The organism is Streptomyces sp. NPDC003284, assembly GCF_053589675.1.
The window spans coordinates 626038-682589 of the sequence record NZ_JBSFSI010000002.1 but is presented as its reverse complement, the minus strand read 5'-3'; the positions used below and the strand labels follow the sequence as shown (position 1 = coordinate 682589).

Annotated in this window: 56 protein-coding genes (2 of these 56 only partly in view); 14 read left to right on the top strand and 42 right to left on the bottom strand. The window is 73.0% G+C overall.

Annotation, left to right across the window (positions count from 1 at the left end; all coding sequences use genetic code 11):
* Nucleotides 1-507, top strand: partial view of a CaiB/BaiF CoA transferase family protein gene (locus ACWDYF_RS06560; protein WP_389466742.1) — the 3' portion only. 777 nt of this gene lie to the left of the window's left edge; 507 of the gene's 1284 nt are visible here — the last part of the coding sequence; its start codon lies beyond the left edge, outside the window; the stop codon is at nucleotides 505-507.
* Complete coding sequence (locus ACWDYF_RS06555) at nucleotides 504-1382, top strand: HpcH/HpaI aldolase/citrate lyase family protein (RefSeq protein WP_381743783.1); 879 nt, start codon at nucleotides 504-506, stop codon at nucleotides 1380-1382. Before ACWDYF_RS06560 ends, ACWDYF_RS06555 begins: the two co-directional genes overlap by 4 nt.
* Before the next feature lie 106 nt (nucleotides 1383-1488).
* On the opposite strand, the gene lgt is transcribed toward ACWDYF_RS06555, so the two are convergent.
* The 11 genes from lgt to hisI form a co-directional block, all read right to left on the bottom strand.
* Nucleotides 1489-2556 carry a prolipoprotein diacylglyceryl transferase gene (gene lgt, locus ACWDYF_RS06550; protein WP_389466745.1) on the bottom strand — a complete coding sequence of 356 codons (1068 nt, stop codon included), beginning with the start codon at nucleotides 2554-2556 and terminating at the stop codon, nucleotides 1489-1491.
* A gap of 159 nt (nucleotides 2557-2715) precedes the next feature.
* Nucleotides 2716-3492: a DsbA family protein gene (locus ACWDYF_RS06545; protein WP_381743781.1), complete on the bottom strand. Its 777-nt coding sequence runs from the start codon at nucleotides 3490-3492 to the stop codon at nucleotides 2716-2718.
* Between the two features lie 122 nt (nucleotides 3493-3614).
* Nucleotides 3615-4433 carry a tryptophan synthase subunit alpha gene (trpA, locus tag ACWDYF_RS06540; protein ID WP_064532461.1) on the bottom strand — a complete coding sequence of 273 codons (819 nt, stop codon included), beginning with the start codon at nucleotides 4431-4433 and terminating at the stop codon, nucleotides 3615-3617.
* Nucleotides 4430-5713, bottom strand: a complete 1284-nt coding sequence (gene trpB / locus ACWDYF_RS06535; protein WP_018567528.1) for a tryptophan synthase subunit beta — start codon at nucleotides 5711-5713, stop codon at nucleotides 4430-4432. The genes trpA and trpB overlap by 4 nt, the downstream gene beginning before the upstream one ends.
* Before the next feature lie 95 nt (nucleotides 5714-5808).
* On the bottom strand, nucleotides 5809-5973 hold the full coding sequence (gene trpM, locus ACWDYF_RS06530) for a tryptophan biosynthesis modulator TrpM (protein WP_018567527.1): 165 nt from the start codon (nucleotides 5971-5973) through the stop codon (nucleotides 5809-5811).
* A gap of 22 nt (nucleotides 5974-5995) precedes the next feature.
* Entirely contained in the window at nucleotides 5996-6805 is an 810-nt protein-coding gene (trpC, locus tag ACWDYF_RS06525; RefSeq protein WP_381743780.1) for an indole-3-glycerol phosphate synthase TrpC, read from the bottom strand.
* A gap of 203 nt (nucleotides 6806-7008) precedes the next feature.
* Complete coding sequence (locus ACWDYF_RS06520; protein ID WP_381743779.1) at nucleotides 7009-7512, bottom strand: DUF2752 domain-containing protein; 504 nt, start codon at nucleotides 7510-7512, stop codon at nucleotides 7009-7011.
* Between the two features lie 126 nt (nucleotides 7513-7638).
* Nucleotides 7639-7887: an HGxxPAAW family protein gene (locus tag ACWDYF_RS06515; RefSeq protein WP_381743778.1), complete on the bottom strand. Its 249-nt coding sequence runs from the start codon at nucleotides 7885-7887 to the stop codon at nucleotides 7639-7641.
* Nucleotides 7888-8059: 172 nt separating this feature from the next.
* A complete protein-coding gene (locus ACWDYF_RS06510; RefSeq protein ID WP_389466752.1) occupies nucleotides 8060-8704 on the bottom strand; it encodes a TIGR02234 family membrane protein in 645 nt (214 codons plus the stop codon).
* A gap of 82 nt (nucleotides 8705-8786) precedes the next feature.
* Nucleotides 8787-10277, bottom strand: a complete 1491-nt coding sequence (locus ACWDYF_RS06505; RefSeq protein WP_389466756.1) for an anthranilate synthase component I — start codon at nucleotides 10275-10277, stop codon at nucleotides 8787-8789.
* An 11-nt stretch (nucleotides 10278-10288) separates the two neighbouring features.
* Entirely contained in the window at nucleotides 10289-10756 is a 468-nt protein-coding gene (gene hisI, locus ACWDYF_RS06500) for a phosphoribosyl-AMP cyclohydrolase (RefSeq protein ID WP_389466761.1), read from the bottom strand.
* A gap of 82 nt (nucleotides 10757-10838) precedes the next feature.
* Here hisI and ACWDYF_RS06495 point away from each other — a divergent pair, with 82 nt between their 5' ends.
* Nucleotides 10839-11474 (top strand): TIGR03085 family metal-binding protein, encoded by a 636-nt coding sequence (locus ACWDYF_RS06495; protein ID WP_018567520.1) that lies wholly within the window; start codon nucleotides 10839-10841, stop codon nucleotides 11472-11474.
* Nucleotides 11475-11492: 18 nt separating this feature from the next.
* Here the strand turns inward: ACWDYF_RS06495 and ACWDYF_RS06490 are convergent, their stop codons facing one another.
* The 10 genes from ACWDYF_RS06490 to hisD all read right to left on the bottom strand — a co-directional run bounded on the left by ACWDYF_RS06490 (nucleotide 11493) and on the right by hisD (nucleotide 19271).
* Nucleotides 11493-12740, bottom strand: a complete 1248-nt coding sequence (locus ACWDYF_RS06490) for an MFS transporter (RefSeq protein ID WP_381743774.1) — start codon at nucleotides 12738-12740, stop codon at nucleotides 11493-11495.
* A gap of 73 nt (nucleotides 12741-12813) precedes the next feature.
* Nucleotides 12814-13404 (bottom strand): ArsR/SmtB family transcription factor, encoded by a 591-nt coding sequence (locus ACWDYF_RS06485; protein WP_381743773.1) that lies wholly within the window; start codon nucleotides 13402-13404, stop codon nucleotides 12814-12816.
* 135 nt (nucleotides 13405-13539) lie between these two features.
* Nucleotides 13540-14295: an imidazole glycerol phosphate synthase subunit HisF gene (hisF, locus tag ACWDYF_RS06480; protein WP_381743772.1), complete on the bottom strand. Its 756-nt coding sequence runs from the start codon at nucleotides 14293-14295 to the stop codon at nucleotides 13540-13542.
* Nucleotides 14292-14705, bottom strand: coding sequence for a RidA family protein (locus tag ACWDYF_RS06475; RefSeq protein WP_381743771.1), 414 nt, complete (start codon nucleotides 14703-14705; stop codon nucleotides 14292-14294). Before ACWDYF_RS06475 ends, hisF begins: the two co-directional genes overlap by 4 nt.
* The gene (priA, locus tag ACWDYF_RS06470; protein WP_389466766.1) at nucleotides 14702-15430 is read right to left on the bottom strand and encodes a bifunctional 1-(5-phosphoribosyl)-5-((5-phosphoribosylamino)methylideneamino)imidazole-4-carboxamide isomerase/phosphoribosylanthranilate isomerase PriA; all 729 of its coding nucleotides are present in this window, start codon (nucleotides 15428-15430) and stop codon (nucleotides 14702-14704) included. Before priA ends, ACWDYF_RS06475 begins: the two co-directional genes overlap by 4 nt.
* On the bottom strand, nucleotides 15430-16083 hold the full coding sequence (hisH, locus tag ACWDYF_RS06465; RefSeq protein WP_389466771.1) for an imidazole glycerol phosphate synthase subunit HisH: 654 nt from the start codon (nucleotides 16081-16083) through the stop codon (nucleotides 15430-15432). The genes priA and hisH overlap by 1 nt, the downstream gene beginning before the upstream one ends.
* Entirely contained in the window at nucleotides 16074-16238 is a 165-nt protein-coding gene (locus ACWDYF_RS06460; protein ID WP_018567513.1) for a hypothetical protein, read from the bottom strand. The genes hisH and ACWDYF_RS06460 overlap by 10 nt, the downstream gene beginning before the upstream one ends.
* Nucleotides 16239-16243: 5 nt before the next feature.
* On the bottom strand, nucleotides 16244-16837 hold the full coding sequence (hisB, locus tag ACWDYF_RS06455) for an imidazoleglycerol-phosphate dehydratase HisB (RefSeq protein WP_018567512.1): 594 nt from the start codon (nucleotides 16835-16837) through the stop codon (nucleotides 16244-16246).
* Entirely contained in the window at nucleotides 16834-17949 is a 1116-nt protein-coding gene (locus ACWDYF_RS06450) for a histidinol-phosphate transaminase (protein WP_381743768.1), read from the bottom strand. The genes hisB and ACWDYF_RS06450 overlap by 4 nt, the downstream gene beginning before the upstream one ends.
* Entirely contained in the window at nucleotides 17946-19271 is a 1326-nt protein-coding gene (gene hisD / locus ACWDYF_RS06445) for a histidinol dehydrogenase (protein ID WP_389466777.1), read from the bottom strand. The genes ACWDYF_RS06450 and hisD overlap by 4 nt, the downstream gene beginning before the upstream one ends.
* Before the next feature lie 203 nt (nucleotides 19272-19474).
* Between hisD and ACWDYF_RS06440 the strand changes: the two genes are divergently transcribed.
* The 4 genes from ACWDYF_RS06440 (at nucleotide 19475) to ybaK (ending at nucleotide 23633) form a co-directional block, all read left to right on the top strand.
* Nucleotides 19475-21058 carry an oxidoreductase gene (locus ACWDYF_RS06440; protein WP_389466780.1) on the top strand — a complete coding sequence of 528 codons (1584 nt, stop codon included), beginning with the start codon at nucleotides 19475-19477 and terminating at the stop codon, nucleotides 21056-21058.
* 213 nt (nucleotides 21059-21271) lie between these two features.
* Nucleotides 21272-22321 (top strand): hypothetical protein, encoded by a 1050-nt coding sequence (locus ACWDYF_RS06435; RefSeq protein WP_389466783.1) that lies wholly within the window; start codon nucleotides 21272-21274, stop codon nucleotides 22319-22321.
* Nucleotides 22322-22332: 11 nt separating this feature from the next.
* Nucleotides 22333-23073: an LON peptidase substrate-binding domain-containing protein gene (locus ACWDYF_RS06430; protein ID WP_381743764.1), complete on the top strand. Its 741-nt coding sequence runs from the start codon at nucleotides 22333-22335 to the stop codon at nucleotides 23071-23073.
* Nucleotides 23074-23132: 59 nt separating this feature from the next.
* Nucleotides 23133-23633, top strand: coding sequence for a Cys-tRNA(Pro) deacylase (gene ybaK / locus ACWDYF_RS06425; RefSeq protein WP_018567506.1), 501 nt, complete (start codon nucleotides 23133-23135; stop codon nucleotides 23631-23633).
* Between the two features lie 422 nt (nucleotides 23634-24055).
* On the opposite strand, the gene ACWDYF_RS06420 is transcribed toward ybaK, so the two are convergent.
* The 4 genes from ACWDYF_RS06420 to ACWDYF_RS06405 form a co-directional block, all read right to left on the bottom strand.
* Complete coding sequence (locus ACWDYF_RS06420) at nucleotides 24056-24859, bottom strand: DUF2567 domain-containing protein (protein WP_389466787.1); 804 nt, start codon at nucleotides 24857-24859, stop codon at nucleotides 24056-24058.
* 34 nt (nucleotides 24860-24893) lie between these two features.
* Nucleotides 24894-25724: an ABC transporter permease gene (locus ACWDYF_RS06415; RefSeq protein ID WP_381743761.1), complete on the bottom strand. Its 831-nt coding sequence runs from the start codon at nucleotides 25722-25724 to the stop codon at nucleotides 24894-24896.
* A 49-nt stretch (nucleotides 25725-25773) separates the two neighbouring features.
* Nucleotides 25774-26748, bottom strand: a complete 975-nt coding sequence (locus ACWDYF_RS06410; protein ID WP_064532503.1) for an ABC transporter ATP-binding protein — start codon at nucleotides 26746-26748, stop codon at nucleotides 25774-25776.
* 128 nt (nucleotides 26749-26876) lie between these two features.
* A complete protein-coding gene (locus tag ACWDYF_RS06405) occupies nucleotides 26877-28097 on the bottom strand; it encodes an NYN domain-containing protein (RefSeq protein ID WP_389466790.1) in 1221 nt (406 codons plus the stop codon).
* 236 nt (nucleotides 28098-28333) lie between these two features.
* Here ACWDYF_RS06405 and ACWDYF_RS06400 point away from each other — a divergent pair, with 236 nt between their 5' ends.
* A complete protein-coding gene (locus ACWDYF_RS06400; RefSeq protein WP_381743759.1) occupies nucleotides 28334-28507 on the top strand; it encodes a hypothetical protein in 174 nt (57 codons plus the stop codon).
* Between the two features lie 99 nt (nucleotides 28508-28606).
* Here ACWDYF_RS06400 and dnaE read toward each other — a convergent pair whose 3' ends face one another.
* Nucleotides 28607-32146, bottom strand: a complete 3540-nt coding sequence (gene dnaE, locus ACWDYF_RS06395; protein WP_389466793.1) for a DNA polymerase III subunit alpha — start codon at nucleotides 32144-32146, stop codon at nucleotides 28607-28609.
* A gap of 245 nt (nucleotides 32147-32391) precedes the next feature.
* Here dnaE and ACWDYF_RS06390 point away from each other — a divergent pair, with 245 nt between their 5' ends.
* The 4 genes from ACWDYF_RS06390 (at nucleotide 32392) to ACWDYF_RS06375 (ending at nucleotide 37251) form a co-directional block, all read left to right on the top strand.
* Nucleotides 32392-33741, top strand: a complete 1350-nt coding sequence (locus ACWDYF_RS06390; RefSeq protein ID WP_381743757.1) for a DUF2252 domain-containing protein — start codon at nucleotides 32392-32394, stop codon at nucleotides 33739-33741.
* A gap of 69 nt (nucleotides 33742-33810) precedes the next feature.
* The gene (locus ACWDYF_RS06385; protein ID WP_381743756.1) at nucleotides 33811-34527 is read left to right on the top strand and encodes a hypothetical protein; all 717 of its coding nucleotides are present in this window, start codon (nucleotides 33811-33813) and stop codon (nucleotides 34525-34527) included.
* Nucleotides 34528-34617: 90 nt separating this feature from the next.
* Entirely contained in the window at nucleotides 34618-35436 is an 819-nt protein-coding gene (locus tag ACWDYF_RS06380) for a thioredoxin domain-containing protein (RefSeq protein WP_018567494.1), read from the top strand.
* Between the two features lie 129 nt (nucleotides 35437-35565).
* Complete coding sequence (locus ACWDYF_RS06375; protein ID WP_381743754.1) at nucleotides 35566-37251, top strand: alkaline phosphatase D family protein; 1686 nt, start codon at nucleotides 35566-35568, stop codon at nucleotides 37249-37251.
* A gap of 18 nt (nucleotides 37252-37269) precedes the next feature.
* Here the strand turns inward: ACWDYF_RS06375 and ACWDYF_RS06370 are convergent, their stop codons facing one another.
* A complete protein-coding gene (locus ACWDYF_RS06370) occupies nucleotides 37270-37842 on the bottom strand; it encodes a dienelactone hydrolase family protein (RefSeq protein ID WP_389466799.1) in 573 nt (190 codons plus the stop codon).
* A gap of 154 nt (nucleotides 37843-37996) precedes the next feature.
* Between ACWDYF_RS06370 and ACWDYF_RS06365 the strand changes: the two genes are divergently transcribed.
* The gene (locus tag ACWDYF_RS06365; RefSeq protein WP_389466802.1) at nucleotides 37997-39139 is read left to right on the top strand and encodes a mechanosensitive ion channel family protein; all 1143 of its coding nucleotides are present in this window, start codon (nucleotides 37997-37999) and stop codon (nucleotides 39137-39139) included.
* Nucleotides 39140-39155: 16 nt separating this feature from the next.
* Here the strand turns inward: ACWDYF_RS06365 and ACWDYF_RS06360 are convergent, their stop codons facing one another.
* From ACWDYF_RS06360 to ACWDYF_RS06335, 6 genes are all read right to left on the bottom strand, one after another.
* Complete coding sequence (locus ACWDYF_RS06360) at nucleotides 39156-39896, bottom strand: SDR family NAD(P)-dependent oxidoreductase (RefSeq protein ID WP_389466804.1); 741 nt, start codon at nucleotides 39894-39896, stop codon at nucleotides 39156-39158.
* A gap of 36 nt (nucleotides 39897-39932) precedes the next feature.
* Complete coding sequence (locus tag ACWDYF_RS06355) at nucleotides 39933-41519, bottom strand: Na+/H+ antiporter (RefSeq protein ID WP_381743750.1); 1587 nt, start codon at nucleotides 41517-41519, stop codon at nucleotides 39933-39935.
* A 93-nt stretch (nucleotides 41520-41612) separates the two neighbouring features.
* Entirely contained in the window at nucleotides 41613-42083 is a 471-nt protein-coding gene (locus tag ACWDYF_RS06350; RefSeq protein ID WP_381743749.1) for a GNAT family N-acetyltransferase, read from the bottom strand.
* The gene (locus ACWDYF_RS06345; RefSeq protein WP_018567487.1) at nucleotides 42080-43024 is read right to left on the bottom strand and encodes an RluA family pseudouridine synthase; all 945 of its coding nucleotides are present in this window, start codon (nucleotides 43022-43024) and stop codon (nucleotides 42080-42082) included. The genes ACWDYF_RS06350 and ACWDYF_RS06345 overlap by 4 nt, the downstream gene beginning before the upstream one ends.
* Before the next feature lie 106 nt (nucleotides 43025-43130).
* Nucleotides 43131-43799: a signal peptidase II gene (lspA, locus tag ACWDYF_RS06340; RefSeq protein ID WP_389466807.1), complete on the bottom strand. Its 669-nt coding sequence runs from the start codon at nucleotides 43797-43799 to the stop codon at nucleotides 43131-43133.
* A 102-nt stretch (nucleotides 43800-43901) separates the two neighbouring features.
* Nucleotides 43902-44735, bottom strand: a complete 834-nt coding sequence (locus ACWDYF_RS06335) for a TraR/DksA family transcriptional regulator (RefSeq protein ID WP_389466810.1) — start codon at nucleotides 44733-44735, stop codon at nucleotides 43902-43904.
* A gap of 598 nt (nucleotides 44736-45333) precedes the next feature.
* Here ACWDYF_RS06335 and ileS point away from each other — a divergent pair.
* Nucleotides 45334-48480, top strand: coding sequence for an isoleucine--tRNA ligase (gene ileS / locus ACWDYF_RS06330; RefSeq protein ID WP_389466812.1), 3147 nt, complete (start codon nucleotides 45334-45336; stop codon nucleotides 48478-48480).
* Between the two features lie 175 nt (nucleotides 48481-48655).
* Here ileS and ACWDYF_RS06325 read toward each other — a convergent pair whose 3' ends face one another.
* The 9 genes from ACWDYF_RS06325 to ftsW all read right to left on the bottom strand — a co-directional run.
* Nucleotides 48656-49837, bottom strand: coding sequence for a DivIVA domain-containing protein (locus ACWDYF_RS06325; RefSeq protein ID WP_381743745.1), 1182 nt, complete (start codon nucleotides 49835-49837; stop codon nucleotides 48656-48658).
* Between the two features lie 52 nt (nucleotides 49838-49889).
* Entirely contained in the window at nucleotides 49890-50180 is a 291-nt protein-coding gene (locus ACWDYF_RS06320; protein ID WP_018567482.1) for a YggT family protein, read from the bottom strand.
* Between the two features lie 51 nt (nucleotides 50181-50231).
* A complete protein-coding gene (locus ACWDYF_RS06315) occupies nucleotides 50232-50873 on the bottom strand; it encodes a cell division protein SepF (RefSeq protein ID WP_018567481.1) in 642 nt (213 codons plus the stop codon).
* A gap of 127 nt (nucleotides 50874-51000) precedes the next feature.
* The gene (locus tag ACWDYF_RS06310; protein WP_381743743.1) at nucleotides 51001-51720 is read right to left on the bottom strand and encodes a YggS family pyridoxal phosphate-dependent enzyme; all 720 of its coding nucleotides are present in this window, start codon (nucleotides 51718-51720) and stop codon (nucleotides 51001-51003) included.
* Between the two features lie 6 nt (nucleotides 51721-51726).
* Entirely contained in the window at nucleotides 51727-52458 is a 732-nt protein-coding gene (gene pgeF, locus ACWDYF_RS06305; RefSeq protein WP_381743742.1) for a peptidoglycan editing factor PgeF, read from the bottom strand.
* Nucleotides 52455-53666 (bottom strand): cell division protein FtsZ, encoded by a 1212-nt coding sequence (gene ftsZ / locus ACWDYF_RS06300; RefSeq protein ID WP_018567478.1) that lies wholly within the window; start codon nucleotides 53664-53666, stop codon nucleotides 52455-52457. The genes pgeF and ftsZ overlap by 4 nt, the downstream gene beginning before the upstream one ends.
* 278 nt (nucleotides 53667-53944) lie before the next feature.
* Nucleotides 53945-54742, bottom strand: coding sequence for a cell division protein FtsQ/DivIB (locus ACWDYF_RS06295; RefSeq protein ID WP_389466819.1), 798 nt, complete (start codon nucleotides 54740-54742; stop codon nucleotides 53945-53947).
* 28 nt (nucleotides 54743-54770) lie between these two features.
* A complete protein-coding gene (murG, locus tag ACWDYF_RS06290) occupies nucleotides 54771-55859 on the bottom strand; it encodes an undecaprenyldiphospho-muramoylpentapeptide beta-N-acetylglucosaminyltransferase (RefSeq protein ID WP_064532544.1) in 1089 nt (362 codons plus the stop codon).
* 6 nt (nucleotides 55860-55865) lie between these two features.
* Nucleotides 55866-56552, bottom strand: the end of a protein-coding gene (gene ftsW, locus ACWDYF_RS06285; protein ID WP_389466823.1) for a putative lipid II flippase FtsW. The gene runs 792 nt beyond the window's last position; only the last 687 of its 1479 coding nucleotides appear in the window; its start codon lies beyond the right edge, outside the window — the gene reads right to left on this strand; the stop codon is at nucleotides 55866-55868.

Genomic DNA, 56552 nt, shown 5'->3' with positions numbered 1-56552 from the left:
ACCCAGAACAACGCCCCGCGCAACACCTACCGCACCGCGGACGGCACCTGGGTGGCGGTCTCCGCCTCGGCGCAGTCGGTGGCCGAGCGGGTGCTGCGCCTGGTGGGGCGCCCGGAGCTGACCGCCGAGCCGTGGTTCGCGACCGGTTCCGGGCGGGCGGCGCACGCCGACCTCCTCGACGAGGCGGTCGGCGGCTGGATCGCCCGGCACACCCGCACCGAGGTCATGGCCGCCTTCGAGAAGGCCCAGGCCGCCATCGCGCCGATCCAGGACGTCCGGGACGTGGTCGCCGACCCGCAGTACCAGGCGCTGGGCACCCTCACCACCCTGTTCGACCCGGAGCTGGGCCGGATGCGCATGCAGAACGTGCTGTTCCGGCTCTCCGACACCCCGGGCGCGATCCGCTGGGCGGGCCGGCCGCACGGCGCCGACACCGAGGCGGTCCTGGCCGAGCTGGGCCTCACCCCGGAGGAAGTGGCCGCGCTGCGCGCGGAGGGCGTCCTGTGACGGTCACCGCCGCCTTCCCGCTGACCTGGCTCTACGCCCCCGGCGACCGCCCGCGGGTGGTCGCCAAGGCCCTCGCCTGCGGGGCCGACGTGGTCGTGGTCGACCTGGAGGACGCGGTCGCCCCGGACCGCAAGGAGTACGCCCGCGCCGCCACCGCGGAACTCCTGACCGAGCCGCCGCCGGTCCCCGTCCATGTGCGGGTCAACGCCCTGGACGGGCCGCTGGCCGCCGCCGATCTGGCCGCCGTCGCCGCCCGGCCGGGCCTGGCCGGGCTGCGGCTGCCCAAGGTGACGTCGGCGGAGCAGGTGGTGCGGATCGCGCGGCGGACGGAGCAGGGCGGCCCCGGCGGCGCACCGGACGGCGCGGGGGCCGCCGGGCACGGCGCGGGGCCGCCGCTGTACGCGCTGCTGGAGAACGCCCTGGCCGTCGAGCAGGCGTACGCCATCGCCTCGGCGCACCCGTCCCTGCGCGGTGTCTCGATCGGCGAGGCCGACCTCCGCGCCGACCTCGGGGTGCGCCAGGACACCGGGCTCGACTGGTGCCGGGCCCGGGTCGTCGTCGCCGCGCGCGCGGCGGGGCTGGCCCCGCCCGCGCAGTCCGTGCACCCCGACATCCGTGATCTGGAGGGGCTGGCGGCCTCCTGCGCGCACGGCCGCTCGCTGGGCTTCCTCGGCCGGGCGGCCATCCATCCCCGGCAGCTCCCCATCATCGAGCGCGCCTATCTGCCGACCGACCGCGAGCTGGAGGAGGCCGAGACCGTCGTCAAGGCGGCCACCATGGATCCGGGCGCCCAGGCCCTCGCGGACGGCCGTTTCATCGACGCGGCGGTGGTCGCGGCGGCGCGGCGCACCCTGGCGCTGGCCCGCCGCTGCTGACCGGGCGGCCGCCGGTCCCGCGCACGCGAAGGGCGCCCCCGGGACGGGAGCGCCCTGCCGCGCACAGGACCGGCGGCCGGCCAGGACGACCGCGCGGCCGCGGCGGTCAGCCCTTCTTGGCCGTACCCGCCTCGTCCTTCACCCCGGCCTCCGCCGGGGCCTCCTCGGCCGCACCGGTCGCGTCCGCGTCCCCCGCCTTGCCGGTGGGCCCGGCCGCGTCGTCGGCGGTGTCGCCGGGGGTGTGGGTGTCCTGCTTGTCCTTCTCGGGCTTGTCCTTCTCGGCCCGGTCCGCGGTGCCGTCCGCGGCGGAGGCGGTCGTGCCGGTCTCCGTCCCGGCCGCCGTCCCGTCCTCGGCGGGCAGGCCGCGCTCGACCTGGAGTTCGCGGCCCGGCCGCTTCTTCGACGAGATCCAGATGTAGGCCACGGCGAGCAGGAAGACCAGCAGGGCCGTCCAGTCGTTCAGCCGCAGGCCCAGGATGTGGTGGGCGTCGTCGACGCGCATGTACTCGATCCAGCCGCGGCCCAGGCAGTACGAGGCGACGTACAGGGCGAACGCCCGGCCGTGGCCCAGCTTGAAGCGGCGGTCGGCCCAGATCACCAGGAAGCCGACGCCGACGCACCACAGGGACTCGTAGAGGAAGGTCGGGTGGTAGTACCCGGGGACCCGGCCGTCCGTGGTCGAGGTGATGTGCAGCGCCCAGGGGACGTGGGTCTCCCGGCCGTACAGTTCCTGGTTGAACCAGTTGCCCCAGCGGCCCAGCGCCTGCGCGAAGGCGATGCCCGGCGCCACCGCGTCGGCGTACGCGGGCATCGGCACACCGCGGCGGCGGGCCCCGATCCACGCGCCGAGCGCGCCCAGCGCGATGGCACCCCAGATGCCGAGGCCGCCCTCCCACACCTTGAAGGCGTTCACCCAGTCACGGCCCTCGCCGAAATACAGCTCGTAGTCCGTGATCACGTGGTAGAGCCGACCGCCCACCAGGCCGAACGGGACGGCCCAGACGGCGATGTCGGCCACCGTGCCGGCCCGCCCGCCACGGGCGATCCAGCGCTTGTTGCCGAGCCAGACGGCTACGAAGACGCCGATGATGATGCAGAACGCGTAGCCGCGCAGCGGAAGGGGACCGAGGTACACCACTCCGTGCGACGGGCTGGGAATGTAGGCAAGTTCCATGGCAGGGTCGACGCTACCGCAGCCGGAGCGGGGCCAGGACGAGCAGCCCGGCTACGGGTCCATAACGGGCCGCCGCCCGGCGGCGGCACCGCCCGGGGACACACCCGGCCCTCACCGGACCCTTACCCGCGCCTTGCCCCGCTCCCGTCCGGACCGTGCTCATCCCTTGTCCGCCGCTTCGACCTGCTGCTTGAGCCTGGCCGGGGTCATCGACCGGTCCTCCAGGATGTTCTTGCCGTTGAGCAGGACGGTCGGGGTGCCCGAGAAGCCGCCGGACTGGAACGCCCGGTGGGACTTGTCGACCCAGCTGTCGTGCGTCCCCTTGTCGACACAGGCGCGGAAGGCCGGGGTGTCCAGGCCCTTCACCTTGCCTGCCAGCCGGATCAGCGCGGCGTTGTCGGCGAAGGCGTCGTCCGTCTCCTTGGGCTGGTTGTCGTAGAGCACGTCGTGGAAGGCCGGGAAGTGCCCGGCGTCCTGGGCGCAGGCCGCCGCGTTGGCCGCGCGCAGCGAGCCGCTGCCGCCGAGGTTGCCGTCGATCAGGCGCACCAGGTGGTACTCGACGCGGAGCTTGCCGGAGTCGACGAGGGAGTGCACCGTCGGCCGGTACGCCGCCTCGAACGCCTGGCAGGCCGGGCAGCGGAAGTCCTCCCACACGGTGAGCGTCGACCGGGCGCCGTCCTTGCCGACCGGGATCGCGAGACCGTCCTTGCCCTGCGCGCCCGAGGGCGCCGCGACCGGGCCCGCGCCGCTGCTGCTCTTGTCCTTGCCGGAGTTCGCGGCGAGCACGCCGATCACCGTCGCCAGGGCCAGTACACAGACCACACTGGCGGCCACGATCAGCGTGCGCCGACGCCGCTCGGAGGCCTTCTGCTTCTCGCGCTGGACCGCCAGCCGCTGCCGGGCGGTGCGCTTCGCGTCATGGTTCTTCTCGCTCACACCCCCAGAACGAACCGGGGAGGCGCAATGCGCCTCCCCGGTCCCAGGTCCACCCGTTCGAGTGACCGAATGTTCTGCTGTGTCCGTTCTGCGGCGTCCGCCGCGCGGCGCCGCGCGTCCGGCTACGCCTGGCCGCGCACCCCGCGGGCCAGTTCGCCGGCCAGTTCCCGGACGGCCTCGACACCGGCGGCGGCGTCCGGGGCGTCCAGCATCCGCTTGACGAACGCCGAGCCGACGATGACACCGTCGGCGAAGCCCGCGACCTCCGCGGCCTGGGCCGGGGTGGAGACGCCGAGCCCGACGCAGACGGGCAGTCCCGTGCCCGTGCCGCGGGTGCGCCGCACCAGGTCCTGGGCCTGCGCGCCGACCGACTCGCGGGTGCCGGTGACCCCCATGAGCGAGGCGGCGTAGACGAAGCCGGAACCGGCGGCGGTGATCTCGGTGAGCCGTTCGTCCTTGCTGCTGGGCGCCACCACGAAGACGGTCGCCAGACCGTGCTTGTCGGCGTGCTCGCGCCACAGCGCGGACTCCTGCACGGGCAGGTCGGGCAGGATGCACCCGGCGCCGCCCGCGTCGGCCAGCTCGGCGGTGAACCGCTCCACGCCGTAGCGGTCGATGGGGTTCCAGTACGTCATGACCAGGACCGGCTTGCCGGTGGCCGCGTGCGCCTCGCGGACCGTGCGCATGACGTCCGCGATCCGCACACCGCCGCGCAGGGCGATGTCGTCGGCGGTCTGGATGACCGGGCCGTCCAGGACCGGGTCGCTGTGCGGCAGCCCGACCTCCACGACGTCGGCGCCGCCGTCGAAGACGGCCTTGATCGCCTCGATGCCGCCGTCCACGGTCGGGAAGCCCGCCGGGAGGTAGGCGATGAGCGCGGCGCGGTCCTCGGCGCGGGCGGCGGCGAGGGTGTCCGACAGAAGCTGGATGGTGCCGCTCACTTGGCGTCCCCCTCGATCTCGGCGGTGTCGGCCGCGTCGGCGGCCACCTCGGCGTCGGCGTCGTACAGGCCGAAGTAGCGGGCGGCGGTGTCCATGTCCTTGTCGCCGCGCCCGGAGAGGTTGACCACGAGCAGCCCGTCCGGGCCCAGCTCCCGGCCGACCTCCAGGGCGCCGGCCAGCGCGTGGGCGCTCTCGATGGCCGGGATGATGCCCTCGGTGCGCGACAGCAGGCGCAGCGCCTGCATGGCGGCGTCGTCGGTGACGGCGCGGTACTCGCCGCGGCCGGAGTCCTTGAGGTAGGAGTGCTCGGGGCCGATGCCCGGGTAGTCGAGCCCGGCCGAGATGGAGTACGGCTCGGTGATCTGGCCCTCGTCGTCCTGGAGGACGTAGGAGCGGGAGCCGTGCAGCACGCCCGGCTCGCCCGCGGTCAGGGTCGCCGCGTGCTCGCCGCTCTCCACGCCGTGCCCGGCCGGCTCGCAGCCGATCAGGCGGACGCCGGTGTCGGGGATGAAGGCGTGGAAGAGGCCGATGGCGTTGGAGCCGCCGCCGACGCACGCGACGGCGGCGTCCGGCAGCCGTCCGGCGCGCTCCAGGAGCTGGCGGCGCGCCTCGACGCCGATGACCCGGTGGAAGTCGCGGACCATGGCCGGGAAGGGGTGCGGACCGGCGACGGTGCCGAACAGGTAGTGGGTACGGTCGACGTTGGCGACCCAGTCGCGGAACGCCTCGTTGATGGCGTCCTTCAGGGTGCGGCTGCCGGACTTCACGGCCACGACCTCGGCGCCGAGCATGCGCATCCGGGCCACGTTCAGGGCCTGCCGCTCGGTGTCGATCTCGCCCATGTAGACCGTGCAGTCCAGGCCGAACAGGGCGCAGGCGGTGGCGGTGGCGACGCCGTGCTGGCCGGCGCCGGTCTCCGCGATCACCCGCGTCTTGCCCATGCGCTTGGTGAGCAGCGCCTGGCCGAGCACGTTGTTGATCTTGTGGGAGCCGGTGTGGTTCAGGTCCTCGCGCTTGAGGAACACCCGGGCGCCGCCCGCGTGTTCGGCGAAGCGGGGCACCTCGGTCAGGGCGCTGGGCCGGCCGGTGTAGTGGACGAGCAGATCGTCCAGCTCACGGGCGAAGGCGGGGTCGGCCTTCGCCTTGTCGTACTCGACGGCGACCTCGTCCACGGCGGCGACCAGGGCCTCCGGGATGAACTTGCCGCCGTACGCGCCGAAGTAGCCCTCGGCGCTGGGGACCTGACCGTCCTGGTCGGGGAAGAAGAATTCGCTGGGCATGCCAGAACCTCACGGTGAGTGCGTGGGACAACACTGTGCGCCGTGGGGGCGGGACGGCGTCCGGCGGCGGGCCGGACGCGGTTGCTCGCGCCCCGTCAGGGGCGCTGCCATCGGCGGCCGTTGACCTGCCCCGGTTCGGCACCGATGACGTACCGGACGCGTCGGCCGTGCACCCGCCGCGCCGGGGCGCGGCAGCCCCGGGGGCGGCAGCCGCGCGCCAGGCGCGCGTGCCGGTCGGCGGTCGTCATGGTGAGCGTCATCGGTGCCCAGCCTACCGGCGGCTCAGCCGCGGCCGTGCCGCAGTGCGGGGTGCGCCCCGGCGGCCACCAGGTCGGCGACGGCCGTCCTCGGGTCGCGGCCGGTGACCAGGGACTCGCCGACCAGGACGGCGTCGGCCCCGGCGTTGGCGTAGGCGATCAGGTCGTGCGGGCCGCGGACCCCGGACTCGGCGACCTTGACGATGCTGTCCGGGATCTCCGGCGCGACGCGCTCGAAGGTGTCGCGGTCGACCTCCAGCGTCCGCAGGTTGCGCGCGTTGACGCCGATCACCTTGGCACCGGCGTCCACGGCGCGCTCGACCTCGTCCTCGTCGTGGACCTCCACGAGCGGGGTGAGCCCGATGGACACGGCGCGCTCGATCAGCGACTCCAGGGCCGGCTGGTCGAGGGCGGCGACGATCAGCAGGGCGAGGTCGGCGCCGTAGGCGCGGGCCTCCCACAGCTGGTACGACGTGACGATGAAGTCCTTGCGCAGCACGGGGATGTCCACCCGGGCGCGGACGGCCTCCAGGTCGGCGAGCGAGCCGCCGAAGCGGCGCTGCTCGGTGAGGACCGAGATGACGGAGGCGCCGCCCGCCTCGTAGTCGGCGGCGAGTCCGGCCGGGTCGGCGATCGCGGCCAGCGCGCCCTTGGACGGGCTGGAGCGCTTGACCTCGCAGATCACCTTGACGCCGTCGCCGCCGAGCGCGGCGAGCCCGTCCTTGGCGGCCGGTGCCTTCGCCGCGCGCTCCTTGAGCTCGTCGAGGCTGACGCGCGCCTGCCGCTCCGAAAGGTCGGCACGGACTCCGTCGATGATCTCGTCGAGCACACTCACGCGAGCGGCCCCCTTCCAGACGGTGGGATGTTCCAGCGGGTCGAGCGGCCTCCGGCGGGCCGCCTGCGGCGGATCGTGCGGATCTGACGGATCTGGCGGATCAAGCGGGCGGAACCGGTGGTCACTGCGATGGTATCCGCAGGAGGGGCGAGGGCTCACATCCGGCCGACCGCGGTCCCATTACCTGGACAGACACCGGACGATCAAGGGTGGAGCCAGCCGCCGAACGGCAGGTTCCGGACAACGGCGAAGAGCGCGAACAGGGCGCCCAGGCTCCACAGGAGCGCCGGGGGCGGCGCGAGACGCAGGGGGCGCCCGCGGATCGCGTGGACGGTCCACAGCGTCCACAGCACGGCGAAGGCCAGATAGCCGAGGACGGCCGGGGCGTTGTCCCGCAGGGCCGTGAGGAGGTCGCCGTGGGCGAAGGCGTGGGCGCTGCGCAGTCCGCCGCAGCCGGGGCAGTACAGGCCGGTGAGGCGCAGCAGCGGGCAGGCGGGGTAGTGCCCCGGCTCGCCGGGGTCCACCACCGCGACGTACGCGAAGGCACCGGCGACGGCCGCGAGCACCGCGCCGGGTACGGCGAGCCGTCCGAGCACCTGCCCGGGGCGCGCTCCGGGGGCCGTCCCGCCGTCGCGGGCGCCCCGGGGGCCGGGGACGGGCGTCCGGCCGCGCGGCGCCCGGTGACTGTCTGCGTTCACCTGTCGCATTCTGCCCGCGGCGCGGCCTGCGCGCGCGGGATGCGCGGCGGGCACGTCGCGCACACGCGTGAGGGGCGGCTGCCGGCCGCCCCTTCCCGTCGTGCCCGTCGTGCCGCGCGGTGCGCCGCGAGGCTGTCAGCCCTTGGCACCGGCCGGGGCGCCCTTGACGGCCACCTGGTGCACCGGGTGCTCGTTCTTCTGGCCCATGCCCATCAGGCGCATGACGCCGCCGACGACACCGCCGAGCAGCACGATGCCCATGCTGACCCAGAAGCCGACGGGCTGGGCCATCACCATGAAGGCGCCACCGGCGCAGAAACCGATGAAGGCGATGATGACACCGGTCCAGGCGGCCGGGGTGTGACCGTGGCTGCTGCCCGCCATGACTTGCTCCTCGTTGCTTGTGCGTCGCTTGTACGTCGCTCGTGCGGCGCCGGTACGGATCCGAGCCGGATGCTCGGTTCCATTGTCCCGTACGCGTGCACGCGACGTGAGCGGGGGTCGCTCCTCGCGACCCGTTTCATCCCATCGGGAAGGCGGACCGGCCGGGCGGCGGTCAGGCGGGGCCCGTGCCGGTCGGGTCCTCGCCGCGGTCGAGGGCCTTCCAGAGGTCCTCGGGCCGGTCGGGGTCGAGGGGCTTGGCCGCGCGGGGGCGCGGCGCGCCGGAGCGTTCGTAGCGGCCGGACATCGCGGGCCACGACCTGCCGTAGCGCAGGGCCAGCAGCCCGGCGAGCAGGAGCAGCACGCCGCCGGCCACGGCGACGTAGGGCCAGCCGGTGTGACTGAGCGAGGCGGCGGTCGCGGCGGTGTCGCCGGAGGCCTGCGCGGCCTTCTCGTCGAGCGCGCCGTCGTCGGAGGCGCCGTTGAGGGCGGCGGCGACGGTGCCCGCGCCGGAGAGCGCGAGCAGGGCGGCGACCAGCACGCGCCCGGAGCGGCGGACCGCGAAGACGGCGACCAGCGCGGCCAGTCCCACGACGGCGAGCGCCGCGGGCACGCCCGTGATGTCGCTGCCCCTGGCGGTCAGCGGGAAGGCCCCGCCGGCCACCGAGGCGGTGCCCTCCGCCCAGCGCTGCCGGGAGGCCAGCAGCGCCACGGCGGCGCCGGCCGCCCCGCACAGCAGGGCGACGGCGAGGCTGCGGCGGCCGGAGCGGGCGGCGGCGGCCTCGGGACGGGGGTGAGGTACGGCAGTCACGTGCTCCACTATCGCGTGCGCGGCGGGCGGAGCGTCACCCGGGGTTCCGTGAGATGCGCCCCACCGGCCTGGCGCGCCGCCCGCAGCCGCCCTACGGGGCCAGCCGGTTGGCGGTGTGGACCGCGCGCAGCACGGCGGCGGCCTTGTTGCGGCACTCCATGTCCTCGGCGACCGGGTCGGAGTCGGCGACGATGCCCGCGCCCGCCTGGACGTAGGCGGTGCCGTCGCGCAGCAGCGCGGTGCGGATGGCGATGGCGGTGTCGGAGTCCCCGGCGAAGTCGAGGTAGCCGACGCAGCCGCCGTACAGGCCGCGCCGGGAGGGTTCGAGCTCGTCGATGATCTGGAGGGCGCGCGGCTTGGGCGCGCCGGACAGGGTGCCGGCCGGGAAGCAGGCGGTGAGCACGTCGAAGGCGGTGCGGCCGGGGGCGACGCGGCCGGTCACGGTGGAGACGATGTGCATCACGTGCGAGTAGCGCTCGATGGACATGAAGTCGACGACCTCGACGGAGCCCGGTTCACAGACCCGGCCCAGGTCGTTGCGGCCGAGGTCGACGAGCATCAGGTGCTCGGCGCGCTCCTTGGGGTCGGCGAGGAGTTCGTCGGCGAGGGCCTGGTCCTGCTGCGGGGTGGCGCCGCGCGGCCGGGTGCCGGCGATGGGGTGGACCATGGCCCGCCCGTCCTCCACCTTGACCAGCGCCTCGGGCGAGGAGCCGACGACGTCGAAGCCGTCGAGGCGGAACAGGTACATGTACGGCGAGGGGTTGGTGGCCCGCAGCACCCGGTAGACGTCCAGGGCGCTCGCGGTGCACGGCGTCTCGAACCGCTGCGAGGGCACGACCTGGAACGCCTCGCCCGCGCGGATGCGCTCCTTGACGTCGTCGACGGCCGCCCGGAAGTCGGCGCCGCCCCACCGGGCGGTGTACTCGGGCAGCTCGGAGGGCGGCAGCGCGGCCGGGGGCTGGGCGACGGGCCGGGACAGGTCGGCCTCCATCGCGTCGAGGCGGGCGACGGCGTCCGCGTACGCCTCGTCGACGCCGGTGTCGAGGTCGTTGTGGTTGATCGCGTTGGCGATCAGCAGGACCGTGCCGTCCCAGTGGTCGAGGACGGCCAGGTCGGAGGTGAGCAGCATGGTCAGCTCGGGCAGCTTCAGGTCGTCGCGCTCGCCGGGGCCGACCTTCTCCAGGCGGCGCACGATGTCGTAGCCGAGGTAGCCGACCATGCCGCCGGTGAAGGGCGGCAGGCCCAGGTCCTGGGCGAGGTCGCGCGGGGTGTGCAGGGCCTCGACGGTGGCCCGCAGGGCGGCGAGCGGGTCGCCCTCGACGGGGACGCCGACCGGCGGGCTGCCCAGCCAGTGGGTGCGGCCGTCGCGCGCGGTGAGCGTGGCGGAGCTGCGGACGCCCACGAAGGAGTACCGGGACCAGGAGCGGCCGTTCTCCGCGGACTCCAGCAGGAAGGTGCCGGGGCGCTCGGCGGCGAGCTTGCGGTAGAGCGCGACGGGGGTGTCGCCGTCGGCGAGGAGCTTGCGAGTGACCGGGATGACGCGGCGGTCACCGGCCAGCTTGCGGAAGGTGTCGAGGTCCATGGCGGCCGACCCTACTGATCCGCGGCCGGTGCGCCGGAATCCGCGCGGCCGGACGCCCCGTCCGGGGCGGACACGGCGGGCTCGGCGGACGCGTCCGGTCCGGCGGTGGCGTCCGCGCGCAGCACGTCGGCGTCGAAGCAGGTGCGGTCGCCGGTGTGGCAGGCGGCGCCGACCTGGTCGACCTTGACCAGCAGGGTGTCGGCGTCGCAGTCCAGGGCGACCGACTTCACCCACTGGACGTGCCCGGAGGTGTCGCCCTTGACCCAGTACTCGCGGCGGCTGCGCGACCAGTAGGTGCAGCGTCCGGTGGTCAGGGTGCGGTGCAGCGCCTCGTCGTCCATCCAGCCGAGCATGAGCACCTCGCCGGTGTCGTACTGCTGGGCGATGGCGGGGACGAGTCCGTCGGCGCCGCGCTTGAGCCGCGCGGCGATCTCGGGGGCGAGGCTGCTGGACCGGGCGGTGCCGGGCGTGCTGGTCATGGGTGCCATTGTGCCGCGCGGGAGCGGCGGACCGGGCGACGGTCCGGTGGGCGGACGGGCCGGGGGGTCGTAGGCTGACAGCATGTCGACCTTCGCCAAGCGTGAACGGCTTCTGCTCGCCGACCTCTTGGAAACCGCGGGGCCGGAGGCGCCCACCCTCTGTGAGGGCTGGCGCACCCGCGATCTCGCGGCGCACGTGGTGGTGCGCGAGCGGCGCCCGGACGCGGCCGGCGGCGCGCTGATCAAGCCGCTGGCGGGGCGTCTGGAGAAGGTGCTGGAGGAGTACGCGGCGAAGCCGTACGAGGAGCTGATCCAGCTCATCAGGACCGGGCCGCCGCGGTTCTCACCCTTCCAGCTCAAGCAGGTGGACGAGGCGGCCAACACCGTCGAGTTCTATGTGCACGCCGAGGACGTGCGGCGGGCGCAGCCCGACTGGGCGCCGCGCGAGCTGGACCCGGTCTTCCAGGAGGCCCTGTGGTCGCGTCTGGAGCGCACCGCGCGGCTGCTGGGCCGGGGCATCCCGACGGGTCTGGTGCTGCGCCGGCCCAACGGCCAGACGACCGTCGCCCATCGCGGGACCCCGGTGGTCACGGCGACGGGCGAGCCGTCGGAGCTGCTGCTGTTCGCCTTCGGGCGGCAGGGCAGGGCCCGGGTGGAGCTGGAGGGCGAGCAGGACGCGATCGCGAAGGTGTCGGAGACCAGGCAGCTGGGCTTCTGATCCCCCCGGGTCCGGCCGTCAGGGGAGCTCGGCGCGGCGCAGGTCGCGGGCGCCCAGGACGACGAGTCCGGCCAGGCCGCTGATCGCGGCGCAGGCGGCGAAGACGGGTCCGGTGCCCCACAGGGCGACGCCCGCGCCGACCAGCGGGAAGGTGAGCGGTGCGACACCGAACCCGACGAGCGTGGAGACCGAGGTGACCCGGCCGAGGTAGGCGGCGCCCGCGCGGGCCTGGACCAGCGCCCCGCACAGCGCTCCGGCGAGGCCCGCGCTCACGCCGATGACCAGGGCCGTGACGGCGGCGGCGGGGACGGACGGCGTCAGGGCCAGGGCGGCGACCGCGACCGCGGAGACGGCGTTGGCGAGGGCGGCCACCGCTCCGGCGCGCGGTATCCGGCCGCGCCAGGTGAGCAGGACCGAGGCCGCCCCGGCGCCGGTGCCGAAGCCGGCGAGCACCCAGCCGAGGCCGGCGGTCCCCCAGTCGCGCTGCTGGGCGAGCAGGGTGAGGCCGAGGTTCATCGGGCCGACGAAGCCGAGGTCGCTGAGGGCGATGGCCAGGACCAGGGGGCGCAGGACGGGGTCCCGGCGGATGTGGCGCAGGCCGTCGCGCAGTTCGGCGCCGAGGGCCCGCCGGGCGGGTCCGGCGGCACCGGGCGCGGGGTCGCCGACCCGCACCAGGAACAGCAGCGGCAGGGACATGCCGACGAGGAGGGCGGCGAGGCCGAAGGCCCCCGCGGTGCCGCCGAGGGCGACGCCGAGGCCGCCGAGCGGGCCGCCGAGGACGTTGGCGAGCCGGACGGCGAGGCCGCGCAGGCCCTGGACGCGGGCGAGCTGGTCGCGGGCGGCGATCCGGCCGGGCAGGGCGCCCGCGGCGGGCAGGAAGACGGCGTCGACGAGTCCGAAGAGCACGGCGACCGCGCCCAGCGTCCACAGCCCCGGGCTGGCGACCAGCAGCAGGACGGCCGCGGTCAGCACGAGGGCGGAGCGGACGGCGGTGCTGCCCAGGACCACCCGGCGCGGCCCGTAGCGGTCGGCCACCACTCCCCCGCCCAGCATCAGCAGGGCGCGGGGCAGCGCCCCGGCGGCGGTGACGAGCCCGGCCTGCGCGGGGGTGCCGGACTGGACGGCCGCCCAGGACAGGGCGATGTAGTAGACGTTGTCGCCGACCGCGGAGGAGAGGTATCCGCCGAGCCAGCGCAGGACGTTGGGGTCGCGGTGGGCGGGTCTGCCGTGCGGTGCGGCGGCCGGGGGCGTGAGCGTGGTGGTCACGGCGGTACGTCCTCTCAGACGCGGCGGCCCTGGCCCCGGGCGTCGTGGCCGGGGGCGGGCGCGGGCGGCGGGGTCAGGGGCGGAACGGGAAGCCGTACGTGTGCACCGCGACGTTCTCGCGGCCCTCGGTGTCACCGGCGGCGACGGCGGCCCGGCCGCGCTCCTCGTACTCGCGGACGAGGCCGTACATGCGCCGGGACAGCTCGGCCAGTTCCTGGGGGGTGAGCTTGAGCAGCCATTCGGAGGAGTCGGCCGCCTGGCTCCACTCGGAGCCCCAGTGGACGCGCTCGTCGAGGAAGCGCCGGTACAGGTCGGCGCGCTGGTCGAAGAAGAGGCGGCTGGCGGCGGTGTGCGCGGCGGCCTTCTCGGGGGCGTCCGAGAAGTCCTCGTCGTGGATGGAGACGCCGTCGCTGGCGGGCTGCCACCAGCGCTCGCGGCCGTCCGCGGTCTGCGGCTCGGCCTGCTCGATCAGCCCGTGCTCGGCCAGCTTGCGCAGGTGGTAGCTGACCAGGGAGACGGCCTCGTCGACCTGTTCGGCGAGCTGGGAGGCGGTCGCCGTACGGGCGATGGTCAGCGCGCGGTAGAGCTGCATGCGCAGCGGGTGGGCGATCGCCTTGAGCGTGCCCAGGTCCTGGATCCGGCGGTCTCGTTTCCTGTCCGTCATGACCGCAACGCTAGATGCACAAGAAAAGTTGCACAACTGATTTTGCGCAACTTCTCTTGCGCAATTTTTCTTGCGGATCAGCGCGCGAAAAAGCCCCGGCCGCCGTACGGCGGCCGGGGCTCCGGGCCCGCCGGGTCACCGCACGGGGTGCCCGGCCTCCCGCAGCGTCTCCTTGACCTGGCCGATGCGCAGATCACCGAAGTGGAACACCGAGGCCGCGAGGACCGCGTCCGCGCCCGCCGCGACGGCCGGCGGGAAGTCGGCGAGCCGGCCGGCGCCGCCGGAGGCGATCACCGGGACGGTGACGTGCTTGCGGACCGCCGCGATCATCTCCAGGTCGTAGCCGTCCTTGGTGCCGTCCGCGTCCATGGAGTTGAGCAGGATCTCGCCCGCGCCCAGCTCGGCGGCGCGGTGCGCCCACTCCACCGCGTCGATGCCGGTGCCGCGCCGCCCGCCGTGGGTGGTCACCTCGAAGGTCCCGGCCCCGGTGCGGCGCGCGTCGACCGACAGGACCAGCACCTGGCGGCCGAAGCGCTCGGCGATCTCCCGGATCAGGTCCGGGCGGGCGATGGCCGCCGTGTTGACGCCCACCTTGTCGGCGCCCGCCCGCAGCAGCCGGTCCACGTCCTGCGCGGTGCGGACGCCGCCGCCGACCGTGAGCGGGATGAACACCTGCTCGGCGGTGCGGCGCACCACGTCGTACGTGGTCTCCCGGTCGCCGGAGGACGCGGTGATGTCCAGGAACGTCAGCTCGTCGGCGCCCTCGGCGTCGTACACCTTGGCCATCTCGACGGGGTCGCCCGCGTCGCGCAGGTTCTGGAAGTTGACGCCCTTGACGACCCGGCCGTTGTCCACGTCCAGGCAGGGGATGACTCGGACCGCCAGGGTCATGAATCGGGCTCCTCTGATCTTCCTCTGAATGCTTCGAGTTCCACCGAGACCAGGACGCGCGGGTCGACGAAACCGTCCACGACGAGCAGCGTCGCCACCGGGCGCACCGCGTCGAACAGCTCCTTGTGGGCGCGGCCCACACCGTCCATATCCCGGGCATGGCCGAGATACATACGGGTCCGGATCACGGACTCCACGCCGAGCCCGAACGCGCCGATCGCCTCCACCGCGCTGGCGAAGGCGGTCCGCGCCTGCTCGTACGGGTCGCCCTCCCCGTACAGGACGTCGCCCCGGAAGGCGGTGGTGCCCGCCACCAGGACGAGGTCCCCCGCCGCGACGGCCCGTGCGAATCCGAACGTCTCTTCCCAGGGAACTCCGCTCTGCACGCGCCGTACGGCATCGGACGTCATGACGACACTTCCTCCAGGGCCTCTTCGAGCGTGAACGCCTTCGCGTACAGGGCCTTCCCGACGATGGCGCCCTCGACACCGAGCGGCACCAGCGCGGCCAGCGCGCGCAGGTCGGCGAGCGAGGAGACGCCGCCGGAGGCGACCACGGGGCGGTCGGTGGCCGCGCAGACGTTCTTCAGCAGTTCCAGGTTGGGGCCCTGGAGGGTGCCGTCCTTGGCGATGTCGGTGACGACGTAGCGGGCGCAGCCCTCCTTGTCCAGGCGCGCCAGCGTCTCGTAGAGGTCGCCGCCGTCGCGGGTCCAGCCGCGCCCGCGCAGTGTGGTGCCGCGCACGTCCAGGCCGACGGCGATCCGGTCGCCGTGCCCGGCGATGACCTTGGCGACCCACTCGGGGGTCTCCAGGGCGGCGGTGCCCAGGTTGACGCGGGTGCAGCCGGTGGCGAGGGCGGCGGCGAGGGTGTCGTCGTCGCGGATGCCGCCGGACAGCTCGACCTTGATGTCCATGGCCTCGGCGACCTCGGCGATCAGGGCGCGGTTGTCGCCGGTGCCGAACGCGGCGTCCAGGTCGACCAGGTGCAGCCACTCGGCGCCGGAGCGCTGCCAGGCGAGGGCGGCCTCCAGCGGGGAGCCGTAGGAGGTCTCGGTCCCGGACTCGCCGTGCACGAGGCGGACGGCCTGGCCGTCGCGGACGTCGACGGCGGGCAGGAGTTCGAGCTTCGAAGCCATCACAGGATTCCGATCCAGTTGTTCAGCAGCTGCGCTCCGGCGTCGCCGGACTTCTCGGGGTGGAACTGGGTGGCCCACAGGGCGCCGTTCTCCACGGCGGCCACGAAGGGCGTGCCGTGGGTGGCCCAGGTGACCTTGGGGGCGCGCATCGCCGGGTTGACGGTCTCCAGCTGCCAGTCCTGGACGGCGTAGGAGTGCACGAAGTAGAAGCGGGCGGCGGCGTCCAGACCGGCGAACAGCTCGGAGTCCTCGGGCGCCTCGACGGTGTTCCAGCCCATGTGCGGGACGACGTCGGCGGCCAGCGGCGCGACCGTGCCGGGCCACTCGTCCAGGCCCTCGGCCTCCACCCCGTGCTCGATGCCGCGCGCGAAGAGGATCTGCATGCCGACGCAGATGCCCATGACCGGGCGGCCGCCGGACAGCCGGCGGTCGATGATCCAGTCGCCGCGGGCCTCCTTCAGGCCGCGCATGCAGGCGGCGAAGGCGCCGACGCCGGGGACCAGCAGGCCGTCGGCGGCCATCGCGCGGTCGAAGTCACGGGTGATCTCGACCTCGGCGCCGGTGCGGGCCAGCGCCCGCTCGGCGGAGCGGACATTGCCGAAGCCGTAGTCGAAGACCACGACCTTCTTGGCGCCGCCGGTGCTCAATTCCACACCTCCAGCCGCAGCACGCCCGTGAAGATGCACATCGCCGCGCCGAGCGAGAGCAGCACGATCAGGCTCGTGGGCATCTTCTGCTTGGCGAAGGAGTAGACGCCGCCGGCCAGGAAGAGGCCGAGGACGATCAGGATGGTGGAGAAGCTGTTCATGGCGGTTACAGGGCGCCCTTCGTCGAAGGCAGGATGCCGGCCGCGCGCGGGTCGCGCTCCGAGGCGTAGCGCAGGGCCCGCGCCAGCGCCTTGAACTGGCACTCGACGATGTGGTGGGCGTTGCGTCCGTAGGGCACGTGCACATGCAGCGCGACCTGGGCCTGGGCGACGAAGGACTCCAGGATGTGCCGGGTCATCGTGGTGTCGTACTCGCCGATCATCGGCGCCATCTTCTCGGGCTCGGTGTGCACGAGGTAGGGGCGGCCGGAGAGGTCGACGGTGACCTGGGCGAGGGACTCGTCCAGCGGGACCGTGCAGTTGCCGAAGCGGTAGATGCCCACCTTGTCGCCGAGCGCCTGCTTGAAGGCGGCGCCCAGCGCGAGGGCGGTGTCCTCGATGGTGTGGTGGGAGTCGATGTGCAGGTCGCCGTCGGTCTTGACGGTCAGGTCGAACAGACCGTGCCGGCCGAGCTGGTCGAGCATGTGGTCGTAGAAGCCGACACCGGTGGCGATGTCGGTCCTGCCGGTGCCGTCGAGGTCGATCTCGACCAGGACGGAGGTCTCCTTGGTGGTGCGCTCCACGCGCCCGACGCGGTTCATCCGCTCTGCTCCTGTTCCTTCTTGAGATCGCGCACCGCATCGAGGAACGCGTCGTTCTCGGCCGGGGTCCCCGCGGTGACCCGCAGCCATCCCGGTACGCCGTTGTCCCGGACCAGGACGCCCCGGTCGAGGATCCGCCGCCAGGCGTCGTGGGAGTCCTCGAACCGCCCGAACTGGACGAAGTTGGCGTCCGACTCGGTGACGTCGCAGCCGATCGCCCGCAGCTCGCCGACGAGCCGGTCCCGCTCGGACTTCAGCTGCTCGACGTAGCCGAGCAGCGTGTCGGTGTGCTCCAGCGCGGCCAGCGCGGTGACCTGGGTGATCGCCGAGAGGTGGTACGGCAGCCGGACGAGCTGGAGGGCGTCCACCACCGCGGGGTGCGCGGCCAGATAGCCCAGGCGCAGCCCGGCGGCGCCGAACGCCTTGGACATGGTCCGGGAGACCACCAGATGGGGCCGGCCCTCCAGCAGCGGCAGCAGCGAGGCGCCGTGGCTGAACTCGACGTACGCCTCGTCGACGACGACCATGGTCGGCTTCACCGCCTGCGCGGCCTCGTAGAGCGCGAGGACCGTGTCGGCCGGGACCGCGTTGCCGGTGGGGTTGTTGGGGGTGGTGACGAAGACGACGTCGGGCCGGTGCCCGGCGACGGCCTTCTCGGCGGCGGCCACGTCGATGGTGAAGTCCGCGCCGCGCGGCCCGGAGATCCAGCCGGTGCCGGTGCCGCGCGCGATCAGCGCGTGCATCGAGTACGAGGGCTCGAAGCCGATCGCGGTGCGGCCGGGGCCGCCGAAGGCCTGGAGGAACTGCTGGATGACCTCGTTGGAGCCGTTGGCCGCCCAGACGTTCTCCGGGCCGACGCGGTGGCCGCCGGTGCGGGTCAGGTACTTCGCCAGCTCGGTGCGCAGCTCGACCGCGTCCCGGTCCGGGTAGCGGTTGAGGCCGCGGGCCGCCTCGCGGACCCGCTCGGCGATCCGTTCGACGAGGGGTTCGGGCAGCGGGTAGGGGTTCTCGTTGGTGTTCAGCCGTACGGGGACGTCCAGCTGGGGCGCGCCGTAGGGGGACTTGCCGCGCAGCTCGTCGCGTACGGGGAGGTCGTCGATGCCGAAGTTCACTGGTCCGCCGGTACCTTCCACCCGAACCTCACCTTGATCGCCGCGCCGTGCGCGGGCAGGTCCTCGGCCTCGGCCAGCGTCACCACGTGGTGGGCGACCTCGGCGAGGGCGTCGCGCGTGTAGTCGACGATGTGGATGCCGCGCAGGAAGGACTGCACGGACAGGCCCGAGGAGTGGCAGGCACAGCCGCCGGTGGGCAGCACGTGGTTGGAGCCGGCCGCGTAGTCGCCGAGCGAGACGGGCGCCCAGGGGCCGATGAAGATCGCGCCGGCGTTGCGCACCCGGTCGGCGACCGCGGCGGCGTCGGCGGTCTGGATCTCCAGGTGCTCGGCGCCGTACGCGTCGACCACCTTCAGGCCCTCCGCCACGCCGTCGACCAGGACGATCGCGGACTGCCTGCCGGACAGCGCCGGGCGGATGCGGTCATCGACGTGCTTGGTGGCGGCGACCTGGGGCGCCAGCTCCTTGTCCACCGCGTCCGCCAGCTCGGCGGAGTCGGTGACCAGGACGGCGGCGGCCAGCGGGTCGTGCTCGGCCTGGCTGATCAGGTCGGCGGCGACGTGCGCCGGGTCGGCGGTGGCGTCGGCGAGGACCGCGATCTCGGTGGGCCCGGCCTCGGCGTCGATGCCGATACGGCCGGTGAAGTAGCGCTTGGCGGCGGCGACCCAGATGTTGCCGGGGCCGGTGACCATGTTCGCGGGCGGGCAGGACTCGGTGCCGTAGGCGAACATCGCGACGGCGGTGGCGCCGCCCGCGGCGTACACCTCGTCGACGCCGAGCAGGGCGCAGGCGGCGAGGATCGTCGGGTGCGGCAGTCCGCCGAACTCGGCCTGGGCCGGGGAGGCGAGCGCGATGGACTCGACACCGGCCTCCTGCGCGGGCACCGCGTTCATGATCACCGAGGACGGGTAGACCGACCGGCCGCCGGGCGCGTAGAGCCCGACCCGCTCGACCGGGACCCACTTCTCGGTGACCGAGCCGCCGGGGACGACCTGGGTGGTGTGCGTGGTGCGGCGCTGCTCGCGGTGGACCAGACGGGCCCGGCGGATGGACTCCTCCAGGGCGGCGCGCACCGCGGGGTCCAGCTCCGCCAGGGCGCCCTTGATCGCCTGGGCCGGAACCCGCACGGATTCCAGCCGTACCCCGTCGAACTTCTCGGCGAAGTCGATCAGTGCCGCGTCCCCGCGATGATGCACGGCCTCGCAGATCGGACGCACCTTCTCCAGGGCGGCCTGTACGTCGAAGTCGGCTCGGGGCAGCAGGTCACGCAGGGCGGGGCCCTCGGGAAGGGCGTCGCCGCGCAGATCGATTCGGGAGATCACGGTTCCAATTCTCTCAGACCGCGCTCCGGGCCCGTGCGCCCGTATCAATGGCTGATACAGAGCCCGGGAGCGCACGGTTCCGGCCTTCCGGTACAAGTCGGAAGATCCGCTTCACATTCCGCGTTCAGACCGTCACACAACGGGCATCACCGGTTGTACAAAACGACAGAACTCACGGGTAGCAGGGAAAGAAGGGAAGAAACGTGACCGAGGGGACCGGCGGCCGTGCCGGGGACCTGCCGGACGACCTGACCGACGTCGAGGCCGGGATGTGGCAGGCCTTCCGCAACGGCAGCGTGTACGACCTGCGCGGCGGCGACGCGGCGGTGGACGATCCGCACGGACTGCACCCGTGGGGGCCGCAGCGGAGCGTCCGCGCCCGGGTGGTCTGCTGGCTGCTGCTGGACGGACCGCCCGCGCTCGCCGGGCGTGTCTCGTCCCTGAAGCTGACCGGACTGCGCATCACCGGCACGCTGGACCTGGCCGGGGGCACGGTGGTGCCCTACGTCGAGATGATGGGCTGCCGCTTCGAGAACGAGGTGCTGCTGCCCGAGGCCCGCTTCACCACCGTGCGCCTGGTGGACTGCGCGGTGCCGCGCCTGGAGGCGGCGCGGGTGCACACCGAGGGCGATCTGCACCTGCCCCGCTGCCGCTTCCTGGCCGGTGTCCGGCTCACCGACGCGCGCATCGGCACGGACCTGCTGCTCAACCAGGCCAGCGTGCACCACGACCGCGTCGGGCGGTCGATCGCCGCCGACGGGCTCACCGTCGGCCAGGACCTCCAGGCCGAGATGCTCCAGGCGCACGGCGAGGTGAGCCTGCGCAGCGCGAAGATAGGCGCCTCGCTGAGCCTGCGCGGCGCCCGGCTGGCCGGTCCGTACACCCGCTTCGCGCTGAACGCGCCGCAGCTGACGGTCGGGCGCACCCTGTACCTGACCCCGGCCGCCCTCGGCTCCCCGCTGCTGAGCGGGGTCACCCCGGCGCGCGGGACGCGGATCCAGCACTTCGAGTGCCAGGGCGGGGTGCGGCTGGACGACGGGCGCTTCGGCGAGGCCGTCGACCTGGAGGGCGCCCGGTTCGCCCTCACCGACGAGCAGGCGCTGTCGCTGCGCCGGGTGCAGGCGCCCGAGCTGCGCTTCCTCGGGGAGCGGCTGCCGCGCGGCCAGGTGGTGCTGTCCGGGGCGCGGATCTCCACCCTCGTCGACCGGGCGGCCGGCTGGCCGGGACCCGGCTGTCTGCACATGGGCGGCTTCGTCTACGAGAACCTCGTGCCGCGCGGCCCGTTCCCGCTGGCCGAGCGCCTCGGCTGGGTGGCGGCGGCGACCGCCGAGTACAACCCGGAGCCGTACGAGCGGCTGGCCGCGGTGCTGCGCGAGGCCGGGGAGGACGAGGACGCGCGCGAGGTGCTGCTCGCCAAGCACCGCCGCCGCCGCGAGACGCTGCCGCCCGCGGCCAGGCTCTGGGGCTATGTGCAGGACGGGACCGTGGCCTACGGCTACCGGCCCGGCCGGGCCGCGGTGTGGATGGCGGTGCTGTGGGCGGCGGGCTCGCTCGCCTTCGCGCACGCGGGGCGGCCCGCGGCCGGGGCCGGGGCGGGCGACCACCCGCCGTGGAACCCGGCGCTGTACGCGCTCGACCTGCTGCTCCCGGTCGTGGACTTCGGCCAGGTCAGCCAGTGGCAGCTCAGCGGCGGCTGGCAGTGGCTGGCGGCGGCGATGGTCATGGCGGGCTGGACCCTGGCCACCACGGTGGCCGCGGGCGCGACCCGGCTGCTGCGCCGCAGCTGAGCCCGCCCGGGGCGCCCCACCCGGCCGTACGCCCCCGCCGTACGCCCCCGTCGCAGGCCCGCGCACGCCGGTGCGCACGCCGCCGCCCGGACGTCCGGACGGCGCCCGGACACCTGATGAACAGTCACCTCTTTACCCGACCTTGACCGGCCGCCGTACAACTTTCACCGGCTTCCCCCAACCCTCTGGCGCGTCCGCGACCTGCGTCTTTCAATGGTCGACACCATGGCTCTGCTGCCCCCCTTCATCCGCCCCACCCGGATGCCGCGAAGCGGGCGCCCCACCGCCGGGGCCGCCCCCGCCACCGGACTGCCCGCCGACGACGAGGTGCTCCTCGACGCGCCCGACGAACGCCTCGGCCCGGCCCTGGTCGCCGCCGCCCGCGGCTCGCACGGGCCCGCCGCCGCGCTGCTCGCCGGTACCCGGGAGCGCGCCGAGTGGGAGGACCGCGACCGCTACGCGCGTCACCTGGCCGCGTTCGCGCGCTCGCGCGGCGAGTGGCTGGACGTTTGGGGCGCCGCCGCTCCCGACGACCCGGACGCGCTGCTGGTCGCCGCCCAGCTCGCGGTGGACCGCGCCTGGCCCTCACCGGCCCGCGCCGATCTGCTGCGCGAGGTCAGCCCGCTGATCACCGCCGCGGCCCGCGCCGACGACCGGGACCCGGTGCCCTGGCGGGTCGCCCTCGACCACGCGCGCGGCAGCCGTGCCGGGCACCGGTACTTCGGCGAGCTGTGGGAGGCGGCCGTGCGCCGCGCCCCGCACCACCACGGCTGCCATGTGGCCGCCCTGCGCTATCTGGCCGCCCACGGCCCGCACGGCGCGCGGCGCGAGTGCTTCGACTTCGCCGACCGGGCGGCCCAGGACGCCCCCGCGCACGCCCTGGTGCAGGGTCTGCCGCTCCGGGCCGCCCTCGCCTGCCTGGCCGCCGGGCGCGGGGCCGAGGTGGGGCGGGCCCGGCTGGACGCGGCGGCGGACCGGGCGATCGCGCTGTCCGCGCTGCTCCCGGCGGCGGCGCCCGCACCGGCGGAACTGCGCAATCTGCTGACGTACGTCCTGGTCCGGCTCGGCCGCCACCGGGACGCGCTGGCGCAGTTGCGGCTCATCGGCCCCTACGCCACCTCCTTCCCCTGGGACCGGGTGTCCGACGATCCGCTCGGGCTGTTCCTGGAACTGCGCGCCGACGTCCGCTCGATGCCCCTGCCGGGCGCCCCGGGCGGCGCCGGAACCGGGCGCGGCGGACGGGCCGGATCGCGGGACCATTAGGCTTTTGCGCCGTGACCACCGTCCGGCTTCCGCTCTTCCCCCTGAACTCGGTGCTGTTCCCGGGACTGGTGCTGCCTCTGAACGTGTTCGAGGAGCGCTACCGCGCCATGCTGCGCACCCTGCTCAAGACTCCCGAGGACGAGCCGCGCCGGTTCGCCGTCGTGGCGATCCGCGACGGCCACGAGGTGGCGCCCAGCGCCCCCGGCCTGCCGGATCCGACCGCCGTGCCCGAGCGCGGCCCCACGGCCGGCTTCGGGCCCGACCCCGCCAAGGCGTTCCACGGCGTGGGCTGCGTGGCGGACGCGGCGACGATACGGGAGCGCGCCGACGGCAGCTTCGAGGTGCTGGCCACCGGCACCACCCGGGTGCGGCTGCTGTCGGTGGACGCCTCGGGGCCCTTCCTCACCGCCGAGCTGGAGGAGCTGCCCGAGGAGCCGGGCGACGAGGCGGGCGCCCTGGCCGAGGGGGTGCTGCGGTCCTTCCGGCAGTACCAGAAGCGGCTGGCCGGGGCGCGCGAGCGGTCCCTGGCCACGGGCGCGGAACTCCCGGACGAGCCGAGCGTGGTGTCGTACCTGGTGGCGGCGGCCATGGTGCTGGACACCCCGACCCGGCAGCGGCTGCTCCAGGCCCCGGACACCTCCTCGCGGCTGCGCGACGAGCTGCGGCTGCTGCGCTCGGAGACGTCGATCATCCGCAGCCTGCCGTCGCTCCCGGCCCCGGAGCTGACCCGCGGTCCGACCAGCTTCAACTGACACCGAGACACGGCACGACACGGCACGCCGAGCAGGCCGAGCAGAAAGAGCAGCGCCCGATGGCGAAGAAGGCGAAGAAGCAGCAGGCGGGCGGGACGCCCGCGACGGTGGCGCTGACCGCGGCGGGCGTGGCCCACACCGTGCACTCCTACGACCACGATCCCGCCCACCCCTCCTACGGCGAGGAGGCCGCCGAGGCGATGGGGGTCTCGCCGGAGCGGGTGTTCAAGACGCTGGTCGCGGATGTCGACGGCGCGCTGACGGTGGCCGTGGTGCCGGTCGCGGGCTCGCTCGATCTGAAGGCCCTGGCGTCGGCGGTCGGCGGCAAGCGCGCGGCGATGGCCGACCCGGCCCTCGCGGAGCGCACCACGGGCTATGTCCGCGGCGGCATCAGCCCGCTGGGCCAGCGCAAGCGGCTGCCCACCGTCCTGGACGCCTCGGCCACGGCCCACGGCACGATCTGCGTCTCGGCCGGGCGGCGCGGCCTGGAGGTCGAACTCGCCCCGGCGGACCTGTCCCGCCTGACCGGGGCGGTCCTGGCCCCGATCGGCCGCCCCTGACCACCGCTCCCCCGCCCCCTGCCCCGCTTCGGGCACTGCTCCCTGCCCTGCTTCGATGAGCCGGGCCCGGCCGCCCGGCAGGTGACTCCGGGGAGGCGCTCCGGCACGAACGCAGGGCCGGACCGCGAACCGCCGTCCCGGCTCCCGGTCCCGCCGCACCTGCTCCCGGCTCCGCAGAGGCGGCCCGAGGTCCGGCCGTCCACCGGGGCGACCGGGGTGCCGGTGCGGCACCGGCCGGTGCCAGCAGTCCGGTGGGCGGCTACGGCGAATGCGGCGCCGGGGGCACCGGCCCGGCTCCGCCGAGCCCGCCTGGGGTCCGGCCGTCCAGCGGGGCGGCTGCGGTGGCACCGGCGGTACCGGCACCGGACCGGGGGCGGACGGCCGGTCGGACGGACGGTCGGCCGGACGAACTGGCGGACCGGCTACGGCGTCGGCGGAGTGCTCTCCTGCGGGCCCTGCGCCGGATCACCGGCCGGGCCCTGGGCCGGTGTCTGCGCGTACGGGTCGGGGTCGCGCGGGCCGAACAGGGCCGTCACCGCCAGATGCACCACCAGCGCGGCCAGCGGCCAGGCCAGCAGGGCGCCCTTGGCGCCGAGGCGGAGCGGGGCCGAGAAGGTCTTGCCCTGACCCACGGCCCTGGCGTGCGCGACGATGTCCTGCTGCGGGCCGAGCCACACGCCGAGCCGCCAGGCGAGCAGCGAGCCGAGGAGCCCGCCGAGACAGAGGGCCACCACCAGGGGCACTCCCCCGCGCCTGCGCAGCAGGAAGACGACCGCGGCGCTCAGCACACCGAGCCCGACGGCGAGCAGCGTGAACGTTCCGTCGACGCCGATCGCCTGTTCGCCCTCGACGTCCTTGAGGTAGACGGCCCAGCTGTTCTGGGTGACGGTCCCGACCAGGGGCACCCGCGGGGCCAGCCACAGCCACAGCAGGCCCAGCAGTACGCCGCCGAGCGCCACGGCCACCGTGACCACGGCGGCCTCCCGCAGCTCGGCCCGTATCCCGGGGCCGTCCTGTGCGTACAACGAGCCCTCCGTCCCCGCTCCGCTCCCCGGTGCCCGCCAGGTGCGCGCGTACTCCTGCTCCTCGGCGCTCGGCCCGTCCTGCGGCGCGGGCCCGGACGGCTGCGGCGCCGGGGGCCCGGCGGCCTCGCCGGACGGGGACGACGGAGACGACGGGGCGGGCCGCCGGTTCGGCGGCGTGGGGGGAGTCAACGGAGCGCTCACCCTGTCATCGTGCCAGGTGACTCTGTGGGCCGCGTCACCGGACGGCCGCCCGGCGGTAGGCCCAGGTCGCCACGGCCAGCGAGATCACGCCGACCCCGGCGCACACGGCCATGTCGATGCCGACCCACGCCCAGTCGGGATGGTCGGCGAAGCTGCGGGTGTACGCCTCCACGCCGTAGGTCGACGGCAGCAGGGCGCGCGCGAGCCGGATCAGCTCCGGCATCCGCTCGGGCGGCAGCACACCGAGCAGCAACGCCGCCGACATGCCCAACTGCCCCAGCAGCGTGGCCAGTTCCTGGCGGGCCGCGAGCAGCCCGCAGGCGGCGCCGACCCCGGAGAGGGCCGCGCCCGCGAGCGGGATCACCGCCACGAGCACCCACAGGTTGCCCAGCGGCAGCCCGAACAGCGCGCATCCGAACACCGCCGTCACCAGGGTCCCCGGCACCGTGAAGGACGCGTACGCCGCCGCCGCGCCGAGCACCACGGCCGCGGGCGGCACCGGCAGCGTCGCGTAGTGGTCGAGCCCGCCGCTGGCGCGCAGCTGGCCGAAGTACTGCGCGAGCAGGTTGAGCGCGACATAGGCGACGACGACGATCGACGCGCCCGCCACCACCGACCGGGCCTCGCCGCCGCCGCTGACCACGCCCCGCATCATGACCATGATGCCGACGGACTGGAAGGTCGCCACGAACAGCAGCGGGATCCTGGCCACCCGCGCCCGGGACAGCTGGGCCCGGTAGACGGCCGCGAGGGAGGGCCACAGCCGGGCCCGCGGCGCGAGCTCGGCGACCGCCACCCGCCGCGCGGGGCCGGTGTCCTGCGCGGCCGGCACGGCGGCCGGCACATCGGCGGATACGACACTCACGTGGAACTGCTCCTTATCGCTTTCCGCTCCGCGGCGTGGTCCGGCCCGGTCATGCCTTGACCAGCCCCTGCCGGGCGGCGCCGCCCAGCGCCAGGTAGACGTCCTCCAGGCTGGGCGTGGTGAGGGTGAAGTCGTCCAGGGCGGCGAAGGCGGCTCCGCCGGTGACCGTGGCGACGACGGCGCGGGCCTCCTCGGGCGCGAGCCGCAGCGTCCAGCGGCGCCCCGAGCGGGCGGCCCGGTCCTGGAGGGCCGCGACCTCCGGGACCTCCAGCGGGGCGCGCTCGCGCCACACCAGTTCGACCCGCACCTCTCCGGAGACCCGTTCCTTGAGGCCGGCCGGGGTGTCGCAGGCGATGACCCGCCCCCGGTCCAGGACGGCGACCCGGTCGAGGACGGTCTCGGCCTCGATGACGTTGTGGGTGACCAGCAGCACGGTCGTGCCGTGCTCGGCGCGGCGCCGGTCCACGGCGGACCACACCGCGCGCCGCGCCACCGGGTCCATGCCGGTGGTGGGTTCGTCGAGCACGAGCAGCGGGCGCTCGCCGACCAGCGCGGCGGCGAAGCAGGCCAGACGGCGCTGGCCGCCGGAGAGCTTCTTGAGCGGGCGCCCGGCGATCGGGGTGAGGCCCAGCTCGCCGAGGACGGCGTCCCGCTCGGCCCGCGCCCGCCGGACGTCCAGGCCGCGCAGCCGGCCGGTGGTCTCGGCGGCGAGCGAGACGGTCAGCTCGTCCAGGGCGGTGGACTCCTGGCCGAGGTAGGCGAGGACGCGGGCGGCCCGCTCGGGGTGCGCCACGATGTCGTGGCCGAGGATCTCCACGCTGCCGCTGTCGGGGCGCATCAGCCCGGTGAGCTGCCGCACCAAGGTGGACTTTCCGGCGCCGTTCGGGCCGAGCAGCCCGAAGATCTCGCCGCGCCGCACCTGGAGCCCGATGTCGTCGGTGGCCCGCACCTCGGGGGTGGCCGGGGTGCCGCGGCGGCCCCGGGCGGCGGGATAGGTCTTGGTCAGTCCGCGCACCGCGCACACGACGTCGTCCGTGTGCCGAAGTCCGGGTGCCGCGCGCGTACTCACAAGGGACGAGACTACGGGGTCCGCGGGCTTTACTCGTCCTTGGGGCGGCCTCTCCCGGTTCCCGCGGGGCCCCGGGGCCCGGGTCAGTCGCCCGCCGGGACGTGCTCGGCGTCCGTCCGGACGTCGATCTCGCGCCAGAACCCGGCCCGGATGGCATACCGGTCGTGCTCGTCGATCTGGTCGTCCTTGTGGGCGAGCAGCCCGAACCGGGCGGCGTAGCGCAGCAGCTCGCCGTCGACGCGGTGCGGCACCCGCGGGTACATCGACGACAGCTTCTGGAGATGGACCTGGTCGCCGAGGCGCTCCACCCAGCGGCGGGCGAACACCTGTCCGACTTCGTACGGGTCGCCGCCGACGGTCGTGATGTCCTCCTCGCGGTCCGCCCAGCGCTGCTCGGCCGTGGTGAGCTGGGCGAGGGTGGGCATGGAGGCGGCCTCGGGCGGTTCGGTGGCCGTGCCGGGGCGGTCCACCCAGCCCTTGTCGGAGGACCAGCGCAGGGTCGCGGTGGCCGGCTGCCGGTCGCCGCCCTGGGCACCGGGGGCGCGCAGGGCGGCGAGGTCCTTGGGGGTGGGGACGCCCTTGGCCGCGGGCAGCCGCTCCTCGGCGGCGGCGCGGTCACCGGCGTCGGCCGGATGGCGCGGGCGCTCGGCGGGGCGCTCGCGGGAGGCGGAGAGGCCGGACTCGGGCAGCGGCGCGGAGAGGATCGCGGCGATCTCGGGCCGGGGCACCGGCGGCGGGGCGCACACGCCGCCCGCCTCCTTGGCGCGGACCGCCTTGGTGATCCAGGTGCGGTCCAGGACCCGGCGCTCGTCCGCCTCGGCGACCAGGTCCTCGGACTGGTTGTAGTCGCCGTCGGCGGCCTGTACGGCCCACAGGTGGACGGCGACGCCGTGCTCCTTGGCGGCCATCATGCCGGGCAGCAGGTCGCCGTCGCCGGTGACCAGGACCACGTCCGAGCAGGCGCGGTTGCGGGCCAGTTCGGTCAGCTCGGCGTGCATGGCGGCGTCCACGCCCTTCTGCGCCCAGCGTCCGTCGCTGCGGGTGAGCGCGCCGAGCCGGACGGTCACCCGGGGCATCACGCGCAGCCTGCGGTGCTCGGGCTGCGGGACGCGGTCGGGGGCGCCGTCGAACCAGTAGATGCGCAGCAGCGGGCGCTCGGTCTCCGACTCGGCCTGCTCGCGCAGCCCCTGGATCAGGGCGGCATGGTCGACCGTGATCCGGGACCGCGACGGCTCACCGGCGAGGAGGCTCGCGGCGGCCCCCAGCAGATACCCGGCGTCCACCAGGACGATGCAGCGGTCCACGCGATCCACCCTCTTTCCGGGGAGGTTGCTCAGGGAGGTGCTTCGGGCTTGTTTCGAGTCTGCCCGACCACGACGGGGTTAACGGCCCGAACTCGATCTTCGGCGTGGCGTTTCGGGGGACCGCGGTCCGATGCCCCTTGTTACATACGGTAATTATCCGACATGCGTTCATTGTCGCCATATGTGAATCTGGTCGCGGCCCTGGCCCCTAGACCCCCTTCAGGAGGCTGATCACCATGGCCAAGAACCGCAAGCAGGACCGCGGCAAGCAGAAGGCGTCCGTGAGCGCGGGCGGCCCGCGGGAGTCGGAGCACTCGGTGTCGGAACCGCAGTCCGAGCACCACGCGCCGCAGCTGAGTCCGACCGAGGTGGCCCGCAAGGGCCGCCAGAAGCGCTTCGGCCACAACTGAGACCGGCGCGAGGGCCGTTGACCGGGCCCTGGCAGCCGCGAGGGGCGTACCCGCTGCACACGGGAACGCCCCTCGTCGTCGTCGGCCGGGCCGCCGGGCTCAGCCCGCCAGGCAGGACGGGCCGAGCAGGACCTTCAGATCGCCGAAGAGGGCGGGGTCGGGCTTGACCCGGTGCCGGTCGAGGCGCAGCACGGTCGTCTTGGACGGGCCCTGGAGCTTGATCCGGACCTCGCTGTCGCCCCGGTGGTGGGTGAGGATCTCGCCGAGGCGGCTGACCATGGGCGGGGTGATCCGGGTGGCCGGGATGGTCAGCACCACGGGTGCGTTGGCGCCCGCGTTGGACAGGTCGGGGACCTGGAGCTCCATGGCGACCAGCCGCGGCACGTCCTCGCGCTTGTCGAGGCGCCCCTTGACGAACACCACCGCGTCCTCGACGAGTTGGGTGGAGACGAGCTGGTAGGTGGCCGGGAAGAACATGCACTCGATGGAACCGGCCAGGTCCTCGACGGTGGCGATGGCCCAGGCGTTGCCCTGCTTGGTCATCTTGCGCTGGAGGCCGGAGATGATGCCGCCGATGGTGACGACCGCGCCGTCGGCGTGCTCGCCGCCGGTGAGCTGGGAGATGCCCGCGTCGGCCTTGTCGGAGAGGACGTGTTCCAGGCCGAACAGGGGGTGGTCGGAGACATAGAGGCCGAGCATCTCCCGCTCCTGGGCGAGCAGATACGTCTTGTCCCACTCATCGGTGGTGAACTCCACGTCCAGCCCGAAGCCGGGTTCGCCGCTGGGCTCGTCGCCCATCCCGCCGAAGAGGTCGAACTGCCCCTCGGCCTCCTTGCGTTTGACCGCGACCACGTTGTCGATCATCGGCTCGTACTGCGCGGTGAGGCCCTTGCGGGTGTGGCCCATCTCGTCGAAGGCGCCGGCCTTGATCAGCGACTCGGTGGTGCGCTTGTTGCAGACCACCGCCTCGACCTTGTCGAGGTAGTCGGGGAAGGAGGAGTACTTCCCCTTGGCCTTGCGGCTCCGGATGATCGACTCCACCACGTTGGTGCCGACGTTGCGGACGGCGGAGAGGCCGAAGAGGATCACGTCGTCGCCCTGGGCGGCGAAGTTCGCCTCGGACTCGTTGACGTTGGGCGGGAGCACCTTGATGCCCATGCGCCGGCACTCGTTGAGGTAGACCGCCGACTTGTCCTTGTCGTCCTTGACCGAGGTCAGCAGGGCCGCCATGTACTCGGCCGGATGGTTGGCCTTCAGATAGGCGGTCCAGTACGACACCAGCCCGTACGCGGCCGAGTGCGCCTTGTTGAACGCGTACCCGGCGAAGGGCACCAGCACGTCCCACAGCGCCTGGATCGCCTCGTCGCTGTAGCCGTTCTTCTTCGCTCCGGCCTGGAAGATGGTGAAGTTCTTCGCCAGCTCGTCGGGCTTCTTCTTGCCCATCACCCGGCGCAGGATGTCGGCCTCGCCGAGCGAGTACCCCGCGATGATCTGCGCGGCCTTCTGCACCTGCTCCTGGTAGACGATCAGGCCGTAGGTGACGGCCAGGACCTCTTCGAGCGGTTCCTCCAGCTCCTTGTGGATCGGGGTGATCTCCTGGAGGCCGTTCTTGCGCAGCGCGTAGTTGGTGTGCGAGTCCATGCCCATCGGACCGGGCCGGTACAGCGCCGAGACGGCGGAGATGTCCTCGAAGTTGTCCGGCTTCATCAGCCGCAGCAGGGAGCGCATCGGCCCGCCGTCGAACTGGAAGACGCCCAGGGTGTCGCCGCGCTGGAGCAGGTCGAAGGTCGTCGGGTCGTCCAGCGGCAGCGCCAGGAGATCGATGTCGATCCCCTTGTTGGACTTCACCATCTTGACGGCGTCGTCCATGATCGTCAGGTTGCGCAGGCCCAGGAAGTCCATCTTCAGCAGGCCGAGCGACTCACAGCTCGGATAGTCCCACTGTGTGATGGTCACCCCGTCGGTGTGCCTCACCCAGACCGGGACGTGCTCGGTGATGGTCTCGCTGGACATGATCACACCGGCGGCGTGCACGCCCATCTGCCGCACCAGGCCCTCGACGCCCTTCGCGGTGTCGATGACCTTCTTCACATCCGGCTCGTTCTCGTACATCGCGCGGACCTCGCCGGCCTCCGAGTACCGCGGGTGCGAGGAGTCCGTGATGCCGTTCAGATCGATGCCCTTGCCCAGGACATCGGCCGGCATCGCCTTGGTGATGCGGTCGCCCATCGCGTACGGGTAGCCCAGCACGCGCGCGGAGTCCTTGATCGCGTTCTTGGCCTTGATCTTGCCGTACGTACCGATCATGGCGACCTTGTCGGCGCCGTACTTCTCCGTGACGTACCGGATGACCTCCACGCGCCTGCGCTCGTCGAAGTCGATGTCGACGTCGGGCATGGAGATGCGCTCGGGGTTGAGGAACCGCTCGAAGATCAGACCGTGCGGGATCGGGTCGAGGTCGGTGATGCCCATGGCGTAGGCGACGATGGAACCGGCCGCCGAGCCCCGGCCGGGGCCGACCGCGATGCCGTTGTTCTTCGCCCACATGATGAAGTCGGCGACCACGAGGAAGTAGCCCGGGAAGCCCATCGAGATGATGACGTCCATCTCGTAGTCGACCTGCTTCTGGCGGTCCTCGGGGATGCCGCCGGGGAAGCGGCGCTCCATGCCGCGCCGGACCTCCTCCTTGAACCAGGTGACCTCGGTGAAGCCCTCGGGGATGTCGAACTTCGGCATCAGGTCGCGCTTCTCGAACATGCCCGTGGTGTCGACCATCTCGGCCACCAGGAGCGTGTTGGCGCAGCCCTGCTGCCAGGCGTCCGAGGAGTCGATGGCGTACATCTCGTCCGTGGACTTCAGGTAGTAGCCGGTGCCGTCGAACTTGAAGCGGTCGGGGTCGGAGAGGTTCTTGCCGGTCTGGATGCACAGCAGGGCGTCGTGCGCACCGGCCTCGTGCGCGTACGTGTAGTGCGAGTCGTTGGTGACCAGCGGCGGGATGCCGAGCTTCTTGCCGATCTCCAGCAGGCCCTCGCGGACCCGGTGCTCGATGTCGATGCCGTGGTCCATCAGCTCCAGGAAGTACCGGTCCTTGCCGAAGATGTCCTGGTAGTCGGCGGCGGCCTTCAGCGCCTCCTCGTCCTGCCCCAGACGCAGCCGGGTCTGCACCTCGCCCGAGGGGCAGCCGGTGGAGGCGACGATGCCCTGGGACCACTGCGCGATGGTCTCCTTGTCCATGCGGGGCCACTTCTGGAGCCAGCCCTCGGCATAGGCGTCGGAGGAGAGCCGGAAGAGGTTGTGCAGGCCCGTGCGGTCCACCGCCCACATCGTCTTGTGGGTGTAACCACCGGAACCGGAGACGTCGTCGCGCTTCTGGTGCGGCTGGCCCCAGCGGACCTTGCGCTTGTTGCGCCGGGACTCGGGCGCCACATACGCCTCGATGCCGATGATCGGGGTGACCCCGGCCTTCTGCGCGGTGTGGAAGAAGTCGTACGCCCCGTGGAGGTTGCCGTGGTCGGACATGGCGATGTGCGACATGCCCATCTCGTTGCACGCGTCGAACATGTCCTTCAGCCGCGCGGCACCGTCCAGCATCGAGTACTGGGTGTGGACGTGCAGGTGCGTGAACGGCGGCTTCGACACGGTGCGGCCTCCTGGGAGAGCTCTCGGCGACGGGCTGCGGACAGTCTGGGGGACAGCGTCGAAGTCTATGCCCCGGCACTGACACCCGGAGTCCGGCCGGGCGTACCTTCGGCGGGGAACCGGGCACTCCTCCGCGGCGACGGACGTTGATCGGGAGAAGTCGCGGGGCCGGGGCGGCCCGGCCCCGCCCCGGCTTGCCGTGATCCGCCCATGTCACGCACCACCCGTACCAGGAGGCACCCGCGATGTCGGTCCCCCAGCTCAGCGACGAGCAGCGCGGCGAGGAGATCCTCTCCGTCTTCGACACCGCCTTCGGCGAACTGCTGGCCGCCGACCCGGCCGCGTTCCGTGTGAAGTTCCGCAAGATGGCGGCCTCCGCCTTCGCGTTCTACCGGGGCACGGCGTGCCTCTTCTACCACGACCTGGCCGCCCAGAGCCCCGGCGGCGACGGCGCGCGGGCCGCCGCCGGACCGTATCTGGACGAGCGCACCTCGCGCGTGTGGATCCACGGCGACCTGCACGCGGAGAACTTCGGCACGTACATGGACTCGAACGGTCGGCTGATCTTCAACGTCAACGACTTCGACGAGGCCTACGTCGGCCCGTTCACCTGGGACGTCAAGCGCTTCGCCGCCTCCGTCGCCCTGGTGGGGTACGCCAAGGCGCTCGGCGACCGGCAGATCACCGAACTGGTGAGCGTCTACGCACACGCCTACCGCGAGCGGGTGCACGCCCTGGCCACCGGCGCCAAGAGCGACGAGGTGCCGCCCTTCACCCTGGACACCGCCGAGGGCCCGCTCCTGGACGCGCTGCGCGACGCCCGCTCGCTGACCCGGTTCGGCCTGCTGGAGTCGATGACCGAGATCCGCGACTTCGAGCGCCGCTTCGCGCCCGGCGGCGGCTCCGTCGAGCTGGACGCGGCCACCCGCTACAAGGTGCTCGCCGCCTTCGACGGCTATCTGGAGACCCTCCCGGAGTCGTCCCTGGCCCGCCCGGACTCCTACCGCGTCAAGGACGTCGTGGGGCGCCGGGGCATCGGCATCGGCTCGGCCGGGCTGCCCTCGTACAACATCCTGCTGGAGGGCAACAGCGACGCCCTGGAGAACGACGTCGTGATCTACATCAAGCAGGCCCAGACCCCCGCCGTCTCGCGGCATGTGACCGACCGGGCGATCCGCGGCTACTTCGCGCACGAGGGCCACCGCACGGTGATCTCCCAGCGCGCCCTCCAGGCGCACGCCGACCCGTGGCTGGGCTGGACCGAGCTGGACGGCGCGGGGCAGCTCGTCGCCGAGGTCTCGCCGTACGCCGTCGACCTGGACTGGGGCGACATCGACGACCCGGAGGAGATCGCGCAGGTCGTCGCCGACCTCGGCCGCGCCACCGCCGCCATGCACGCGGCGGCCGACGACCAGTCCGGCGAGTCCCTGGTGCCGTTCTCCACCGAGCGGGCCATCGACGCCGCCATCGCGGCCGACGAGGAGGGCTTCGCCCCGATGCTGACGGACTTCGCGCACACCTACGCGGCCCGCGCGCGCGAGGACCACCGGATCTTCGTCGACCTGTTCCGCAACGGTCGTATTCCGGGTCTGTGACGACAGGGACGCTCACAGGGACCCTTTAGGGGCGCCTTACCGGCGGACGTGCCACACTCTCCTTCTGCTATGGACATATCCGGGACCCGACTCAGAGCCGTGCGCGCGGCGCTGTTCACGGCTGTGGTCGTGACGCTCAGCACCGCGTCGCACATCCTGCTGTCCCAGGTCCCGCTGCCGCTGAACACGGTGGCCGCCGTCGCGGGCGCCGTGTTCGTCCTCGCCTACGCCCTGGCGGGCCGCGAGCGCGGCTTCGGCCGGATCGCCGCCCTGCTGGTCCCGCTGGAACTGGCCGCCGACACCGTCTTCACCACCGGCCAGCAGGTCTGCTACGGCAGCGCGGGCGGCCCGCTCGCCGGTCCGCTGCGCTCGGTCGGCTGGGACGTGCTGTGCGGCAGCAACACCCATGTCGGCACGCCGCTGGCCCGGATGACCGGCGCCGACACCGACCGGCTCGCGCTGCTGCTCGCGCACGCCGACCCGGCGACCGCCTGGCTGCTGCTGGCCGCGCACGTCGCCGTGGGCCTGCTCGCGGCGGGCTGGCTGCGCCGCGGCGAGCGGGCGCTGGCCCAGCTGCTGCGCGCGATGGCCGCGACCACCTTCCGACCGCTGCTGCTCGCGGTCGCCGCGGTCACGGTCCGCCGGCGCGGCACGGTGCGGCGCCCGACGCGTCCCGCGCCGCACCGCACCGCCCTGCGCGCCCGCCTCCTCGTCCACTCCCTGGGACGACGTGGTCCGCCGCGCCCGGCCGCCCGCGCCCACCGGCACGCCCTCGCCCTCGGCTGAGCGGCGGCGCCGGTCCGGACCGACCGGTCCCCACCACGTCACACGTACATCCGCGCACCAGGCTGCGCGGCCCACAGGGAGAACACCACCATGAGCAAGCGGAACAGCCAGTCGGCGAAGACGGCGGCCCGGGAGCGGCTGCGCGTCGAGCGCGAGCGCGAGGCGAAGCGGGCCAAGGTCAGGCGGCAGGTCATCGTCGGCGTCTCGGTCGTCGCGGTGCTGGCCGCGGCGGGCGGCATCGGCTACGCCGTCGTCCAGGCCAACAAGCCCGGCCACTGGGAGGCCGTGAAGGACGAGAAGGTCGTCGCGCCCGCCAACACCTCGGGCAAGGACGGCACGACGGTCGTCTTCGGCAAGAGCACCGCCGCCAAGACCCTCAAGGTCTACGAGGACCCGCGCTGCCCGGTCTGCGCGCAGTTCGAGCAGACCGTCGGCGCGACCCTGAAGAAGGACATCGACGACGGCAAGTTCAAGATGCAGTTCATCTCGGGCACCTTCCTCGACGACCACGACCAGGGCGAGGGCTCCAAGAACGCGCTGAGCGCCCTCGGTGCCGCGCTCAACGTCAGCCCCGAGGCGTTCCTGGAGTACAAGACGGCGCTCTACTCCGCCAAGTGGCACCCGGACGAGAACGACGACAAGCTCAAGAACGACTCGTACCTCATCCAGATCGCCGACACCGTCTCGGCGCTCAAGGGCAACGCCAAGTTCCAGACCGCCGTGAAGAACGGCACCTACGACGCCTGGGCCATGGCCATGTCGAAGTCCTTCGACGACAACAAGGACGACGTGAAGGGCACCCCGAGCCTGGTCATGAACGGCAAGAAGCTCACCACCCCCGGCTCGGACAACGCGCCGATGACGGTGGAGGACTTCGACTCGGTGGTCGGCGCCGCGCTGAAGGGCTGACCCGGCCGGGCCGGTGCGCGCCGGATCCGTCCCGGTTCGCACGGCCCTGCGCCAATCCCCGCTGAAGAGCGGGCGAACTTTCCCTGTTCGCCCGCTCTTTGCGCGTACCGGTCAGTAATGTGATCGGCCGTGACCAGCCGACACAGAGCGTCCGACCCTGCCCAGACCCCTCCTCGCGCCGACGGCCCCGCGCCGGGCCCGCGCCGCCGTACGGTCGTCAAGGCCGCCGCGGCCGGTGCCGCCCTGGCCGCGCCGCTCGCCGCCGCGCTGCCCGCGCGCGCCGCGACCGGGGCGCCCGCCTTCCTGCACGGGGTGGCCTCCGGCGACCCGCTGCCCGACGGCGTCCTGCTGTGGACCCGGGTGACCCCGGTCCCGGAGGCCCTGCCGGGCTCCGGAGCCGGGCCCGACACCGAGGTGAGCTGGGCGGTCGCCACCGACCGGGCGTTCACCACCGTCGTCGCCCGCGGCTCCACCGTCGCGAGCGCGGCCTCGGACCACACCGTCAAGGCCGACATCCGCGGCCTGCGGCCCGCCACCGACTACTGGTTCCGCTTCTCGGCCGGCGGCACCGACTCGCCCGTGGCCCGCACCCGCACCGCGCCCGCCCACGACGCCGCCGTGTCCGGCCTGCGCTTCGGCGTGGTCTCCTGCGCCAACTGGGAGGCCGGCCGCTTCGCCGCCTACCGCCACCTCGCCGACCGCGGCGACCTGGACGCCTGGCTGCACCTGGGCGACTACATCTACGAGTACAAGTCGGGCGAGTACGCGGCCCGGGGCACGGTGGTGCGCCCGCACGAACCGGCGCACGAGATCCTCACGCTCGCCGACTACCGGATCCGGCACGCCCGCCACAAGACCGACCCCGACCTCCAGGCACTGCACCACCGGGCGCCGGTCATCGCGATCTGGGACGACCACGAGTTCGCCGACAACGCCTGGTCGGGCGGCGCGGTCAACCACACCGAGGGCGCCGAGGGGGCCTGGAGCGACCGCCAGGCCGCCGCCAAGCGCGCCTACTTCGAGTGGATGCCGGTGCGCCCGGCGATCGCGGGCACCACCTACCGGCGGCTGCGCTTCGGCAAGCTCGCCGATCTGTCCCTGCTCGACCTGCGCTCCTTCCGCTCGCAACAGGCGTCCACCGGCTCGGGATCGGTCGACGACCCGGACCGCACCCTCACCGGCCGCGCCCAACTGGACTGGCTCAAGGCGGGTCTGACGGCCTCGGACACCACCTGGCGGCTGGTCGGCAACTCGGTGATGATCTCCCCGTTCGTCGTCGGCGCGCTCTCGGCGGACCTGCTGAAGCCGCTCGCGAAGCTGCTGGGGCTGCCCCAGGAGGGCCTGGCGATCAACACCGACCAGTGGGACGGCTACACCGCCGACCGCCGCGAACTCCTCGGCCATCTGCGGGGCAACGCCATCCGCAACACCGTCTTCCTGACCGGGGACATCCACATGGCGTGGGCCAACGACGTGCCGGTGGACGCCGGGACCTACCCGCTGTCCCCGTCGGCCGCGACCGAGTTCGTGGTCACCTCGCTGACCTCCGACAACCTCGACGACATGGTCAAGGTCCCCGAGGGCACCGTCTCGGCCCTGGCCGCGCCGGTGATCCGGGCCGCCAACCGGCACGTCCACTGGGTCGACACCGACCGCCACGGCTACGGCGTCCTGGACATCACCGCCGAGCGCGCGCAGATGGACTACTACGTCGTCTCCGACCGCACCCGGGCGGACGCGACCTCCTCCTGGGCCCGCTCCTACCGCACCCGCAGCGGCACCCAGAAGATCGAGCGGACCTACGACCGCGTCTGAAGCCTCTCTGCCGCCGGCTCAGCCGAGGCTGTCGAGGAAGCCGAGCGCCACCCGCCAGGTGGCCTCGGCGGCCTCCGCGTCGTAGTCCGGCAGGTCCGGGTCGGTGTAGAGGTGGCCGGCCCCCGCGTACCGGTAGATCTCGACGTCGGCGCCGGTGCGGCCCATCTGGAGGTACCAGGCGCTCAGCCAGTCGTCCGTCTCGAACGGGTCCGGCTCGGCCACATGCAGCTGGACGGGCAGCTCGTCAGCCCGGGCGCCCGGCGCGATGTCGGACGTGCCGTGCAGGAGCAGCAGGCCGCGGGCCTTGTCGTCGCCGAGGGCGAGGGTCTGCGCGACGGAGGCGCCGAAGGAGAACCCGGCGTAGACCAGGCCGCGTTCCGAGTAGGGGGCGGCGGCCAGCACGGCCCGTCTGAGCAGCTCGTCCTTGCCGGTCTCGTCCTTGAAGGCCATGCCCTCCTCGACCGAGTCGAACGTACGGCCCGCGAAGAGATCGGGCGTCCACACCTCGTGCCCGGCGGCGCGCAGCCGGTCGGCGGCCTGCCGCACCGCGGGGGTGAGGCCGTAGGTCGAGTGGAAGAGCATGATGTTCATGAGGCCATGGTGCCAGCCGGGTACGACAACGCCCGAGCGCACCCGCCCGGATGTGAACGTCCTGCGTGGGCCTCGCCACACGGGCCCGGCCCTACCCACGAACCGCCGGAAGACACATGTTCGTCCCCGGCCGCCCCCGGTTACGTTCGCAGGCATGGAAGACGCACTCCGCCCGCTGACCGTGATCGGCGGCTCGGTCGTCCTCACCCTGCTCATCGGCTGGGCCACCGACCTGCTGCTGCGCAAGGCCGACGAACGGCACCACGAGACACCGCTGTGGGGACTGCTGCGCCGGGCCCGCGTGCCCTACCAGCTCGTCCTGTGCTCCGCCCTGCTCAGAGGCTCCTACGACCGCGCCGAACTCCTCCAGGAGCACCGCGGCGGCATCGGCCGCACGCTGACCCTGGTGCTGATCGGGTCCGCCGCCTGGCTGGCCGTCCGGATCGCGGCGGCCGTCGTCGAGACCTCGTACTCCCGCTACGCCAGCTCCCGCGCCCAGCGGGACCCGGCCCGGGTGCGCCGGGTGCGCACCCAGGTCGAGCTGATCATGCGGGTGGTCACCGCGGTCGTCATCGTGGTGGCCGCCGCCTCGATGCTGCTGACCTTCCCGGCGATGCGCGCGGCCGGTGCCTCGCTGCTGGCCTCGGCCGGGATCCTCGGCATCGTCGCCGGTGTCGCCGCGCAGTCCACGCTGAGCAACATGTTCGCCGGGCTCCAGATCGCCTTCGGCGACATGGTGCGCATCGGCGACACCGTCGTCGTCAACGGCGAGTGGGGCACCGTCGACGAGATCACGCTGACCTTCCTGACCGTACGGACCTGGGACGAGCGCCGGATCACCATGCCGGTCTCCTACTTCACGTCCAACCCGTTCGAGAACTGGTCACGCGGCACCCCGCAGATGACCGGCACCGTGTTCTGGCACCTCGACCACTCCGCGCCGCTGGAGGCGATGCGCGACAAGCTGCGCGACATCCTGCGCACCTGCCCGGCCTGGGACGGCCGCGCCTGCAACGTGCAGATCACGGACACCACGCCCACCACCGTCCAGGTGCGGGCGCTGGTGACGGCGAAGGACGCCGACGACATCTGGACGGTACGGGTCGCGGTGCGCGAGCAGATGCTCCGGTGGCTGTGCGAGGAGCACCCGTACGCGCTGCCCCGCGTCAACACCGGCGAGGCGGTGCCGTCGCGGGACCGCGCCGCCGGGGACGGGCACGGGGACCGGGCGGTGCCCGTCGCCGGTCCGGACGGGACGCGCACCGGCGTGGACGCGTCCCGCGCCGGGCGCGGCTGACGGGGCCGCCGGGCGTTCAGTGGCCGCGCTCGGCGCCGCCGTTGACCTGGACGATCTGCGAGGTGACGTGCGCGGCGGCCGGGGAGGCCAGCCAGTGCAGGGTGGCGGCGACATCGCCGGGGGTGCCGGCGCGGCCGGTCGAGGTCTCGCCGACGAGCCGGGCGCGGCGCTCGTCGTCCATCGCGTCGCCGAAGAATCCGGTGTCCTCGATGTAGCCGGGGGCGACCACGTTCACCGTGATGCCGTGCGGGCCCAACTGGCGGGCCAGATCGTGGGCGTAGGGGTGCAGGGCCGCCTTGGCCGCGCCGTAGGCACCGCTGCCCGAGCCCCGGTAGGCGGCGATGGAGCTGAGGAACAGCACCCGCCCGCCGGGCTCGGCCAGCCGGTGCCTGAGGGCCTCGGTGAGCAGCACGGCGGTCAGCGTGTTGAGCCGGAAGTTGAGCGACCAGTCGTCGGCGATCCGTTCCAGCGGGTCGTCCCGCTCCGGCCGCTGCTCCAGCAGCCCGGAGCCGCCCGCGCTGTGCACGAGCACGTCCACGGCGCCCATCTCCTCGGCCACGAAGCGGACGGTCTGCCGTACGTCGTCCACGTCCGTGAGGTCGGCCGCGCGGACGAGCGCCCCCGGCACCCGCGCCTCGCGCAGCACCTGCTCGCGTCGTCCGAGCAGCAGGACGCGGTCCCCGTCGGCGGCGAACGCCCGCGCCGCGGCCAGCCCGATGCCCGTACCACCACCGCTGATCACTACGTTGCGTGTCATGCCACCGAGACTAGGACCTGCCCGGCCGCCGACGGGTCAGCGCAGGCTGCGCACGTCGAGGTGGCGCAGCACCCGGTCCACGATCTCCGGGTCGGCGCCCGGCTCGCTGCGGGCGGCGAGCACCTCGTGCCGGGCGGCGCTCAGCATCTCGGCCTGGATCCTGCGCAGCCGCTTGATCCTGCGCACCCGGTGCTCCTGGGCCTCGCGGCGCTCCTCGTCGCCGATCTGCGGGTTGATCCGCAGGCCGATCTCGAAGGCGCGCCGCAGCATCTGCTCGGAGACCTCGTCGGGCAGGTCCTCGACCGACTCGATCTCCTTCAGCCGCCGCTTGGCCGCGCGCGCCGCCCGCACCGCCAGTTCCTTCTCGAACTCCTTCTCGCGCTCGGTGTCGGCGCGCACCCCGAGCCGCTTGACCAGCCACGGCAGGGTGAGCCCCTGGAGCACGAGCGTCACCATGATCACGCCGAAGGCGATGAAGACGATCTCGTCGCGGTCGGGGAAGGGCGCGCCGCTGTCCGTCTTGAGCGGGATGGCCAGGGCCAGCGCCACCGAGGCCACCCCACGCATCCCCGCCCACCACATGACGACGGTCTCCCGCCAGCTCGTCGGGATGTCCTCGTCGTAGTCCCGCCGGGCGTGCAGGCGCTGGGTGAGCCAGGTCGCGGGCAGCAGCCACAGCAGCCGGACCAGGATCACGACGCCCACGACCACCCCGGCCCAGCCGAGCAGTTCCAGCCAGCGGCCGGACGCGGTGCGGATCGCGTTGTGCAGTTCCAGGCCGATCAGTCCGAAGGCGACTCCGGTGACGAGGGTGTCGACGACGTCCCAGACGGTGTGTCCGGCCAGCCGGCTCATCACGTCGTCGGCCCCGTAGGCGTACTCGGCCAGGAACAGCGCGGTGGTGAGCACGGCGAGGACGCCGGAGCCGTGCAGTTCCTCGGCCAGCACGTAGGAGGCGTACGGCACCAGGAGCGTCAGGCCGATCTGGAGGGTGGCGTCCCCCAGCAGGTCGAGCAGTTTGTTGGCGCCCCAGCCGAGGGCCACGCCGATGATCACGGCGACCACCGCGGACAGCACCAGGTCGAGTCCGGCCTGCCAGGCGGAGAACTCGCCGCTGACGGCGGCGGCGATCGCGACGTGGTAGAGCACGATGGCGGTGACGTCGTTGAACAGGCCCTCGCCCTCCAGGATCGACACCAGGCGGCGGGGCAGCCCGAGCTGTCCGGCCACCGCGGTCGCCGCGACCGGGTCGGGCGGCGCGACCAGCGCGCCGAGCGCCACCGCGGCGGCCAGCGGCAGCCCCGGCACGATGGTGTGGGCGACCACCGCGACGCACAGGGTGGTGACGAACACCAGGGCCACGGCCAGCAGGAAGATCGGACGTCTGTTCGCCGCGAACTGCCGCCAGGAGGTGCGCCGTACGGCGGCGTAGAGCAGCGGCGGCAGCAGCGCGGGCAGGATCAGGTCGGGCGGGATGTCGACGTTCGGCACGAAGTTCAGGACCGCCAGGACGATCCCGAGGAGCGTCATGAGCACCGGGGCGGGCAGCCCGAGCCGGTCTCCGACGGGGACGCTGATCACGGCCCCGAGCAGGACGACGAACAACAGGGCCAGCTGATCCACGCTCGGCGCTCCGGGGGTCGGACGGTCACACGGCAGCCTCCAGCGTGCCATGCCGTCCGCCGCGTCGGCCTGCTGGGAACCGCCTGGCCGCGGCTACAGGGTGCGCCGCATGGCCCGGTGCGGAATGCCGGCGTCCGGGAATTCGGGGCCGTGGGCCGTGTAGCCCAGCCGCTCGTAGAAGCCGAGGGCGTGGGTCTGCGCGTGCAGGTCCATGGCGGTCAGGCCGTGCGCGCGGGCCGCGTCCTCCAGGGCGCGCACCAGGGCCGCGCCGACGCCGAGGCCCCGGGCGGCGGCGGTGACGGCGAGGCGGCCCAGCGAGCCGACGGCCGGGTCGCCGCCGGTGCGGCCGGCCGCCGCCGCGCCGTGCAGCAGCCGTCCGGTGCCGAGCGGGGTGCCGTCGTCGCGGACGGCGAGCACATGCACCGCCACGGCGTCCAGCTCGTCGTACTCCAGGTCCTCGGGGACGCCCTGCTCGGTGACGAAGACCTCCCGGCGCACCGCGAAGCACGCCTCGCGGTCGGCGGCGCCGGCGGCCACCCGGGTCCGGTACGCGGTCCGGGTCACGCGTAGGTCTCCTCGCGGACCTGGTCCAGGGCCTGCTGGAGGTCGGCCGGGTAGTCGCTGGCGAACTCCGCCCAGTGGCCGTCGCCGGGGTGCTCGAAGCCGAGCCGCACCGCGTGCAGCCACTGCCGGGTCAGCTTCAGCCGCTTGGCCAGGGTGGGGTCGGCGCCGTAGGTGAGGTCGCCGACGCAGGGGTGGCGGTGGGCGGCCATGTGGACGCGGATCTGGTGGGTGCGGCCGGTCTCCAGCTTCACGTCGAGCAGGGAGGCGGCGCGGAAGGCCTCGATGAGGTCGTAGTGCGTGACGGACGGCTTGCCCTCGGCGGTGACGGCCCACTTGTAGTCGTGGTTCGGGTGGCGTCCGATGGGGGCGTCGATGGTGCCGCTGGTCGGGTCGGGGTGGCCCTGGACCAGGGTGTGGTAGCGCTTGTCGACCGTGCGCTCCTTGAACTGGCGCTTGAGCGAGGTGTACGCGTACTCGGACTTGGCGACCACCATCAGGCCGGAGGTGCCGACGTCCAGGCGGTGCACGATGCCCTGGCGCTCGGCGGCGCCCGAGGTCGAGATGCGGTACCCGGCGGCGGCGAGCCCGCCGATGACCGTGGGGCCGGTCCAGCCGGGGCTGGGGTGCGCCGCGACGCCGACCGGCTTGACGATCACGACGACGTCGTCGTCGTCGTGGACGATCTCCATGCCCTCCACGGGCTCGGCGACGATCTGCACGGGCGCGGGGGCCTGCGGCATCTCGACCTCCAGCCAGGCGCCGCCGCTCACCCGCTCGGACTTGCCGACCGCCGTGCCGTCGACCAGCACCTTGCCCGCCGCGGCCAGCTCGGCCGCCTTCGTACGGGAGAAGCCGAACATGCGGGAGATGGCGGCGTCGACACGCTCGCCCTCCAGGCCGTCGGGCACGGGCAGGGTACGGATCTCGGGAAGGGTGCTCACCCGTCGAGTATGCCGGACGGGCCGGACAACGCCGCACGCGCGGGCGTCCGCCGGGGCCTCCCCCGGCGGGCACCGGTGCGGGCCCCGGTCCTGGTGGACGGTGCCGTCAGTCCTTGTGGACGGTGCCGTCCGGGTCCCGGCCGCCGAAGGAGAGCAGCACGATCAGGATGCCGCCGCAGACGATCGCGGAGTCGGCGAGGTTGAAGACGGCGAAGTGCTTGGGCGAGATGAAGTCGACGACCGCGCCCTTGAAGACCCCCGGCGAGCGGAAGATCCGGTCGGTGAGGTTGCCCAGCGCGCCGCCGAACAGCAGGCCGAGCGCGAACGCCCAGGGCAGGCTGTACAGCTTGCGGGCCAGCCGGACGATCACCACGATCACGGAGGCGGCGATGACCGTGAAGATCACCGTGTACGCCTCGCCGAAGCTGAAGGCGGCGCCGGAGTTGCGGATCATCTGGAACTGGAGCCAGTCCCCGATGATCTTCACCGGGGCGTGGTGCTCCAGCTTGGCCACCACGAGGATCTTGCTGACGAGGTCGAGGGCGTACGCCACGGCGGCCACCGCGAACAGCACGCCGATGCGGCGCCTGCCCCGCGGCGGCCCGTCCGCGGCGGCGGACTCCTCCGGCGTGCCGCCGCCGGCCTCCGGCGCGTCCGGCGTCGTCCCTGCTGGTGCGGCCGTCTCCGCCGCGGCGTCGGGCCGCCGCCGCTCCCCGGGACGCTCCGCGTCCGGGGTCTCGTCCGGCGTACCGATGATGCGCTCCGCCTCTGCCACGTGAGTCCCTCGACCTAGGTACCTGACTGAGGACGAGACTACGGCACGTCCCGCGGGGCCGACGCGCTCAGGAGGGCGCCGGCACCCGTTCACCGCCGGTGGCTACCGGCGCTCCTGCTTCTGCTTGCACTCCACGCACAGGGTGGCCCGCGGGAAGGCCTGCATACGGGCCTTCCCGATGGGGTTGCCGCAGTTCTCGCACACGCCGTAGGTGCCCGCGTCCAGCCGGTCGAGGGCGCGCTCGGTCTGGGTGAGCGTCTCGCGCGCGTTGGCGGCCAGGGCCAGTTCGTGCTCGCGCGTGATGTTCTTGGTGCCGGTGTCCGCCTGGTCGTCGCCCGCGCCGTCCCCGGAGTCCCGCATCAGACCCGCGAGGGACGCCTCGGACGAGCTGATCTCGGTGCTCAGCCGCTCCATCTCGGACTCCAGCTCCGCGCGGGCCTCGGCGACCTCCTCCTCGGTCCACGGGTCCTCACCCGGGCGGACCGCGAGGTCGCCCGGCTCCACCGCCGCGGCGACGCGCGCCTTGGGGACCGCGGTCTTGGCCGCCGTGGCCGTACTGGCCCTGCCGGCCCTGCTGGCCCTGCCAGGAGTCTTCTTCGCAACCACCGTCGTGGCTCCCGTCTGCTTCGCGGCCTCGGCCGCGCCCGCCTTCTTGCCCGAGCTCTTCCTGCCCACAGCGGCACCGCTCCCACCCTGCGCGGCGCTCTTCGGCGGGGAGTCGTCCGGCGCGGACTCCTTCGCCGGGGCGGCCTTGCGCGCGGGGGTCTTGCGGGGGGCGGTCTTCCGCGCCGGAGTGCGCCGGGGTGCGGCGGCCGCGGTCCGTTCCGGATCCCCGGCCGGGCCGGTGGACCGTGCGGACCCGGTCGTCCCGCCGTCCGCGCCGGTGTGCCGGGACCTGTCGGACGCCGACTGCTCGGCGGTCTTCTTCGCCACCATGGCCGCGGCCCCTTCACATATTGTGATCTTGCTCGCGAATCGTGCTGGGACGATAAATCGACTCAAGCCCCGCGGCAACGGGGCACGCCGCCCGATTCGCCCGCCTCGCGCGCACCGCGCGCCCGGCATGCAAGCGTTGTGCCCAGCTCCCCGCCGGGTAATCCGACAAGACGCACGTCGGACGATCTCGGCGGGCGGCGCCGCCGCCGTTCGGGTCACCCGCGCCCCCGCCCCGCGCCCGGCGCCGGGCGCCGAAAACCGGTCGGCCGCGGTCCCCGGAGCGCCGTACACTGGGCGGAGCGAGAAGCGTGGATGGGGACGAGTAGCGGCGCAGGCAGCCCAGAGCGACCCGGGGACGGTGTGAGCCCGGGGGCGAGCGCGACGTGAAGATCACCCCGGAGCCGCCGGAAGAACACCCCGGGGAGCAGCCCGGGGCCAGTAGAACCGGCATCGCGAGCCCAATGAGGGGGCTCACCGGAGCGTACGGCGCACCGGAGGGCCAAGGAGGGTGGTACCGCGGGAGCGCGCCGCACGGCGTGGAAGCACGAACGCTCTCGTCCCTCCGACGGTAGGCAGCACATCCGCCGGAGGAAGCTCGTTGAATACGCAGCCGCAGTACCGCCAGGTGCCCGCCCAGGTCGACCTGCCCGCGCTCGAACACGCGGTGCTCGACTTCTGGCGCGAGCAGAAGATCTTCGCCAAGAGCCTGGAGCAGTCCGCGGGCCGCCCCGAATGGGTGTTCTACGAGGGCCCGCCCACCGCCAACGGCATGCCCGGCGCCCACCACATCGAGGCCCGCGTCTTCAAGGACGTCTTCCCCCGCTTCCGCACCATGCGCGGCTACCACGTGGGCCGCAAGGCCGGCTGGGACTGCCACGGCCTGCCCGTCGAGCTGGCGGTGGAGAAGGAACTGGGCTTCACCGGCAAGCAGGACATCGAGGCGTACGGCATCGCCGAGTTCAACGACCGCTGCCGCGAGTCCGTGACCCGGCACACCGACGCCTTCGCCGAGCTGACGACCCGCATGGGCTACTGGGTCGACCTGGACGACGCCTACCGGACCATGGACCCCGAGTACATCGAGTCGGTCTGGTGGTCGCTGAAGCAGATCTTCGACAAGGGCCTGCTGGTGCAGGACCACCGCGTCGCCCCCTGGTGCCCGCGCTGCGGCACCGGCCTGTCCGACCACGAGCTGGCGCAGGGCTACGAGACGGTCGTCGACCCGTCCGTGTACGTGCGCTTCCCGCTCACCTCCGGACCGCTGGCCGGGCAGGCGGCGCTCCTGGTGTGGACGACGACCCCCTGGACCCTGGTGTCCAACACGGCCGTCGCCGCCCACCCGGACGTCACCTACGTGGTCGCCACGGACGGCCGGGAGAAGGTCGTCGTCGCCGAGCCGCTGGTCGCCAAGGCGCTCGGCGAGGGCTGGGAGAGGACCGGCGAGTCCTTCACCGGCGCCGAGATGGAGCGCTGGACCTACCGGCGCCCCTTCGAGCTGGTCGAGTTCCCCGAGCCCGCCCACTACGTGGTCAACGCCGAGTACGTCACCACCGAGGACGGCACGGGCCTGGTCCACCAGTCCCCCGCCTTCGGCGAGGACGACCTCAGGGTGTGCCGCTCCTACGGGCTGCCGGTGGTCAACCCGGTCCGCCCGGACGGCACCTTCGAGGAGGACCTGCCGCTGGTCGGCGGCGTCTTCTTCAAGAAGGCCGACGAGCGGCTCACCGAGGACCTGCGCGAGCGGGGCCTGCTCTTCCGGCACCTGCCCTACGAGCACAGCTACCCGCACTGCTGGCGCTGCCACACCGCGCTGCTGTACTACGCCCAGCCGTCCTGGTACATCCGCACCACCGCCGTCAAGGACCGGCTGCTGGCGGAGAACGAGCGGACCAACTGGTACCCGGACACCGTCAAGCACGGCCGCTTCGGCGACTGGCTGAACAACAACATCGACTGGGCGCTCTCCCGCAACCGCTACTGGGGCACCCCGCTGCCCGTCTGGCGCTGCGCCGAGGACCACCTCACCTGCGTCGGTTCCCGCGCGGAGCTGACCGAGCTGACCGGCACCGACCAGTCGGGCCTCGACCCGCACCGCCCGTTCATCGACGAGGTGACCTTCGCCTGCCCCGAGGAGGGCTGCGGGGCGACGGCCGTGCGCGTGCCCGAGGTCATCGACGCCTGGTACGACTCGGGTTCGATGCCGTTCGCGCAGTGGGGGTACCCGTACAAGAACAAGGAGCTGTTCGAGAGCCGCTACCCGGCGCAGTTCATCTCCGAGGCGATCGACCAGACCCGCGGCTGGTTCTACACGCTGATGGCGATCGGCACCCTGGTGTTCGACAAGTCGTCCTACGAGAACGTGGTGTGCCTGGGCCACATCCTCGCCGAGGACGGCCGCAAGATGTCCAAGCACCTGGGCAACATCCTCCAGCCGATCCCGCTGATGGACCAGCACGGCGCGGACGCGGTGCGCTGGTTCATGGCGGCCGGCGGCTCGCCCTGGGCGGCCCGCCGGGTCGGCCACGGCACCATCCAGGAGGTGGTGCGCAAGACGCTGCTGACGTACTGGAACACGGTCGCCTTCCAGGCGCTGTACGCCCGTACGTCGAACTGGGCGCCGAGCGCGGCGGACCCGGCCCCGGCCGACCGCCCGCTGCTGGACCGCTGGCTGCTGAGCGAGCTGCACGCGCTGACCGACCAGGTCACGCAGGCCCTGGAGGCGTACGACACGCAGCGTGCCGGGAAGCTGCTCTCCGCGTTCGTGGACGACCTGTCCAACTGGTACGTCCGCCGTTCGCGCCGCCGCTTCTGGCAGGGCGACAAGGCCGCGCTGCGCACGCTGCACGAGGTCGTCGAGACGGTCACCCGGCTGATGGCCCCGCTGACCCCGTTCATCACCGAGCGGGTCTGGCAGGACCTGGTGGTGCCGGTGTCGCCGGACGCCCCGGAGTCGGTGCACCTGGCCTCCTGGCCCGAGGCCGATCTGTCCGCGATCGACCCCGAGCTGTCCCGGCAGATGGTGCTGGTGCGGCGGCTGGTGGAGCTGGGCCGGGCCACCCGCGCGGAGTCGGGCGTCAAGACCCGCCAGCCGCTCTCGCGCGCGCTGGTCGCGGCGGCGGGCTTCGACACCCTGGACCGCGAGCTGCACGCGCAGATCACCGAGGAGCTGAACGTCTCCTCGCTGGCGTCGCTCAGCGAGGTCGGCGGGTCACTGGTGGACACCACCGCGAAGGCCAACTTCCGTGCCCTGGGCAAGCGGTTCGGCAAGCGCGTCCAGGACGTGGCGAAGGCCGTCGCCGCGGCCGACGCGGCGGCGCTGTCGCTGGCGCTGCGCGAGGGCACGGCGTCGGTGGAGGTCGACGGCGAGACCGTCACGCTGGCCCCGGACGAGGTGATCATCACCGAGACCCCGCGCGAGGGCTGGTCGGTGGCGTCCGACTCGGGCGCGACCGTGGCGCTCGACCTGGAGCTGACCGAGGAGCTGCGGCAGGCGGGTCTGGCGCGCGACGCCATCCGGCTCATCCAGGAGGCGCGCAAGAACAGCGGCCTGGACGTCGCGGACCGGATCGCGCTGCGCTGGACCTCCACCGACCCGGCGGTCATCGCGGCCCTGTCCGAGCACGCGGGGCTCATCGCCGACGAGGTCCTGGCCACGGACTTCGCCCAGGGCGAGGCGGACGGCGCCTACGGTGACCCGTTCACCGACGAGGGCCTGTCCCTGACGTTCCGGCTGCGCAAGGCGTAGCCGGGCGGGCTCCCCGCGCTCCCCCCGGGGGCGCGGGGAGCGCGCGGAGACCCGTACGTACGGCCAGCCACTGCCCGTGCACACGAGAACGGCCCCGGAGGAGATCCTCCGGGGCCGTTCTCTCAGGCTGCCGACGCCTTGTTCGTGCGTTCGCTCAGGAACCCGTCAGGGCGCCTCAGTTGTCGTCCTCGTCGATCAGGAAGCCGCGCATCGGGGACGGGGCCTGGCCCATGGGGGACGGGCCCTGCGGCCGGACCGGAGCCATCGGCTGGGTCATCGCCGGGGACATCTGCTGCTGGCCGCCGTAGGACGGACCGGACGGGCCGGACGGACCGCCCATCGCGCCGTTGCCGCCGTAGGACGGAGCGCTGGCACCGGCCGGAGCCATGGAGGGCGCCGGGGACGGCGGCAGCGAAGCGGCCGCCGGGGAGGTGCGCGGCGGGGCCAGCGAGTCGTCCGCCTGGGTCTCCAGCTGGCGCAGCTGCGACTCCAGGTACGACTTCAGACGCGTGCGGTACTCGCGCTCGAAGCCGCGCAGGTCCTCGACCTTGCGCTCCAGCGTGGCGCGGGCGGACTCCAGGGAGCCCATCGCGACGCGGTGCTTCTCCTGCGCGTCCCGCTCCAGCGCGTCGGCCTTGGCGCGGGCGTCGCGCTCCAGACCCTCGGCGCGCGAACGGGCCTCGCCGACGATCTTGTTGGCCTCGGAACGGGCCTCGGCGATCGCCTGGTCGGCGGTCTGCTGGGCCAGCGACAGCACCCGCGCGGCGCTGTCGCCACCGGGACCCTGACCCATCGGGCCGGGACCGCCCATCGGGTTCGGGCCGCCCATCGGGCCCGGACCCATCTGGCCCTGCATCGGACCGGGGCCCTGGCCCATCGGTCCGGGACCCTGACCCATCGGGCCGGGGCCCTGCGGGCCCTGTCCGCCGGGGCCGGCGGGCAGCTGCGGGGCACCGCTCGGCAGCTGGGGCGGACCACCCATGGGGCCACCCATCTGCTGCTGCGGCGGGCCCGATATGCCGGCGGGCACCGGAGCGCCGGGACCTCGCATGCCCTGCTGCGGCATCCCGCCCTGCTGGGGCATGCCCGGCCCCTGCTGCTGGTGCTGGGGGTGCTGCGGGTGCTGCTGCTGGTCCTGCTGCTGCTCCGGAGGCTTGCGCATGTTCTGCTGGTTCTGCGCGGCGGCACGGGTGGCCGCGGCCAGCTTGGCGCGCAGGTCCTCGTTCTCACGGAGCAGACGGGTCAGCTCGGCCTCGACCTCGTCGAGGAAGGCATCGACCTCGTCCTCGTCATAGCCTTCTCGGAGGCGGACGGTCGTGAACTGCTTGTTCCGCACGTCCTCGGGGGTCAACGGCATCTCTTCACCTCAACGTAGTCATCGGCAGTCGGCAAGACCGTATCGTCCACACTCACGTCGCGAGGCTTCCCACGATGTAGATCAGGATGTAGACGATGATCATCAGAACGAAGAAGGACAGGTCGAGCGCCACGCCCCCGAGACGCAGCGGCGGGATGAACCGCCGCAGAAGCTTCAGCGGTGGATCGGTGACAGTGTAGGTGGCCTCCAGAACGACCACCATCGCCTTGCCGGGTTGCCACGAGCGGGCGAACTGGAACACATAATCCATGACCAATCGGAAGATCAGTACGATGAGGAACACCATCAGCGCGATGTAGAGAACCTCCATGGCCACGCCCATGATCGGTGCTTCCCTCTCCCCTGTTCCGTGCCGGTTGTCCGGTGTTGCGTCTCAGCTCTGGTTGAAGAACCCGCCCTCTGCGATGCGGGCCTTGTCCTCCGCCGTGACATCGACGTTAGCAGGCGACAACAGAAACACCTTCTGCGTCACCCGCTCGATGCTGCCGTGGAGGCCGAACACCAGACCGGCCGCAAAGTCGACAAGTCGCTTCGCGTCCGTGTCGTCCATCTCCGTCAGATTCATGATCACCGGAGTGCCTTCACGGAAGTGTTCCCCGATGGTACGGGCCTCGTTGTAGGTCCGGGGGTGAAGTGTGGTGATCCGGTACGGCTCACGTTCCGACACGACCTTGGGCATGATCACCGGTGCGTTCTTCTCCAGGCTCGCGCGTTCTTGTGTGATGGATGCCACGGGCGCGATACGCGCCGGACGAGGGGATTCCGCCGGGAGCGAAGCGGAATGGGACACGGGTTCGCGGGGTGCCGGAGGCTGCATCACCCGTACCGGTTCGTCCCTTTGCTGCTGATGTGTACCGTGCGGCTGGTGCGACGGCTCGTGCCGCCTGCGGTCCCGCTCGGGCTCCGGGTCGAGTTCGGGTTCGAAGTCGTCATCGGGGTCGAAACCCCGGCCGTCGTACCCATCGTCCTCCACGAGGCCGAGGTAGACCGCCATCTTGCGCATCGCGCCGGCCATTCTCTGAGTCCTCCGCTCTGTGGTGGATCGACTGACGACCGCCAAGTCCCCGCGATCCACGAGGTCGTTGCGCCTTCTTCGGCGGTATTGACCATATTTTCTGCTGTGGTCCGACTTCTTGGCGACGTTACCCGAGGCCGGGGCGGACTCCGAGTACCGCGCTGCCGACGCGCACATGTGTCGCTCCGGCGGCCACGGCCTGTTCGAGGTCCGCGCTCATCCCTGCCGAGACCATGGTGGCAGCAGGATGGGCCCGGCGCAGGGAGGTCGACAAATCCATGAGCCGCTCGAACGCCGCCTGTTGGCGGCCGGCGTACTCCCCGGTCAGCGGCGCGACGGTCATCAGGCCGCCGAGCCGCAGCCCCGGGGCGTCCGCGACGAGGTCCGCCAACTCCCCGATGCCGCCCGGCGCCACCCCGCCCCGCTCGCCCCGCGCCTGCTCGCCCGCGTCCAGGGCGACCTGGATCAGGCACCCGAGTTCGCGGCCCGCGCGCACGGCCTCCCTGGAGAGCGCGGTGACCAGCCGGGCGCGGTCCACGGACTGCACGACGTCCGCGTAGCCGACGACGGATCGCACCTTGTTGGTCTGAAGTTGACCGACAAAATGCCAACTCAAGGGCAGATCCGTACATTCCGCGGCCTTCGGTGCCGCGTCCTGGTCCCGGTTCTCGGCGACCTGCCGGACCCCGAGGTCCGCCAGGATCCGCACGTCCGAGGCCGGGTAGGTCTTGGTGACCACGATGAGGGTCACGTCCTCGCGGGGGCGTCCGGCCGCGGCGCACGCGGCGGCGATGCGCCCCTCCACCCTCGCCAGATTCGCGGCGAGTTCGTCCTTACGTTCCGTCATGCCTCATCAGTCCAGCCAGACATAGCCCGCGAGCCGACCCGTGGTGCGGTCGCGGCGGTACGAGAAGTGGTCGTCCGACTCCCGGGTGCAGACCGACGACCGCTCCCGGTCGCGCACTCCCAGGCGCTCGAGTTGTGCGTGCACCCCGGCGCTCACATCGAGCGCCGGCGTACCCCAGCTCGTCTCGGCGTACGCCGCCGGTTCGGAGGCGCTCACCTCGGCGCGCATCGCCTCGGGCACCTCGTAGCACCGGCCGCACACGGCGGGTCCGGTGCGGGCGGTGATCCGGGCGGGGTCGGCGCCGAGTTCCACCATGGTCCGCACGGCGGCGGGCACCACCCCGGCCACCATGCCGGGCCGGCCCGCGTGGGCCGCGGCGGCGATCCCGGCGACCGGGTCGGCGAGCAGCACCGGGGTGCAGTCGGCGGTGAGCACGGCGAGGGCGAGTCCCCGGCGGGCGGTGACGAGCGCGTCGACGGCCGGGATGCCGGCCGCGGGGTCCCAGGGGCCGTCCACGACCGCGACGTCGTCGCCGTGCACCTGGTTCATCCAGACCACGTCGGCCGCATCGAGCCCGAGGGCGGCGGCGGCCCGTGCGCGGTTGGCCCGTACGGCGCCGGGGTCGTCCCCGACGGCGCCGCCCAGGTTCAGCTCCTCGTACGGAACGGCGCTCACCCCGCCCCACCGGTCGGTGAAGGCGAAGTGCGCGCCGTTCACGGTGTCGCGCGGTCCTATCACTTCAGGAAGTCCGGGACGTCCAGTTCCTCGGCCGCGCTGTCGGTGTAGGTGCGCGGCGCCGGCGGGGCGGGCGGCGCGGTGGTGAGGTCGCTCAGCGGTTCCGGGGCGACCGGCTCCGGCTCCTCCTTGGGCGTCACGCTGCCCAGCGAGCCGAAGGTCGGACGGCTCTCGGACTGCCGTACCGGAGCGGGCTCCTCGCGGCGGGGCGCGGACGACGAGGAGGCGGCCGAGCCGAGGACGTTCTCCCGGCGGGCCGGGGGCTGGCCGCCGTCGAAGCCGGCCGCGATCACGGTGACCCGCACCTCGTCGCCGAGGGCGTCGTCGATGACCGCGCCGAAGATGATGTTGGCCTCGGGGTGCGCGGCCTCGCTGACCAGCTGGGCGGCCTCGTTGATCTCGAACAGGCCGAGGTCGGAGCCGCCGGAGATGGAGAGCAGGACGCCGCGGGCGCCGTCGATGGAGGCTTCCAGCAGCGGGGAGGAGATCGCCATCTCGGCGGCGGCCACCGCGCGGTCGTCGCCGCGGGCCGAGCCGATGCCCATGAGCGCCGAACCGGCCTCGGACATGACCGACTTGACGTCGGCGAAGTCCAGGTTGATCAGGCCGGGGGTGGTGATCAGGTCGGTGATGCCCTGCACACCGGACAGCAGCACCTGGTCCGCGGACTTGAACGCGTCGAGCACGCTGACCTGGCGGTCCGAGATGGACAGCAGCCGGTCGTTGGGGATGACGATGAGGGTGTCGACCTCTTCGCGGAGTTCGGCGATGCCGTCCTCGGCCTGGTTGGCGCGGCGCCGTCCCTCGAAGGTGAACGGGCGCGTCACCACGCCGATGGTGAGGGCGCCCAGGGAGCGCGCGATGTTGGCCACGACGGGTGCGCCGCCGGTGCCGGTGCCGCCGCCTTCACCGGCCGTCACGAAGACCATGTCGGCCCCCTTGAGGACCTCTTCGATCTCCTCGCGGTGGTCCTCTGCGGCCTTGCGGCCGACGGCCGGGTTGGCCCCGGCGCCGAGTCCGCGGGTCAGTTCGCGGCCGACGTCCAGCTTGACGTCGGCGTCGCTCATCAACAGCGCCTGCGCGTCGGTGTTGATGGCGATGAACTCGACGCCCTTGAGACCGACTTCGATCATCCGGTTGATGGCATTGACACCACCGCCGCCGACACCGATGACCTTGATGACTGCGAGGTAGTTCTGCGGTGCTGCCACGTCGAAGGCCTCTCGCCTCGAATTACGTCGCCGTCGTTGCGCGCTGTCCGCGCCGCGACGGCTGATGCCGAATGGGACGGTCCGTAACGCCGACCCGAACCCTAACCCTGAAGTTTAGGGTTACCAGTGTGCCTGTTCCTTGAAGTCTTCTGAACAGGACACTAAGTCGACAAGTGGCGCCCGTTCAACGAACACGCCGAACCTCCCGTTTTTCTTTTCACCCTATGTGATCAGGCATAGCGGTGCCCAACCAGGGTGCTGGCCTGCACGTATACCCGTCAACTCCCGGATGACGCCGGGGCGATGGGGACACTCACGTCGAAGTGCCGGGCGTCGGGGGTGGCTTTCAGCAGCGCGGTGAGCACACGGGCCTTCGCGGCGCTGCCCTCCCCGCTGCCCCAGGACACGGTCCGTCCGCCGCTCAGCTCCAGCGAGATGTCGTCGTAGGTACGGACCTTGACGGCACGGGTCGTGCGGGCCACCGCGGCCGGGATGCGGCCGGCCACCGTGACGGCCTCGCGCACCAGGCGCGCCTCGTCGAAGCGGCGCAGACTCGCCGCCGTGGCGGCGGTGCGGGAAAGCGACAATTCCAGGACGGGAACGCCTTTCGGCGCCTGCGGAACTGTGGCGAATCGGACACCGGCGGCGTCCACTTCGATGAACTTTCCGCCCTTTTCCTCCACCATGACGGCGGTGCGCTCGACGACTTTCAGCTCGATTCCGTGCGGCCACGAGCGCACCACGGCGACCGATTCGATGCGGGGCAGCCGGTGCCGCAGCCGGGCGACGACGGCGCCGGTGTCCACGGAGACCAGCGGGTCGCCCACCGGCACCGCGGCGGCCGAGCGCACCTGAGCGGCGGTCAACACCCTTGTCCCGGAGACGGAGACGCGCTCCACCCGGGTCCACGAGGAGCCGTAGAGGACCCACAGGGTGCCGCCGCCGAGCAGGAGCACGGCCACGGCCGCCAGGACGAGCGTGCGAAGGGGAAGCCGCCGCAACCGGCGGACCAGGGGCGGGCCGGACGGCGACTCCCGCCGGCGTTCACCGCGTTCCTCGGACGTCGCTCCGGCCACGCTGTCGATCCCCTTCGTTCATATGGTCCTAACGGCGCGAGGCGATGGCCTCGTACACCATGCCGACGAGCAGTTCGTCGGCGTCGCGCCGGCCGAACTCACCGGCGGCCCGGGACATCTGGTACAGCCGGTGCGGGTCGGCGAGCACGGGCAGCACCTGCTGCTGCACCCACTCCGGGGTGAGGTCCGCGTCGTCGACCAGCAGACCGCCGCCCGCCTTGACCACCGGCTGGGCGTTCAGCCGCTGTTCGCCGTTGCCGATGGGCAGCGGGACGTAGGCGGCCGGCAGTCCGACGGCGGAGAGTTCGGCGACGGTCATCGCGCCGGCGCGGCAGAGCATCATGTCGGCGGCGGCGTACGCGAGGTCCATCCGGTCCAGATAACTTACCGGGATATAGGGGGGCATACCCGGCATCTGGTGCACGCGCGGCAGTTCGTTCTTCGGGCCGACCGCGTGCAGGATCTGGATGCCCGCCTGCTGGAGCCAGGGAGCGACCTGCTGGACCACCTCGTTGAGCCGGCGGGCGCCCTGCGAGCCGCCGGTGACCAGCAGCGTGGGCAGGTTGGGGTCGAGTCCGAACATCGCGCGGGCCTCCGGCCGCGCGGCCGCCCGGTCCAGCGTGGCGATGGCCCGGCGCAGCGGGATGCCGATGTAGCGGGCGCCGCGCAGCTTGCTGTCCGGGGTGGAGACGGCGACCTGGGCCGCGTAGCGCGAACCGATCTTGTTGGCCAGGCCGGGGCGGGCGTTGGCCTCGTGGATCACGATGGGCACACCGAGCCGCTTGGCGGCGAGGTAGCCGGGCAGGGCGACATAGCCGCCGAAGCCCACCACGGCGTCCGCCTTGGTGCGTTCCAGGATCTGCTCGGCCGCCTTGATCGTGCCGCGCAGCCGGCCCGGGACGGTGATCAGCTCGGGCGTGGGCTTGCGCGGCAGCGGTACCGCCGGGATCAGCGCCAGCTCGTAACCGCGCTCCGGGACGAGCCGGGTCTCCAGGCCCCGTTCCGTGCCCAGGGCCGTGATCCCCACGGTCGGGTCCTGCCTGCGCAGGGCGTCCGCGAGGGCGAGCGCGGGCTCGATGTGGCCCGCGGTACCTCCGCCGGCGAGTACGACATGCACCGAAATTCACCGCTCTCCGGACGAACGCGCCGCCGAGGCGCGCCGTCGCATCGTGTTCCATCTCCGAGGCCCCTGGCCGGACCCCTGACCCGATCCTGCACCGGATCCCCGGTCCGAGCCGCGGCCGAAGCCCCCGGCGGGCTCCCGTCCGGGATTCCGGCCGGGTGTCCGCGCGGGCCCGCGGCCGGCCGAGCGGCCGGCCGCGGAGCCTCCTGCCCGCTTTCTACCAAAGCGAGGTTGCCGCATGGCAAGCGCCGCCCGCGCAGCGGGTTCGTCTCGCGCGAAGGCGATCAGCAGCCCGATGGCGAACATGGTCGGCAGCAGGGCGGATCCTCCGTAGGAGAACAGCGGGAGCGGGACACCGGCGATCGGCAGCAGACCGAGCACCGCACCGACGTTGATCACCGCCTGCGCGATGATCCAGGTGGTCACGCCTCCCGCGGCATACCTGACGAAGGGTTCCTCCGTGCGTCCGGCCACGCGGATGCCCGCATAGCCTAGAGCCGCGAACAGGGCGAGCACCGACAGAGTCCCCGCGAGACCCAGTTCCTCACCGGTCACCGCGAAGATGAAGTCGGTGTGGGCTTCGGGGAGTTGCCCCCATTTCTCCACACTCGCCCCGAGTCCGGAACCGAAGAATCCGCCGGAGGCCAGGGCGTAGATGCCGTGTACCGCCTGCCAGCACTTGGTCAC

Coding starts and splice junctions, on each gene's coding strand:
- ACWDYF_RS06315 (WP_018567481.1), bottom strand. CDS start 50,873: ATGGCCGGCGCGATGCGCAAGATGGCGGTCTACCTCGGCCTCGTGGAG.
- ACWDYF_RS06475 (WP_381743771.1), bottom strand. CDS start 14,705: ATGACGTCCGATGCCGTACGGCGCGTGCAGAGCGGAGTTCCCTGGGAA.
- trpB (WP_018567528.1), bottom strand. CDS start 5,713: ATGCCCAGCGAATTCTTCTTCCCCGACCAGGACGGTCAGGTCCCCAGC.
- ACWDYF_RS06460 (WP_018567513.1), bottom strand. CDS start 16,238: ATGAACAGCTTCTCCACCATCCTGATCGTCCTCGGCCTCTTCCTGGCC.
- ACWDYF_RS06380 (WP_018567494.1), top strand. CDS start 34,618: ATGAGCAAGCGGAACAGCCAGTCGGCGAAGACGGCGGCCCGGGAGCGG.
- ACWDYF_RS06515 (WP_381743778.1), bottom strand. CDS start 7,887: ATGGCGGGCAGCAGCCACGGTCACACCCCGGCCGCCTGGACCGGTGTC.
- ACWDYF_RS06310 (WP_381743743.1), bottom strand. CDS start 51,720: ATGACGGAACGTAAGGACGAACTCGCCGCGAATCTGGCGAGGGTGGAG.
- ACWDYF_RS06370 (WP_389466799.1), bottom strand. CDS start 37,842: ATGAACATCATGCTCTTCCACTCGACCTACGGCCTCACCCCCGCGGTG.
- ybaK (WP_018567506.1), top strand. CDS start 23,133: ATGGCGAAGAAGGCGAAGAAGCAGCAGGCGGGCGGGACGCCCGCGACG.
- ACWDYF_RS06320 (WP_018567482.1), bottom strand. CDS start 50,180: ATGGGCGTGGCCATGGAGGTTCTCTACATCGCGCTGATGGTGTTCCTC.
- priA (WP_389466766.1), bottom strand. CDS start 15,430: ATGGCTTCGAAGCTCGAACTCCTGCCCGCCGTCGACGTCCGCGACGGC.
- hisB (WP_018567512.1), bottom strand. CDS start 16,837: ATGAACCGCGTCGGGCGCGTGGAGCGCACCACCAAGGAGACCTCCGTC.
- ACWDYF_RS06435 (WP_389466783.1), top strand. CDS start 21,272: ATGGTCGACACCATGGCTCTGCTGCCCCCCTTCATCCGCCCCACCCGG.
- ACWDYF_RS06505 (WP_389466756.1), bottom strand. CDS start 10,277: ATGGACCTCGACACCTTCCGCAAGCTGGCCGGTGACCGCCGCGTCATC.
- hisI (WP_389466761.1), bottom strand. CDS start 10,756: ATGACCAGCACGCCCGGCACCGCCCGGTCCAGCAGCCTCGCCCCCGAG.
- ACWDYF_RS06495 (WP_018567520.1), top strand. CDS start 10,839: ATGTCGACCTTCGCCAAGCGTGAACGGCTTCTGCTCGCCGACCTCTTG.
- ACWDYF_RS06390 (WP_381743757.1), top strand. CDS start 32,392: ATGTCGGTCCCCCAGCTCAGCGACGAGCAGCGCGGCGAGGAGATCCTC.
- ACWDYF_RS06485 (WP_381743773.1), bottom strand. CDS start 13,404: ATGACGGACAGGAAACGAGACCGCCGGATCCAGGACCTGGGCACGCTC.
- ACWDYF_RS06365 (WP_389466802.1), top strand. CDS start 37,997: ATGGAAGACGCACTCCGCCCGCTGACCGTGATCGGCGGCTCGGTCGTC.
- ACWDYF_RS06360 (WP_389466804.1), bottom strand. CDS start 39,896: ATGACACGCAACGTAGTGATCAGCGGTGGTGGTACGGGCATCGGGCTG.
- ACWDYF_RS06520 (WP_381743779.1), bottom strand. CDS start 7,512: ATGCGACAGGTGAACGCAGACAGTCACCGGGCGCCGCGCGGCCGGACG.
- trpM (WP_018567527.1), bottom strand. CDS start 5,973: ATGACGCTCACCATGACGACCGCCGACCGGCACGCGCGCCTGGCGCGC.
- ACWDYF_RS06385 (WP_381743756.1), top strand. CDS start 33,811: ATGGACATATCCGGGACCCGACTCAGAGCCGTGCGCGCGGCGCTGTTC.
- hisF (WP_381743772.1), bottom strand. CDS start 14,295: ATGACCCTGGCGGTCCGAGTCATCCCCTGCCTGGACGTGGACAACGGC.
- ACWDYF_RS06400 (WP_381743759.1), top strand. CDS start 28,334: ATGGCCAAGAACCGCAAGCAGGACCGCGGCAAGCAGAAGGCGTCCGTG.
- lgt (WP_389466745.1), bottom strand. CDS start 2,556: ATGGAACTTGCCTACATTCCCAGCCCGTCGCACGGAGTGGTGTACCTC.
- ACWDYF_RS06335 (WP_389466810.1), bottom strand. CDS start 44,735: ATGGTGGCGAAGAAGACCGCCGAGCAGTCGGCGTCCGACAGGTCCCGG.
- ACWDYF_RS06325 (WP_381743745.1), bottom strand. CDS start 49,837: ATGCCGTTGACCCCCGAGGACGTGCGGAACAAGCAGTTCACGACCGTC.